The following is a 45,859-nucleotide window of genomic DNA, read 5'->3' on the forward strand; positions in this document are numbered from 1 at the left end:
CTTGTTTTCCGTTGTCAACTGCTTTAAAAGCCGCACGAATAGCGACTTCTGTTTTTCCAAAACCCACATCACCGCAAACCAATCTATCCATTGGACGATCGTTTTCCATATCCATTTTTACGTCGTGTGTGGCTGTAATTTGGTCGGGCGTATCTTCGTAAATAAAAGAACTTTCTAATTCTTTTTGCATATATGAGTCGGGTCCGAAAGCATATCCTTTATCCAAACGACGTTTTGCATACAACTGAATTAGATTGAAAGCAATGTGCTTTACACGTGCTTTTGTTTTTTGTTTTAATGCTTTCCAAACACCACTTCCTAATTTATAAATTTTTGGTGCAGTACCTTCTTTTCCCGTGTATTTTGAAATTTTATGTAATGAATGAATACTCACATACACAATATCATTATCGGCATACACCAATTTAATAGCTTCTTGGGTTTTACCTTCAACTTGAATTTTTTGTAAGCCTCCAAATTTTCCAATTCCGTGATCGATATGTGTTACATAATCGCCAATGGACAAAGCGGTTAGTTCTTTTAGAGTTACCGTTTGTTTTTTAGACGCATTATTCTTGATAGAAAATTTATGATACCTTTCGAAAATTTGATGGTCTGTGTAACAGGCAATTTGCAACTCCGAATCGATAAAACCAGAAAATAATGGAAAAACAATGTTTTCATATTTATCTTTTACATCAATGGCAGCATCTTCATCTATATCTTTAAAAATTTCTTTGAATCTTTTGGCTTGATTTTCGTTTGATGAAAATAAATAATTTTTAATTCCGTTATGAAAATTATCGTTTAAATTATTCATCAACAAATCGAATTGTTTGTTAAATGATGGCTGTGGCTGCGTATAAAATTCGACGATTTTTTCGGATTTAAAAACTGGGTTTTTATCTAATTCGATTATCGAAAAATCTAAGGCGCGTTTTAAAAATGCTTCCTGATTTACGAATAATTCTTCCGGTTTGGCGTGATGAATCGTTAGTGTTAGTTTCGAATAGGCTTCTTTTGCTTTTTCAAATAATCGGTCTAATTTTCCACCTAATAAATCGGTATTTTGAAGGACAATAATGGTTTTTTCTGAAATATAATCTAAGAAATTTTCACGATTTTCTTGTAATATTTTATTCTCAACATTGGGAATAATGGCAATTTTTGTAACTTTTTCTTTTGACAATTGCGTTTCAATATCAAAGGTTCGAATGCTATCAATTTCATCTCCAAAAAACTCGATTCGGTACGGCACATCATTAGAGAAAGAAAATACATCTATAATTCCACCTCTGACAGAAAATTCACCAGGTTCCGAAACAAAATCGACACGTTTAAAATGATATTCAAAAAGCGTTTCGTTAATAAAATCGATAGATAATTTATCGTTAACACTTAGTTTTAAGGTGTTTTTATCTAATTCTTTTCGCGTAACTACTTTTTCAAAAATGGCATCTGTATACGAAACAATAATGGCAGGTTTTTTTCGAGAATTAATTCTATTTAAAACCTCAGCACGTAATAAAACGTTAGCGTTATCAGTTTCTTCAATTTGGTAAGGACGACGATAAGAACCCGGATAAAACAGCACGTCTTGGTTGTTAATTAACGCTTCTAAATCATTCAAATAATACGCCGCTTCTTCCTTATCATTAAACAATAATAAAAAAGGAAGTTCCGATTTTTTAAACAGAGCATCAATCACAAATGAAAGTGAAGAACCGACCAAACCGGTAGCATTTATTTTTTTTCTGGACGCAAAAAATTCAGCAATTTGTCCGATTTTTGGATGTTGCTGATATTTTTGAATGATTGCTGATTTGCTCAATTTATAGTATTTGTTTTTTAAATAATATTATGTGAAAAGGAATCCTTTTTTTATTTCTGTTTAAGAAAATTAGGAGTTTTTATGTTCTACTCTTTTAAATTAAAAGTACAAAACAAACTTTAAATTAAGCTCTAAAGCAGAATTTCGTATAAAAACTACTTTGAACTAAAGCCTATTTTATTTAAATCTTATTTGCAAATTTAGTTTTAAGTAGCTTTTCCCATTTTCGTTATAGACTTTTCCAAATTCGTGTCTTGAACTACTTGCTGTTTCTAATTTTGTGTTTTGAAATAAGTAATCTTCAAACTGATTTCGATTGTAAATATGATAACACAAAACATCTCCGTTTTCTTTTACAATTAAATACCCACCTGTTGCATCATAAATTCCATTCCAAACTTTTGATGGTGTCATTCCTAATGCAACGTCTGTTAAGAAGCGTTTAATTTTGTATTCATAAAATGTATGAGCAAATTGATTGTCATAATTTAATGGATTTGTTTTGTTAATATTTTCAGTTAAATCTTTTATTGAACTTAAATTTGATGTGTAAAAAGTTCTGACAATTTCAGCTAAAATATTTGGCAACAAACTATCAATTAAAACCAAGTTATTTTTGAAAACCTCTTGTTCAAGTGAAAGATATTCTATATTTCCACCAAGTTGTTTTAATTTTTCAATTCTATCTTTTAATTTGCTTTTTGTGTCGATTTCGTTTATACTTTTTATTTGATTTTCAGTCAGTTGAAAATCTGTAATTTGATAAATGAAATTAGTAGTTTTTCCGGCGTTTAAAAGCGTAGCTTGTCCTCCAAGTTGTGATTTAATACTAAATCCTAATTCAGCGGTTTGATTTATTCTTTGGTCGTGAATAACGATTTGAATATCAGATTTAGACGTTGATTTTGCTTTTAAAGAACCACAATTTATTGAGTTCATAAAAGTTTCAATTTCAGGAATACTAAACGCTCCATTTGAAGCTTTTATTGTTGCTAATAACTTTATCGATTGTTCAGTAAAAGTTTTTACAGGAATTCTTAATTGCTCTTTACCACCTGAAATAATTACTAAATCTTCATTAATTTCATATTCAAAATTACCGCCACTTTCGTAACGAATAATTTTGATTATTGGATAAAATAATTCTTCAACTTTGTTTAAATCTGCATCGCCCGCAAATAATTGTTTATCGCCAAGTAATTTGAACAAAGCGTAAATTTCACTCCATTCACCTTTATTCCCTGATAGCATATTTTTTTATTCCGATTAGTTCTAAAATTTTATTTGCAGTAGCCTGAATAGCAGGAACTGCAACGGAGTTTCCGAATTGTTTATATGCAGATGCATCAGCAACTGGAATAATAAAATCATCAGGGAATCCTTGTAATCTTGCCCATTCTCTTGGTGTCATTTTACGAATTCCTTCACGGTTTACCGTTCCTTTAATATGCGTTGTTGGTGTGAAATCTACAATTCTATGGTCTAAAACCAAATTTCTTTCTCTTCCCATTCCGCCAACAACAATTGCATTTGCAATTCCATTGTCGGGAATTATTGCATAACCAAAACCATTGCCTTTGTTTTCGTGTCGTGCTTTATGGTTAACTAAAGTTTGAACATATTGAGTTGAAAGATAGTATTTTGTCGGCGGAACATTTTTCTCTTTTACTTTTTCAAAAGTTGAATTGTTTTCTAAAGGTTTTGGATATTCAAAACTCGAAATATTCAAATCTTGGCGAAAGCCGACAATATAAATTCTTTCTCGATTTTGTGGTACTCCAAAATTTTTGGCATTAATAATTTGTGGTTCAGGAACAAAATAACCTAAATCATTTCTTAAAACATTTAGAATTGTTTCTAACGTTTTTCCTTTATCGTGACTTCGTAATCCTTTTACGTTTTCAAGAAAAATTGCTTTCGGCTTATGCTTTTTTATAATTTCTGCAACATCAAAAAACAATGTTCCTCTTGTATCATCGAAACCACCTCGTTTTCCTGCAATTGAAAATGCTTGACAAGGAAATCCTGCACATAGTAAATCAAAATCCTCGGGAATATAATTTTTAATTTGTTGTTTTGTAATATCACCAAACGGAACTTCTCCGAAGTTTGCTTTATAAGTTTTTTTGGCTTCTTTGTCCCATTCGCTTGTAAAAACACATTTTCCACCAAGATTTTGCATAGCAATTCTAAAACCTCCAATTCCTGCAAATAAATCTATAAATTTAAAAGTGTAATTTTTTGGTGTTGGAAAAGGAACGTTTTCAACTTCAAAAAGAAGTTGTTGCATTGCTTCTTCTGCAACGATTGAAAGTTTTTCCTCTTCTCGTTTATATGTCACAAAGTCATTTAAGACTTCTAACGCATCTTCTTTGTAATACTTTGAAACGCCATTGTGTATGTTATGTAAATAATGAGTTAAAACAGCTTTTCCATTGTCATTAGGTTCAACAAGCCTTACTTGATAGCGTTTGCCATCAAATTCATCAATACTTATTTTTTCTTTTAACTTCATTTATGATTAAATTCTATTTTTGCAAGTTCGTAATTTTTCAGTTCTGATTTATAATAAATCAGAAAAATATTTTACAGTTTTTTCAACAAGTATTACAGTATATTTTTATAAATAATAGTACTCCTTTTGCCCTTTGCCTTTTGCCTAAAATTACTTCTTTTTTGAAATTTCTTTTTGTTCTAATTCGTCAAAATTAACAACCTTAGCATTTCTTGTGGTATCACTAATACTTATGATTTTTGGCTCACCAATTTCAGTTGGAATTCTATTTTTAATAACAATTTCTTCGCACTGCATATAAAAAGCATTCAATTCTTTATTTATAGCAGCAATTAAATTTTTCACTTTTTCGTGAGGCACAACATCTAATGAAAAATAAGTATCAAGAGCTAATATTTTAGTTTGTAACGCTACAATTCTACTTCGCACTTGAGGTACATTAAAATTTGCAGGTACATTTGTGTGTAAAGTTGTAGATTTGGCTACTAAATTTAAAACCTTTTGCTTAAAAGCACTAATGGATGATTTTGGTTTTTGTTGAAGTTCTTCTTCAAAATTTTTCCAATCTTGCCATTGGTTTAAAACGCCACGTACTTCTGGACTGGTAACTGGAATATTCAACTGCCAAGCTTTATTGATTTGTTCAAAAGATTCTCGGTTTTTTTTCTCCATTTTTTCGACAAGTAATACTTGCTCGTCATTTTGTTTACACGAAAAAAACAAAAGACTGCTGAAAACGGATAGTATAAGTAGTTTAAAAAAATTCATTTATTACAATTATGAGTCGCAAATTTACAAATGTTTATACGATTTTTTTTAAAATTACGTGAAATAAATAATTAATAATCTGAATAGGTGGTTTTTACGAAATTCGAAAAAAACTGACAAAATAATGGGTTATTATTGCCAATATTTTATATTTGTAAGACAAAACTACTAACTATGCAAACTAAAATACTAATTATTGGCGCTTGTGGTCAAATAGGTACCGAACTTACTTCTAAATTACGTGCCACATATGGTGTGGAAAATGTAATTGCTTCCGATATTAGAAAATTAGAAAATGACGTAGTAAATAACGGCATTTTTGAAGTAGTAAATGCGTTAGATTACAATCAGATAGAGCAATTAATTGAAAAATATCACATTACTGATGTGTATTTAATGGCTGCTTTATTATCTGCAACTGCCGAAAAAAATCCGGCTTTTGCTTGGGATTTGAATATGAATTCGCTGTTTCACGTTTTAAATTTAGCCAAAGCAGGAAAAATAAAAAAAATATTTTGGCCGTCAAGTATTGCTGTTTTCGGACCTACAACCCCAAGAGAAAACACACCACAATATACCATTATGGAGCCAAGTACCGTATACGGAATTTCAAAACAAACTGGCGAACGTTGGGCAGAATATTATCATAAACAATATGGTGTAGATATTCGAAGCATTCGTTATCCTGGACTAATTAGTTGGAGTACAGAAGCTGGTGGCGGAACTACAGATTACGCTGTGGATATTTATCACAAAGCCATTTCGGATGGGAAATTTACGAGTTTTTTATCTGAAAATTCTGCTTTACCAATGATGTATATGGACGATGCAATAAAAGCGACAATTAGCATTATGCAAGCCGATGCCGATGATATTAAAATTCGTTCTTCGTATAATTTATCTGGAATGAGCTTTACTCCAAAAGAGTTAGCAGCAGAAATTACGAAACATTATCCGAATTTTACTATTAATTACGAGCCCGATTTCCGTCAGAAAATTGCCGACAGTTGGCCCGCAAGTATTGACGATAGTGAAGCAAGAAAAGATTGGGGTTGGAAAAACGATTTTACCATAGAAAATATGACCGTTGATATGTTTAAGAATTTGAAAGCAACGATTTATAAATAAAACACTTTTTTTGTCAATCTGAACTCGTTTCAGATTCTAACAAAATTAAGTAGAATCTGAAACAAGTTCAGATTGACAAGTCATTATTTAGTTTGGTTTTTTAGTTTTTCAATTTCCTTGTCTTCAATAAGCGATTTAATTTTTACGACTTCATCTGTATGGTCATTTGGAATGGTCATTGATAACACGTACTGTTTGATTTTCCAATTTCCATTTTCGTTAACTACCAAAACACCACTTCCACGACAAATTTTCATTTGAGTATTTAGCAATTCATCAAACCAAGCTGTTTTTTTATCCGAAGAAAAATAAACATTTCGTTCTAAAGCTGTAAAATTCCAAGCTTTTCCTTTGTCGAAAAAGGGTTTGGCGAATTTTATGAATTCTTGTTTATTCCAATTCTCAGTTGCGTCTGTTCCTATGAAAATTGCATCATCAGTCATCGCATTAAAATAGTTGTTGAAGTTCGCTTCAGCTGCTGCTTGGTGCCAAGAATTTAACATAAAATCAATTTCAAACCTTGATAATTTTAAATCTTCTTGTGCGGCTTGTTTCGATTTACATCCGATTAAAACCAATCCGATTATAACAACTATAATTTTTTTCATTCTAATAATTTTTTGGTTACGGTACTACTTGCAATTTTAGAAGCAATAAACCCTAAAACTGTAATGGTAACTAATACAAGTATAACATTTTTTATTTCGAAAAGTACAGGATATGCTAATGAAGGTGTAATCATAATTAATTCAAATTGCTGTTGAATTAAGATGACAACTATACCTAAAATCAACCCAATAATTCCTCCAAAAATAGAAATGATATTTCCTTGAAACAAGAAAATGTTTTTTAAGTATTTAATTTCTGTACCTAAATTATATAAGGTTTTTAAATTGTTTTTCTTTTCGATAATCATCATAATAATTGCCCCAATTAAATTGAATAACGCAATGATAATTACCAAAGTAAAAATTAAATACACCACAATGTTTTCGGTATTAAGCATTTTATACAACGCGTCATTCAATTGGGCTCTGTTTTTTACTTTTACCTGATTTGGAAATATTTTATTAATGGTTTCTATAGCATCTGATTCGGATACATTTGGTGCAAGTTTAAAATCGATATATGTCAGTTGGTTGGGTTTGAAATTCAATAAGGCTTGTGTTAATTCAATGGTAGAGTACACATATTTTTCATCAACATCTTCGCTAACTTGAAATATCCCAGAAGTAAGTAAAGGCGATTTATTAAACGCTTCCTCAGGATTTTCAATTAATCCCGAACCTGGTTTAGGAATATAGACTTCTAAAACATTATTAAAATCGAAAAGTCCTAAAGCTAATTTTCTGGAAATACCAGAACCCACCACTACTTGATTGGTGTTGGATTCCAACCAATCTCCAGCATATAAAAAAGTATTTAGTTCGTTTACCTTACAATAATTAGCATCTACACCTCTTAAATACGCAACGTGTTCTTTGTTTTTATAATAAAACAAGGCACGTTCTTCAACAATTTTGGTATAGGTTTTAAATTCTTTTGCCGTTTTTAATTGAGAAGCTTGAGATTCAGATAAAAAAAATGATTTCCCTTTAAGGGTTTCAATACGTAAATCGGGATCAGTGGCATTGGAGAAACTTAAACTAAAATCGCGCAACCCACTAAAAACAGAAAGCACTACAAAAAGCGCCATAGCACCTACAATAATTCCAAAAGAAGCAATAAACGTAATCACATTTATGGCGTTAGTTTTAGATAAACTAAACGCGTATCTTTTGGCTATGTAGAACGGAAAATTCAAATTATGATTTTTTTCGTTTTTCTAATAAATCTGGGTTTTCAATTGGGTTTTCTTTTCTTGAAAGTGCATTGTCAATTTTTTCTATGTAGTCCAAACTATCATCAATAAAGAAAATTAAATTCGGGACACGTCTTAATTGTAATTTTACACGTTGCGATAAATCGTGTTTAATTAAAGGTGCGTTACTTTTTATAGCAGCTAACAATTCTGGTCCTTTTTCGGAAGGAAAAACACTTAAATACACTTTTGCGATAGATAAATCTGAAGTTACATTTACTTTAGAAACAGAAATAATTAAGTTAGAAATTGAATTTTTTCTAATCTCTCCTTGTAAAATATCTACTAAGTCAGTTTGCAATAATGCACCAATTTTTTTTTGTCTATTTGTTTCCATTGGGCAAAAATACAATTTTTACTCACAAAATAAGCAGAAATACATTTATGAATGTTTATTTTTGCATATTAATTCGTGTAAAAATGAGAAAAATAGAACATATTGGCATAGCCGTTCATGATTTAGAAAATTCAAATGAATTGTTTTCAAAACTTTTCGGACAAGCCGCTTACAAAACAGAAGAAGTAGCAAGTGAAGGTGTAAAAACCTCCTTTTTTATGTGTGGTCCAAATAAAATTGAATTGTTAGAAGCCACGAATGAAAACAGCCCGATTGCTAAATTTTTAGAAAAAAAAGGGGAAGGCATTCATCATATCGCTTTTGATGTGGAAGATATTTATGCAGAAATAGAACGTCTAAAGCTGGAAGGTTTTACCGTTTTAAATGAAACACCAAAAAAAGGAGCCGACAATAAATTAGTGGCTTTTTTGCATCCGAAAACCACAAACGGCGTATTAATTGAACTTTGTCAAGAAATAAAATAGATTGATTTCAAGAACGTTACCCCACATTTTTAGAATCGATTAAAAAAAGATTTGCTTGCAATTAAAAATAGTAGTAATATTGCACCTCCAATAGAGGTCCTATAGCTCAGTTGGTTAGAGCACCTGACTCATAATCAGGTGGTCCCTGGTTCGAGCCCAGGTGGGACCACAACAAAACCCTTGTAAGTATCAGTATTTACAAGGGTATCTTATTAAAAAGTTGAGCAAAAAGTTGAGCAAAACCGAATGCTCAACTTTTTTTATGCCTTAATTTATTTTTTTTTAGATTAAACCTATCAATTTATTACCAACTTCAAATTCTCCATTTTCTCTCACATAAATAATTTCTATCCAACAATTAGAGTTTTTAAAGCTTGAAATCCAAGGTTTGATAACGTCTGTATCAATTGTATCGGTTATTAAAATAATTTGGTTCGTGTATCCTCTACATTCCCCAAAAATATGTTGAGATATTTTTTCAAGAACTGATTTTAAAGGAATCATTTCATTTCTTGATAAAGTTTTTTGCCTTGGCTGGTGTTTAATACTCAAAAAAATCGCATCTAAACAACACGCACCCTTGCTATTGCTAGGATAGAAATTAATTCCGTCTTTTAAATTTAAGTCAGTAACAATATCATTAATTGCATCAAAACCAGTTGGACTATTGATTTCTTCATATGGTGAACCATAAAGAGTCATAATAATTTTTTTAGCAACTTCTCTTAATTCGTTTTGTGTCATAATTTATTGTTTTAGTTCATATTTGACAAGTGGGATTTTTTTGTATATTATTGCATAAAAAAATATGCAAAACTATTATTTCGGAAAACTTGATAATTCATTTATCTTTTACATCGACCCCATTCATTTTGATATTATAAATTTCAGTAAAAAAATTTCTACTGTGTATTGTAATGAAATTAATTTTGTTAATTGTCAAGATGAGATACAGAACGCTCAATTAGATTTACATACATTTATAGAAAAACTAAAAAACAAAACCATCTCAGAATTTGACTTAATTTTTGATGATGAAATTCATATTCAAAACATTTGGTGGGATGATTTACTTGTTATATCAAACTTAGACAATTTAGAAATAGTTTTAACCGAAATAAAACAAACAATATCAGCTGATGCAGTATCTAAATTAGATATAAGTATTAATTCACCTAACTATTATTTTAGTTTCAATAAAATAATTTCTAAACAAGAGGTTTCACCTATTTCATTCCAAGATTTCATTAAAGATTCTGTTCATTACCAAGATAAAGAACAAAAGTTTATTTAGTAACCAGGGAATTCCGTTGAAGGTTCATCTTTAAAAATGTTTGTATTAGTTTCATCTTTTATTTTATCCCCATTAGCAACTCCTTTCCATCTTTTTACTTTACTAATGGTTTTGCCTTTTAAGGAGTAATATGTTAAACTTTCTAAACTCTCATAAAATGCTGTTATTTCATTTTCATTACCTTTATTATAACTACATTCTGCATAACAAAACCAAAAATTATTTTTTATAATTATTAGTTCATCTAGCGTATCATTGAGGGTTGAAAAATTTGTTATTGGATTGTTTGTGCGTTCATCTTTATTAATTTTTGTTTTATCAATGCTTGAATCAGCAATTTTATAATCTAGAAATTTAGAATTATTGTAATATTCTATTTGCTTTCCATTTTCTTTTTTATTTTCATCACTTTTGTCAATTTCGATAAATTTATTGGTTATATCGATATTACTTGTTTTAATAGGAAAATCAGGGTCATTAAAAAATATTTTAAGGTATTGCATTGATAATCTTGTATATTTGATTGCATTATCATTATTTCTAACATCTTTGTGTTGGTTTAATCTCTTAATAATCGTCATCACATTGTTTTTTTCCCCTTTCCCTGTTGCCATTCCAACATAATATGGAATAAATATTTTCTCTTTGTTCTCATCTAAATAATTAAAATCTACTGGTTCGCCAATGTTCCCATCAGAATTTTTGTAAAATTTGAATCCCCAAATGTAAATTCCGGGATTCTTTAATTTTTGTTCTAAATGATTGTCTAAATGATTAATATTAAAAGGGCCTTTAAATTCAATTGTATTTTCCATAACTAATAATTTAATAAATTTTTTACAATAATAATAAAAAAAATCTCACTTGTCAAATATGAAAAGTGAGAATCAATAAATTAGAAAAATACTATAAACTTTTTATCTGAGTACTAAATTACCCACGTAATTCATACATTCTTGCAATATACTTTCCTACCACATCAAATTCTAAATTTACTTTTGTGCCAATTTCAAAAGTATGAAAAATAGTATGTTCGTAGGTATATGGAATAATGGCTACGCTAAAACTGTTTTTAGCTGAATTTACAACTGTTAAGCTGGTTCCGTTTACTGTTATAGAGCCTTTTTCGATAGTAATATTATTTAAAGCCGTGTCGTATTCAAATGTAAACTCCCAACTACCGCTTTTTTCTTGAATACTTGTACAAACTGCGGTTTGGTCAACATGGCCTTGTACGATATGTCCATCAAGTCTGTCGCCCAATTTCATGGCTCTTTCGATATTTACTTTGTCGCCAATTTTCCACAAACCTAAAGTGGTTTTATTAATTGTTTCTTGAATTGCAGTAGCTACGTGTTTGTTGTCAAAAATTTCTACAACGGTTAAACAAACACCATTATGTGCCACACTTTGGTCAATTTTTAACTCATTCGTAATATTTGTTTGAATTGTTAAGTGTACATTTCCCTGATCTTTTTTAATATCTGAAATTATTCCGATAGATTCTATGATTCCTGTAAACATATGACGGTTTATTTTTATAAATTTGCATCAAAATTAAGAAATAAAAATGGTAAAACATTCGGAAAATATAATTGTTGGTGTTTCTATTGGAGACATGAACGGCATTGGACCAGAAGTAATTTTAAAAACATTTGAAGATACTCGAATGTTAGACATCTGCACGCCAGTGATTTTTGCCAATGCTAAAATTGTTTCTTTTTTAAAAAGAAACTACAATTTAACTGCATTCATACAAGGAATTGATAAACTGGATCAGATTGTTTTAGGAAAAATAAATGTTTTAAATGTTTGGCGCGAAGGAGTTAATTTAGAAAACGGCAAATTGGATGAAGAAATTGGTAAATACGCCATAAAATCTTTTCAAGCAGCAACTGCTGCTTTAAAAAACAACCAAATTGATGTTTTAGTAACAGCACCTATAAACAAATACAACATTCAAGCTGATGATTATAAATTTGCCGGCCATACTGATTATTTAAACGAACAACTTGAAGGGGAAGCCCTAATGTTTATGGTTCATGAAGACATAAAAGTAGGATTAATTACCGACCATATTCCGATTGCAGAATTATCAAAACATATTAATACTACATTAATTGAGAAAAAAATCAACACTATTAATCATAGTTTAATTGCCGATTTCAAAATAAACAAACCAAAAATTGCGGTGTTAGGACTAAATCCTCATAGCGGCGATAATGGTGTAATTGGCAAAGAAGATGATGAAATTGTGAAACCAAGTTTAGAGAAAATTTTTAAAAGTGGCATACAAGTTTTTGGTCCGTTTTCAGCAGATAGTTTTTTTGGTTCCAACCAATATAAAAATTACGATGCGGTAGTTGCGATGTATCACGACCAAGGATTAATTCCTTTTAAAACCCTGTCATTTGGTGAAGGTGTAAATTTTACTGCGGGTTTAAACAAAGTAAGAACTTCGCCAGATCACGGAACAGGTTTTGATATTGCAGGAAAAAATATAGCCAACGAAAGTTCTTTTAGAGAAGCCGTTTACAGTGCTATAGATATATATAAAAACCGTATGGAATATAATGAGCTTACTCACAATCCTTTGAAAAAAGGAACAGGAAAAGTTTAATTTAAAAAAAAGCAAAGAAAATTATTGTAATTCCAATATTTTTGTATCTTTGCACACCCTTATAAAAAGGGAAAAACTGATGTTATGGATATATTAAAAGAATTTTTAATCCCATTTTCAGGATTAAAACTGGGTAAACACCAGTTTGAATTTCAAGTAAACAATACGTTCTTTACTCATTTTGGCTATGATGAATTTAACGATTCTAACATCAAAATGAATGTAGTATTAGAGAAAAAAAGCAACATGCTTGAGCTCAATTTTTCGCACAAAGGAATTATAAATGTTCCTTGCGATTTAACAAATGAAGATTTTGATTTACCTATTAAAGGAAAAATGAAACTCATAGTTAGATTTGGCGAAGAATTTAATGATGACAATGATGAATTTATCATTTTGCCTCATGATGAATTTCAAGTAAACGTAGCACAATATTGTTATGAAATGATGGTTTTATCGGTTCCAACCAAAAGAATACACACCGGAATAAAAGATGGAACTTTACAATCAGAAGCATTACAAAATTTAGAAAAATTTTCTCCAAAAGAAACAAAAGCACAAGAGATTAAAGAAATAGACCCAAGATGGGAAGGTTTAAAAAAACTATTAACGGATAAAAAATAGAGTAAAATGGCACATCCTAAACGTAGACAGTCATCGACTAGAAGAGACAAAAGAAGAACACACTACAAAGCATCTGCACAACAAATTGCAACTTGCGTAGTAACCGGTGAAGCTCACTTATATCACAGAGCATACTGGCATGAAGGTAAAATGTATTACAGAGGTCAAGTTGTTATCGACAAGACTGAAGCAATGTTATAATTTCACTAAAATTATTGAGAAACTCTCACTTGCGTGAGAGTTTTTTTATTTTAATGAAAATTATCTAATTGTATTTTTAGAAAATTCCGAAATAATTCGTAATTTTCGCCTCTTTACGCACATAAAGTTGCAAAGAAAATTATTTATTTATGAAATCGCCATAAACTCTGCGTACTTCGATAGAAAAACGCATAGAAATAGCGATACATATGTTACCAAAAAAAATAACATTAAAACATATGAATAAAATTACTGCCGCAATTACTGCAATTGGCTCGTATGTACCAGAATATGTATTATCAAATCAGGTTCTAGAAACTTTGGTTGATACCAATGATGAATGGATTACATCTAGAACCGGAATAAAAGAGAGAAGGCTTTTAAAAGAAGATGGCGAAGGAACTTCTTTCCTTGCTATAAAAGCGGCTCAAAATCTTATAGAAAAATCAAAACTAGACCCGAAAGAAATTGACTTGGTTATCATGGCAACTACCACGCCAGATATGCCTGTAGCAGCAACTGGAGTATATGTAGCCTCACAAATTGGCGCAACTAATGCGTTTGCTTACGACTTGCAAGCCGCTTGTTCGAGTTTTCTTTTTGGTATGTCAACCGCTTCTGCTTACATTCAATCTGGAAAATATAAAAAAGTATTACTTATAGGTGCCGATAAAATGTCGTCTATAATTGATTATACCGACCGTGCCACCTGTATTATTTTTGGTGATGGCGCTGGCGCAGCCTTGTTTGAACCAAATTTTGAAGGATTAGGATTACAAGACGAAATTTTAAAATCGGATGGAATTGGAAGAGAGTTTTTGAAAATTGAAGCCGGTGGTTCTATTTTGCCTCCATCTGAAGATACCATTAAAAACAAACAACATTTTGTATTTCAAGATGGAAAAACCGTGTTTAAACACGCAGTATCTGGAATGGCTGATGTAAGTGAAAAAATTATGGAACGCAATAACTTATCGCACGATGATGTGAATTGGTTAATTGCGCATCAAGCAAACAAAAGAATTATTGACGCCACTGCAAACAGAATGAATGTAGAGGAATCTAAAGTGTTAGTCAATATTCACCGTTATGGAAATACTACTTCTGCTACATTGCCTTTACTTTTAGCAGATTTTGAAGATAAATTTAAAAAAGGAGATAATTTAATTTTTGCAGCATTTGGAGGTGGATTCACTTGGGGATCTATCTACTTAAAATGGGCATATTAATAAAAACAAACTATAACTAAAACAACTTAATTATGGATTTAAAAGAAATTCAAAACCTAATCAAATTTGTATCTAATTCTGGAGTAGCAGAAGTAAAATTAGAAACGGGCGATGTAAAAATTACTATTAGAACTACTCTTGAAGGTAATTCTCCAGATATTACTTATGTGCAACAAGCACCAATGCAACAAGCTATTCAAGCTGCTGCGCCTGTTGCTGCCGTAAGTGCACCTGCTGCTGCACCAGCGGTAGAAGCTGCTGAAGACAATTCTAAATACATTACAATTAAGTCGCCAATGATTGGTACATTGTACAGAAAACCAGCTCCAGATAAACCAATGTTTGTTGAAGTTGGAAGTACTATTAGTAAAGGCGATGTAGTTTGTGTGGTTGAAGCCATGAAATTATTCAACGAAATTGAATCTGAAATTTCAGGTAAAATCGTAAAAGTATTAGTTGACGATTCTTCACCAGTTGAATTTGACCAACCTTTATTTTTAGTTGATCCATCATAATTATTTTAAATTTTAAATTTTGAATTATGAATTTTTTTCATCGTTCAATTAATCATTTAAAATTTATAATTTATAATTTAAAATAAGCAAAAAGATGTTTAAAAAAATATTAATTGCCAATAGAGGTGAAATTGCTCTACGCGTTATTCGTACGTGTAGAGAAATGGGAATTAAAACAGTAGCCGTTTACTCTACTGCTGATGCCGAAAGTTTGCACGTTAAATTTGCTGACGAAGCCGTTTGTATTGGACCACCGCCAAGTAATTTATCTTACTTGAAAATGTCTAATATTATCGCTGCAGCTGAAATTACTAATGCTGATGCCATTCATCCTGGTTATGGTTTCCTTTCAGAAAATGCAAAATTTTCGAAAATTTGCCAAGAACACAATATTAAATTTATTGGTGCTTCGCCTGAAATGATTGACAGAATGGGCGATAAAGCTTCTGCTAAAGCCACTATGATTGAAGCTGGTGTACCATGTGTTCCGGGTTCAGTAGGAATTTTAGACTCTTACGAACAAGCTGAGAAATTAGCCGCTGAATTTGGCTACCCAGTTATGCTAAAAGCAACTGCTGGTGGTGGTGGAAAAGGAATGCGTGCTGTTTGGAAACAAGAAGATTTATTAAAAGCTTGGGAAGGTGCTCGTCAAGAATCTGCCGCAGCTTTTGGAAATGATGGCATGTACCTTGAAAAATTAATTGAAGAACCAAGACATATTGAAATTCAGGTTGTGGGTGACTCATACGGTAAAGCATGTCACTTATCAGAAAGAGATTGTTCTGTACAACGTCGTCATCAAAAATTAACGGAAGAAACTCCTTCTCCATTCATGACAGATGAACTTCGTGAAGCTATGGGAACTGCAGCTGTAAAAGCAGCTGAATATATAAAATACGAAGGTGCTGGAACAGTAGAATTCTTAGTGGATAAACATAGAAATTTCTACTTTATGGAAATGAATACTCGTATTCAAGTAGAACACCCAATTACAGAACAAGTAGTAGATTACGATTTAATTCGTGAACAAATTATGGTAGCTGCTGGAATTCCAATTTCTGGTAAAAACTATTTTCCACAATTACATGCAATTGAATGTAGAATTAATGCAGAAGATCCGTATAACGACTTCCGCCCTTCACCTGGAAAAATTACGGTATTACATTCGCCAGGCGGACACGGAGTTCGTTTAGACACGCATGTTTATGCTGGTTATACGATTCCACCAAATTATGACTCGATGATTGCAAAGTTAATTACAACGGCGCAAACCAGACAAGAAGCTATAAACAAAATGAAACGCGCTTTAGACGAATTTCATATTGAAGGAATAAAAACCACAATCCCGTTCCATAGACAATTAATGGATCATCCGGATTATGTGGCAGGAAATTACACCACGGCCTTTATGGACACTTGGGTAATGGACGCTAAAAAAGAAGAATAAAAAATAGGCTAGTCAATGACTAGCCTATTTTTTTTAAATCTTTTATTACACTAAACGCTAAATCAATTTGGTTTTCATTTACTACGATGGTAAATTCATTAGAAGTAGAAATTACTTCATCAATAACAATACCTTCCCAAGCTAACGATTGAAATATATAATAATATACACCCGGAACAGATACGTTTTCATGAGGTAATTTTACCGTTATAGAAGATAAATTTTCGTTTTTACTTATTAATTTTTCAGATTTTAAACAGGATTCTACCATGTCATTAATTTCTGAGCTTACCACAATATTTGTTTCATTGACACCACGAGATGAGGTGTAGAATAAATTTTTATTCGTTTTTATCTCAAACATTAACTTAGTTTGATTTTCTAATAAAGTATCCGAAATTTCATAGGTATAATCTGTTAGAGAAGAACGAACTGTAATTTCTCCAATATTTTGTAACACCCTAGTTACCTTATGATTAATTTTAAAATCAAGTTCTTCTGAAATTCTTTTTAAAGCCATTACTACAGCGCCCTGCTTAATATCTTTACCTAAATACAATTCAATTTCAGGCATGATAATTCGGGCTAAAGAGGTTAAATTGATAATTCCTTCAGATAAAGAACTCAATAAAAAGGGCTTGGTTTTTAGGTGTTTTTCAACAACTGAGGCTACTGTTTTCATAAAATTTGGGGTTTATTTACATACAAATATATAAATCAAAATGTTAATTTTATTACTAATTGTTGAAATAATAAAAAGCTGCCTCTAAATGTTCAATGTCAAATGATGTACCAGTTGCGTGAATAGCGATAATATCAAAACGGACTTCAACGTCTAAATCATTGGCAATCACGTATTCATTGATGGCTTTTACTAAAAGTTGAATTTTTTTGGGCTTTACAAAATCTTGCGGTAAACCATATTCTAATGAAGAGCGTGTTTTCACTTCAATTACAGCCAAAATAGCATCTTTCTTAGCAATAATATCTACTTCTGCCTTTTGAAACGTCCAGTTGGTTTCTAAAATTTCATAGCCGTTTTTTTCTAAAAAATCTACAGCCAGCTCTTCTCCAAGCTTTCCTAATTCGTTGTGTTCTGCCATTTTTTTATGCGTCAATATTCAATGTGTCGATATGCCAATTTTAAATAAATTGAAGTTTTACTTCTTTTTCATTTACTTCAAATGCTACTTGTTGACCAAGAATTAATGTTCGATTATCCGATTGATGTCCGGCTGGAAATTGAAAAGCTATTGGAATACGATTTTCTTTAGCTATTTCAGTAATAATTTGCACTTCATTTTGCCCAAACGGAATTTCGTTATCGTGCATATCCGTCATACTTCCTACTATAATTCCATTTACATTTTCGAAATAACCATTACGCTTTAAGTTGTACATCATTCGGTCAATATGATATAAATATTCGTCTAAATCTTCAATAAATAGAATTTTATCTTTTGTATCAATTGCTGATTTTGAACCTAATAAACTATACAAAATAGAAATATTTCCGCCTACCAATTCGCCCGAAGCAGTTCCTTTTACATCATAACTTTTCGAAGGAAATGTATAAGAAATCATTTCTCCAAAAAGTGCATTTCGTAAAGTATCTTTTACTTCTTCTGGTGCATTTGGAACAGTAAACGGCATAATGGAATGTAAGGTTGCCACACGTTCTATATTTAATTGGCTATGCAAAACGGTTACATCTGAAAAGCCCATAATCCATTTAGGATGTTTCTTAAATTTCGTAAAATCTAATGAATCAATAATTCTAACCGTACCATATCCACCTCGAGCACACCAAATGGCTTTTACGTTTTCATCATCCAATTGTACTTGAAAATCTGCTGCACGTTCGGTATCTGTACCACCTAATTGGCAATTATTTAAACCAATTGTGTTTCCTAATTTTACTTTCAATCCCCAAGATTCTAATAAATCAATAGCTGGTTTGGCGTCTTCGGGAAAAAATTTTCTTGCTGTACAAACAATAGCGACAGTATCTCCTGCCTTTAAAAATTGTGGTATAATCATAGAAATATAAATAAGAATTCAAAAATAAGGAATTTGAACAGAAAAATTCGTCTATTCCTATCAAATGAATTATTTTTGTATCAAATTTAATTACGATATGTTAGAAAATCCGAAAAGATATACCATTACAGCAGCACTTCCTTACACCAATGGACCCATTCATATTGGGCATTTAGCAGGAGTTTATGTGCCTTCTGATATATATTCAAGATATTTACGATTACAAGGAAAAGACGTGGCTTTCATTTGCGGAAGCGACGAGCACGGTGTAGCAATTTCAATGAAAGCTAAGAAAGAAGGCATCACACCTCAACAAGTAATTGATAAATATGACGGAATTATTCGTCAATCTTTTTTAGATTTTGGAATTTCTTTTGATAATTATTCCCGAACTTCCTCGGAAATTCATCATAAAACAGCTTCGGAATTTTTCAAAAAACTTTACGATAACGGTGATTTCATCGAAGAAACTACCGAACAATTATACGATGCAAAAGCAGACCAATTCTTAGCAGACCGCTTTGTAACTGGAACTTGTCCAAAGTGCGACAACCCAGAAGCGTATGGCGACCAATGTGAAAAATGTGGTTCGACTTTAAACGCAACTGATTTAATTAATCCGAAGTCGACAATAACAGGTGAAACGCCGATTTTAAAATCTACAAAACACTGGTTTTTACCTTTAAATCGTTACGAATCGTTCTTAAGAGAATGGATTTTAGAAGGTCATAAAAACGACTGGAAACCCAATGTTTACGGACAAGTAAAATCGTGGGTTGATGGTGGTTTAGAACCAAGAGCCGTAACACGTGATTTAGATTGGGGAATCGATGTGCCTGTTCCAGGTGCCGAAGGAAAAAAATTATACGTTTGGTTTGATGCGCCTATTGGTTACATTTCAGCGACTAAAGAATGGGCGGCTCGCGAAGGAAAAGATTGGGAACCTTATTGGAAAGATGCCGATACAAAATTGGTTCATTTCATTGGGAAAGACAATATCGTATTTCATTGTATCATTTTTCCGGCGATGTTAAAAGCGGAAGGAAGTTATATTCTACCTGATAATGTTCCTGCAAACGAATTCTTAAATTTAGAAGGAAATAAATTATCGACTTCTAAAAATTGGGCAGTTTGGTTACACGAATATTTACAAGATTTTCCTGATAAACAAGATTCGTTACGTTATGCGTTAACGGCAAATGCGCCAGAAACAAAAGACAACGACTTCACTTGGAAAGATTTTCAAGCCAGAAATAATAATGAATTAGCCGCGATTTTTGGAAATTTCATCAATCGTGTGGTGGTGTTAACCAATAAATATTACGACGGAATAGTTCCTACACCAAACGAATTTTCAGAAGTTGACGAGCAAACTTTAGCCGAACTAAAAGCCTATCCAGCAGTAATTTCAAGTTCAATCGAGCGTTATAGATTTAGAGAAGCGTTAGGCGAATTAATGAACGTAGCCCGTTTAGGAAATAAATATTTAGCCGACGAAGAACCTTGGAAAATGATTAAGGAAAATCCGGCAAGAGTACAAACGCAAATGTATATAGCATTGCAAATTGCTTCTGCATTAGCGATACTTTCAGAACCGTTTTTACCGTTTACATCTGCTAAATTGTGCAACATTTTACAGATTAAAGTCAATAATTGGAATTTAGAATTTGAAAATTGGAATTTAACAAAACCTGGGCATCAAATTGGTCAAGCGGAAATTTTGTTTGCCCAAATTGAAGATGCCGAAATCCAAAAACAATTAGATAAATTAGAAGCAACTAAAACCGCCAATGCTTCGATAAACTCAGCACAAGTTATGGAACCGCAAAAAGAAATCATCACTTTTGAAGATTTTGCCAAAGTAGATTTACGAATCGGGACAATTATTGAAGCCGAAAAAATGCCAAAAGCCAACAAATTATTGGTCTTAAAAGTAGATACCGGAATTGATGTGAGAACCATCGTTTCTGGAATTGCAGAGCATTTTACACCAGAAGAAGTCATTGGAAAACGCGTAACGGTTTTAGTAAACCTAGCACCAAGAGCATTACGTGGTGTGGAAAGCGAAGGTATGTTATTATTAACCAATACTGCCGAAGGTAAATTGGTTTTCGTAAATCCAGATACAGAAGGCGTGATTAATGGTGCGATGATATCTTAGTATGAATTTAAAAACAATCGCATTTGATGCAGACGACACCCTTTGGCACAACGAACCCTATTTCGATGAGGTACAACAACGCTTTTGTGTCTTGTTTCAAGATTATGCGTCGCATCAAGAAATTTTAGGGTTAATTTTAAATCATCAAGTCAATAATTTGCCGTTATATGGTTTTGGAATTAAAGCATTTACATTATCGATGATTGAAACGGCTTTGGAATTGACTAATCATCAAATTTCGGGTAAAGGAATAGAGCAAATTTTAGCCATTGGAAAAGATTTATTGCAAAAACCAGTGGAATTACTTCCTAACATCACCGAAGTTTTAGAACAATTGCAAGGAAAATACAAATTGGTCGTAGCCACAAAAGGCGATTTAAAAGACCAACATAGAAAATTACACGATTCAGGAATTGGTGCTTTTTTTCATCATATTGAAGTGATGAGCGACAAAACCGAATTGGATTACGAAAAAATGTTAGCCCGTTTAGATTGCCAAGCAGATGATTTTTTAATGATTGGCAATTCGTTAAAATCCGATGTTTTACCCGTATTAAATTTGGGCGGACACGCCATTCATATTCCGTATCACACAACATGGGAATATGAAAAAATAGATTTTGAAATTCAGCATAACAACTTTAAATCGGTTACCCAAATAACTGAAATTTTAACATTAGTGTAATGAAGCAAAAAATTGACATCACTACTTGGAACCGAAAAGAGCACTTTGAATTTTTTAGCAAATTTGAAGAACCTTTTTTTGGAACTACTATCCAATTTGATTGTACAAAAGCCTATCATAAAGCTAAAGAATTAGGCGTAAGTTTTTTTGTATATTATTTACACAAAACTATAGTTGCCGTAAATAAAATTGAAAATTTTAGGTACCGAATAGAAAATGATAATGTCTATCTTTTTGATAAAATTAACGCGTCTGCTACTATTTTACGTGACGATAAAACATTTGGTTTTTCAGAAATAGAATACGATGAAAAACTAAGTAATTTTGAATCTAATTTTATTAAAGAGTCAAGTAGAGTGCAAAACACAACTGGACTTTTCACAAGAGAATATAATGAAAACATTATTCATTTTTCGGCTTTACCTTGGGTGAATTTCACTTCAATTTCACATTCAAGAGATTTTTCAATACCTGATAGTTGTCCAAAATTTTCATTTGGAAAAATGACAGATGAAAACGGAGTGAAAAAAATTCCAATGGCAGTTTATGTGCATCACGGATTAATAGACGGATATCATTTAGGTTTGTTTTTTGAAGAATTCGAACAGTTAATGAATGAATAAGAAGAGCACCATTAAGCACTCTTCTTATCTTTCAAAATTTAAACGGCATTCAAAATCGCTAAAATATCTTCGCCAAATTTGTCTGCTTTTTGTTTTCCAAAACCTTTAATCTGTTGTAATTCGTCTAAATTACTCGGCTTATATAATGCTAAATCAATTAATTCAGAATTATGACAAATCATAAATTTTTTCTGATTTAGTTTTTCTGATTTTTCAGTTCTCCATTGATTTAAGTACCCGTAAACTTGTTTGTCCTTCGGAAGTAAATCTTCGTACGACTTTCGTTCTAATCGTATAGGTTTCTCCTGTTGCTCAGTTTCATGATGAACAATAACAGACCAATGCGCCGGGTCGCTTTCCAAAAATTGGGTGCTGGATTTTTTAAATATAACTGTTTCTAAAAAAGTATTTAATGTTTGTTGATCTTGCTCTAAAAATGCAGGATCTATTCGGATAGAAAATACACTAACTTGCATAACAAACTTATTTACCGATTAACAAAATTTCATTTGCAATTACTTCTGTGATGTAGCGTTTGTTTCCGTCTTTGTCGTCGTAACTTCTGTGGGTTAGTTTGCCTTCAATGGCAATTTCTTTTCCTTTGGTTACATATTTTTCAATAATTTCTGCTGTTTTTCCCCAAGCCGTCACACGGTGCCATTGCATTTGTTCTACTTTATCACCATTTTCTCGATAATATACTTCATTTGTAGCGATGTTGATGTTTGCTAATTTTCTTCCTCCTTCAAGGTTTTTGATTTCTGGTTCTTGACCCACATTTCCGATTAATTGTACTGAATTTTTCATAAGGCTTATATGTTTAATTGTTTATTTATTTCGCGTTTCGTTAAGTTTTAGCTTAGGAAAAACGCTTGTTTTATGGCGTGTAAAATTTAATTTTTTGTTATTTAATTTTTTGAAACGCAGATTTAATAAATATAAAAAATCTTAGCGTTGAAATGTAATTGTTATTTGCTTAATAAAACCAACTCGTTCGCGACAACTTCTGTAATAAATCGTTTGTTGCCGTCTTTGTCATCGTAGCTTCTATGTGTTAATTTGCCTTCTATAGCTACGTGACACCCTTTAGTGATTAATTTTTCAGCAATTTCAGCTGTTTTCCCCCAGGCAGAAATTCGATGCCATTCGGTTTGTTCCACTTTTTCACCTTTAGCGTTGGTGTAATTTTCATTCGTTGCGATGGTAAAATTGGCAACTTTTCCTGATTCTAAGTTTTTGATTTCTGGTTCTTGTCCTACGTGTCCGATTAATTGTACTCTGTTTTTCATGGCGTGTAAATATTTAATGTTAATATAAATTAAAATTTGTTTATCGACTGAACTCGTTGTTTCATTTCGACAGTGCAAAGTTGTGGTAAGAAAAAAAGTTTATTCGGTTATTATTCATTTAAAATCGATTGTAATTGTTTGTTGTCGTTTGTGAATGGAAAATAAAAAATCTAAAAGCATTCAATATTTCTATTTTTTTACTACTTTTATTGGACCTCAAATAAAAATATTATGAATAAAACGTGTTTAGAATGTCAAGATAAAATTGTAGGAAGAGAAGATAAAAAGTTTTGCAGCGATGGTTGCCGAAACGCCTACAACAATAAAATGAATAAAGATCAAACCAATTTAATGCGAAATATAAACAACAATTTGCGCAAAAATTATCGAATTTTAACCGAATTAAACCCAGAAGAAAAAACCAAAACAACCAAAAATAAATTAATTAGTAAAGGTTTTGATTTTGAATTAATTACTTCAATTTACACCACAAAAACTGGAAATGTTTATTATTTTGTGTACGACCAAGGTTATTTGGCAGTGGAAAATGAAAGTTATGTATTAGTAAAAAAATAAAATGAAAGTATCTATATTAGGTTGCGGCTGGTTAGGTTTCCCTTTAGCTAAAAAATTAATTGAAATTGGTTTTGAAGTAAAAGGCTCTACCACTACTGAAAATAAATTAGCTGTTTTGAAATCAAATAAAATAGCACCTTATTTATTGGAGCTTTCTGAAACTAAAATTAGCGAATGTATTTCTGATTTTTTGTACAATTCTGACATTTTAATTATTGATATTCCTCCAGGGCTGAGAAAAATTACAGAAGCTACTTCTGAAAAAACGTTTGTAGCTAAAATTGAACATTTGATTCCTTTTATTGAAAATTCAACTGTAAAAAAAGTCATTTTTATTAGTTCTACATCAGTATATGCTGACACTTCTCCTATTTCAACCGTTACAGAAGAAAGTATTTTGCACCCGGATTCAGAAAGCGGAAAACAATTGGTGGAAGTTGAAAATTTGTTACGAAATAATTCTAATTTTCAAACCACAATAATTCGTTTTGGTGGTTTAATTGGAGAAGAAAGAAACATAGTAAAAATGTTAACTGGAAAAACCAATGTTGCCAATCCAGATGCACCAATAAACTTAATTCATCAACAAGATTGTATTGAAATTATTTGCGAAATACTAAAACAAAACTGTTGGAATGAAACTTTCAATGCCGTCGCACCCAACCATCCGACAAGGAAAAACTATTACACCGAAAAAGCTAAACAGTTCCATTTGACTGCTCCATTATTTAATGAAAATGAAACTAATTTTGGGAAAATTGTTTCCAGTGAAAAATTAGAAACAATTTTAGGTTATAGATTTAGGAAATTTGAATTATAATCAAACTAATTTTTCATTAAAATAATCCATTTCCAATCAGCAGGATTTCCTACTCCAACACTTGGTGTATATAAATATAAATGTACTACTCCTGTAGGATTTGAGATTAAATACTGTCTCACTTTTACCAAGTTTTGCACAGCCATCCAAACCTGATTGTAGTTATTAGATAAATTAGATTGTGGTAAAATATGATTGAAGCTTGTTGATGGAAAAACAATGTCAGCTGTTAATACTGCCTCAAATTGATTGGCCGTAAGCATATTTTGTGGATGATGAATTTGTCCTAAACCCATCCAAATAATATCACCATCAAAAAGAATTTGATTAATTTCATCATATTTCAACTTAATATTTCCAAAATCAACGGCTGGAATAGATTGATGTGAAATAGTAAATGAATTTGAATTTTCGGTATACGTAGTTTCTTTACCGCCCTGAAACGTATTTGTTAAATAATCTACTTTTAATAGTAAAACTTTATTAGGTTCATTTGTAGTTTCAGTAACAGGTGCATTTTCTTCTGTACAAGATGAAAATAATGAAACGAAAATAAATAAAATAAAAAGTAACTTTTTCATAAAATTATTTTTTTGATATAAATGCTTATTAATGAATTACATATGTAAAAATAATGATTTTTTATTAAATAAATTAAACTAAAATCATTTCATCATACGTTAAAATAGTTTCGTATCCTTTAAATTGAAAATAATGAATTGGGTTTTCTTTTGAGAGTACCATAACGAAGTCGCCGCCCCAAGCGCCTAAACTTTTTATGGTGCCTTTAAAATCGGAAAATAAACGCTCTTTTACGGTTTCTAATTCTAAAATATCGCTTAATATAATTTCGTGATGCGATAGTAAATCTATGGTTGTTTCTAAATTTGGCGAAAGAAGCATTCTATTCGTAATCTCAGAAATAGTTGCTGTTTTTTTGGTTAAAAACTGTTGCTTATTCATATAATTTTGAATCGCGTGACGGCTATTTTGTTTTTTATTTAAATATACAAAATAAATATTTTCCTTATATTTCGGATAAAAATCAACAACCTCAACAATGGGTTTCTCGTTTTCATCTAATTGATACGTAATTGGAAAATTATTACTGGCGCAAGCTATATCATAACCGCTACCACCAAAACTTTTCCTCAGTAATTCAAACGCATCAATTTGTAACCATTGTGCAATATTATTTATTAAAGTAGAAGATGTACCTAAGCCCCAATTTCTTGGAAATGTGACTTCTGTTTCAATGACATATCCCGTTTCCGACGTTAAAAAATTTGGATTTTGAAGATGGGCTTGATGTAAAATTTCAACTAAAGTATGTTTTATGAGATGTTCTTCTTGAAAATTTTTAGCTGTAAGAATTTCCTCAAAAGTGAATTCAGTTTCAAACCAAACACTCTTGTCAGCATCCAAACTGGTCCAAAATATTTTTTTTTCTGCACACGAAGCAACGCGTAAATATTGACCAAATTTCGTTGGCAAGGCTAAAGCTTTGGCACCATTTAAGACCAAATATTCTCCAGTAATTAGAAGTTTTCCGTTAGAATAATAAGTTTCATTCATATTTTTAACCTTAGGTCTCGCGAGGGTTTTACTTAATTCTTAAACTCTCTAAAAAATCCACCACTAAATTATGTGAAACCGTTTGATTTTCAATATGTGCTATAACTAGTTGTTTCTCTTCTTTTGTAGCTTGGTGCTGATTTAAGATATTATTCAAATGCATTTTCATATGTCCTTGTTGAATTCCTGAAGTGGTTAATGAGCGTAATGCGGCAAAATTTTGAGCCAATCCAGCAACAGCTACAATCTGCATTAATTCCGTTGCAGAGGGATTACCTAACATTTCTAAAGAAAATTTGACTAATGGATGTAAATTAGTTAAACCGCCAACAGTTCCTAATGCTAAAGGCACTTCCAAACAAAAAGTAAATATTCCGTTTTCTATTTTAGCGTGAGACAAACTTGTGTAGCTTCCATTTTTACTTGCATATGCGTGAACACCAGCTTCTACAGCACGAAAATCGTTACCTGTTGCTAAAACCACCGCATCAATTCCGTTCATAATGCCTTTATTATGCGTTACAGCTCTGTATGGCTCTACTTCTGCGATTTTTACAGCGGTTAAAAACTTTTCTGCAAATTCACTTGACGTGATGTTGGCATCTTCATTAAGTTCCGAAATAGGGCAAGAAACTTCAGCACGAACAACACAATTTGGTACAAAATTGCTCAAAATACTCATTACAATTTGAATCGATTGGATTCCAAATTCTTCTGATTTGTTTTTTAATATTTTCGCAAATTGTTCTAAACAAGAATTAATAAAATTAGCACCCATACTATCTTTAGTCTGAAAAGTAGCATGCAATTGGTAATAATTTTCTAACGCTGCCGTTTTATCTATTAGTTGAATATCTGAAATTCCGCCACCACGCTTTTGCATATTTTTGGTAATTCCTTCCGATTCAGAAAGTAAAAAAGGCTTTACAAAATTGAAATATTCAATAAGCTTTTGTTTGTCACCTTCATACAAAAAATGAACTTGACCAATTTTTTCTGTGCCTAAAATTGTGGTTTTAAATCCACCTCGAGATCCCCAAAATTTTGCGGCTTTACTTGCGGCTGCTACAACAGAGCTTTCTTCAATAGCCATAGGAATGGTATAGTTTTTACCATTAATTTTAAAATTTGGAGCGACACCTAACGGCAAATAAAAATTTGTTAAGGTGTTTTCAATAAATTCGTCGTGTAGTTTTTGAAGTGACGCATCAGAATTTTGATAGCATTGTAATACGGCAATAGCTTCTTTTGGATTAGAGAAATGCTTTTCAGCGATCCAATTTATCTTTTCTTCTTTAGTTAGTTTTGAAAAACTAGTAGTATTTAGTGCCATTAATTTCGGATTGATTGACAAAGATAATAAAAGTAATTTTTAAAAAAATAAAACTTAGAAAGTAAAAAATTCAATATTTATTAGGAATATGTCGTAAATTTTCACTAAAATTGGAGGTTTTTACAATCAAAAAATATGAGAAATTTTATAAGTATTCTATTATTGTTACTAACCACTTCAATATCAGTTGTTGGGCAACAAAAATTAACTTTAGAAGAAATTTGGGGCGGCGCGTTTAGAACAAAAGGCATGGACGAATTGAATGCCATGAAAAACACCAATCAATATACTGTTTTGAATTTTGATAGAAATTCTAAAACTACTCAAATTGATTTGTTTGATTATGCTACTTTAAATAAAGTTGCAACCCTTATTGATACGAAAGATTTTGCGGCATTAACTTCTATTGATAGTTACACATTTGATCAGGCAGAGAAAAAAATATTAATAGCAACAAATACCGAATCGGTATTTAGACGTTCATTTACAGCAAATTATTTTGTTTATGATATTGCATCTAAAAAATTATCAAAATTTACCGATAAAGCAATTCAAGAACCAACTTTTTCATCAGATGGAACTAAAGTTGCTTATGTTTTCGAAAACAATTTGTATGTTTTTGATTTACTTTTAAATAAAGAATTTCAAATTACAACAGATGGTAAGAAAAACAGTATCATTAACGGAATTACTGATTGGGTTTACGAAGAAGAGTTTGCTTTTGTAAGGGCTTTCGATTGGAATGCTGACGGAACTAAAATAGCCTTTATTCGTTTTGATGAAACGGATGTTCCAGAATTTTCAATGGATATGTACAACCAAGGTTTGTATCCCACACAAGCTGTTTTTAAATACCCAAAAGCAGGAGAAAAAAACGCAACCGTTTCGTTACATATTTATGACGTAACTGCAGAAAAAACGCAAAAAATTGATTTAAGTACTTATTCTGATTTTTATATTGCAAGATTAAAATGGACAAATGATTCAAATGTTTTAAGTGCGCAAGTAATCAATCGCCACCAAGATAATTTAGATGTTATATTTGTTGATGGAAATTCGGGAACTAAAAAAGTAATTTTAAACGAAAAAGACAAAGCTTACGTCGATGTTACGGACAACTTAACCTTTTTGAAAGATAATAGTTTTATTTGGACTTCAGAAAAAGACGGTTTCAATCATATTTATTATTATGACAAAACCGGAAAGTTGAAAAACCAAGTTACAAAAGGAAATTGGGATGTAACCGCTTATTATGGATTTGATGAAAAAAACAAAACAATTTATTATCAATCTGTAGAAAACGGTTCCATAAATAGAGATGTATATTCCATTTCAATTGACGGAAAAGCTAAAAAAAGACTGTCCTTAAAAACAGGAACAAACAACGCCACTTTTAGTCCAAATTTTCAATATTTCATCAATACCTATTCAAGTGCTACTTCAGCGCCTTACTATTCTTTAAACGATTCAAAAACCACTCAAGTGATTAAGAAAATTCAATCTAACGAAGCGGTTGAAGAAAAATTAGCAAAATACAACGTGGTACCTAAAGTGTTTTCAACCATCACTACAGAAAAAGGACATGTTTTAAACACTTGGATGATTAAACCAAAAGATTTTGATCCGAATAAAAAATATCCTGTTTTTATGTTTCAATATTCGGGACCAGGTTCGCAACAGGTAGATAATGCTTGGAACGGAACAGACGATTATTGGTTTATGATGTTGGCACAAAAAGGCTACATTGTAGCTTGTGTTGACGGAAGAGGAACTGGTTTTAAAGGGGCAGAATTTAAAAAATGTACACAAAAAGAATTAGGAAAATATGAAGTAGAAGACCAAATTGATGCTGCCAAAGTTTTTGGAAAATACACTTTTGTTGACAAATCGAGAATTGGAATTTTCGGATGGTCGTTTGGTGGTTTTATGGCGGCTAATTGTGTTTTTCAAGGCGCAGATGTTTTCAAATCTGCTATTGCAGTTGCACCTGTAACGTCTTGGAGATATTACGACAGCATTTACACCGAAAGATACATGCAAACCCCACAAGAAAACGCAAGTGGTTATGATAACAATTCGCCAATTTCACATGTAAATAAATTGAAAGGAAACTTTTTATTAATTCATGGTACGGCTGATGACAATGTGCATGTTCAAAACACCATGAAAATGGTAGAAGCTTTAGTACAAGCCAACAAACAATTTGACTGGGCCATTTACCCAGATAAAAATCACGGGATTTATGGTGGAAAAACCCGTTTACAATTGTACACCAAAATGACCAACTTTATTTTAGAAAAACTATAAACTAACCAATATTACTAAATAAATTAATTATGAGCGAAACAGTTAAACAAGGACATCCAAAGGGGCTTTGGGTATTATTTGGAACCGAAATGTGGGAACGATTCAATTTCTATGGAATGCGAGCGTTGTTAGCACTATTTATGGTAAATTCTTTAAAATATTTAGAAGCAGATTCATCTATATTTTATGGTGGTTTTTTAGCATTATGTTACTTAACTCCAATGTTAGGAGGATTTGTAGCAGATAGATTTTTAGGTAATAGAAATTGTATTTTAATTGGAGGTTTACTTATGGGACTGGGCCAATTATTTTTATTTTTTAGTGCTTCAATATTTGATGGAAATTTAGAGTTTGCAAAAACCATGATGTGGTTGGGACTTTTTGTTATTATTTTTGGTAATGGATTTTTCAAACCAAATATTTCTTCAATGGTGGGAAGTTTGTATCCAAAACAAGAAAAAAGTAAGTTAGATACAGCCTTTACAATTTTCTATATGGGAATTAATTTAGGAGCTTTTTTAGGTCAATTTATTTGTCCTATTGTTGGTGATGTAAAAGTAGATGGCGTACAAGATCCATTTGCATTTAAATGGGGGTTTTTAGCAGCATCAATAGCCATGTTTATTGGTACATTTGTATTTTTTGTGTTAAAAAACAAATATGTTGTAACACCTGAAGGAAGACCAATTGGTGGTTTACCAAAGTACAATACAGCTGAGGATTTTGAAGAAGGTGAAACGCAAACTGCAAATTTTAAAGGAAATTCAATGGGTATTGCAGTGGCTTTATTTATTGGTTTATTTTTTATTTTCAGATATCTTTTAGTTGGCGAATTTGGTATTACAAATTTTGAGATGGGTAAATTAGTAAAAGGACTTATATATCCATTTATTTATTCTGCTGGGGTTGCATTGGCTTATTTAATTATGACTTCCGCAGAAAATAAAGTTGAAAGACAAAGAATTTGGGTAATTTATATTGTTTCGTTTTTTATCATTTTCTTTTGGGCAGCTTTTGAACAAGCAGGTTCTTCTCTAACTTTTATTGCTTCTAACCAGACAGATAGAAATTTCTTCGGATGGGATATGCCAGCATCAATGGTGCAAATTTTTAATGGTTTATTCGTTGTAATAATGGCTGTACCTTTTAGTATGTTATGGGATAAACTTAGAGCAAAAGGAAAAGAACCAGTATCGCCATTAAAACAAGCATTTGGATTATTTTTAATTGCTATTAGTTATTTTATCATTGCACATAATGTTAAAGATTTAGGAAATAGTGGTTTATTAGCTATTCATTGGTTAATTCTTTTATATTTAATTCAAACAGCGGGAGAGTTATGTTTATCTCCAATTGGTCTTTCATTAGTTGGAAAGTTAGCACCAAAACGTTTTGCTTCTTTGTTATATGGCGTATTTTTTATTGCTAATGCTGCGGGTTATGCGCTTGCAGGTACCTTAGGAGCAATAATGCCAGCAACTGGTGATAAATTTGAAAAAGCATCAAAATTAGGTGTTAATTTACAAGACGTTTTAGATAAGAAAATAACATTATCTGCTGAACAAGCAGCCTTGTTGACTAAGGAACAGATTGGAATTGAAAACCCTATTTTTGCTGGGTTTGAAATTCATAATTTATATGAGTTTTTTATGGTATTTGTTGTTCTTTGTGGAGTTGCTGGTTTAATATTAGCATTAATTTCTCCAAAATTGAAAAAAATGATGCACGGCATTAACTAATTATATTATAAAATATTTTTTATATCTTTCAAGCCTGTAACATTGTTGCAGGCTTTTTTTAATTATTAAAACAAAATAGTATGTGGAAATCACACCCAAAGGCATTGCCTTATTTATTCTTATCTGAAATGTGGGAACGTTTTGGCTATTATTTAATGATTGGAATTTTTACACTTTATCTTAAAGATGTAGAATCAGGATTTGCCTTAACTGAAAAAGAAGCCTCCGATTTGTATGGAACATTTATCGCATTGGTATTTTTAACTCCGTTTATTGGAGGACTTGTAGCTGATAGATATTGGGGATATAAAAAATCAATAGTCATTGGAGGTTTGATGATGGGTGTAGGTTATTTATTAATGGGAATACACAATATTACTATGCTTTATGTAGCCATGACGCTTGTAATTATTGGAAATGGATTTTTTAAACCAAATATTTCCACGCTTTTAGGAAATTTCTATTCTGAAGATCAGTACAAAGACAAAAAAGATGAAGGGTATAATATTTTCTATATGGGAATTAATGTTGGTGCTTTCATTTGTAACTTTTTTGGAGCTGCATTACAAATTCTATTAGGCTGGCAATATGCGTTTATGGCAGCTGGAGTTGGAATGTTCATTGGTGTTATTGTTTTCCTATTAGGAACAAAACATTATGGAAACAAAACCGATAAAAAAGGAACACAAGAAGGCGATATGCCATTTTATAAAATTGTTTTATTTATTTTATTACCCTCTGCTGTATTTGGAGTAATTGGTTGGTTATTAAAAGGCGTAGCTTCTGACACTAACTTAAATAGTTCCATTTTTGGTTCGGATAGTACAGACGCCTTTATATTTGCTTGTATTCCTGTTATCTTTTTCTATGGGAGCCTATATTTTAAAGCAAAAGCAGAAGACAAAAGGCCAATTGGAGCTTTATTAACCATATTTGCTGTAGTAATTTTATTTTGGGCGGTTTTTAAACTAAATGGTTCGGCGCTTACCACTTGGGCAGACAGATATACAGATAGAGAAATCACAGGAACAACCAAATCTGTTTTCAATACGCTTAAATTATCTAAAGAAATAGAGTATAAAAAAGATTCAACAGAATTATATGATGCCAGTTTTCGAATTCAAAAACTAAATGGGGAAGTTCAAAAAACAGTGGATTACCCAATATACTTTAGAAATGTAGCAAAAGAAAAACTACCTAAAGAAGAAGCTAAAGTTTCAATATGGGCAACTAATTTAAGCCAATCGATTAATCCAGGATGGGTCATTATTTTAACCCCATTAGTTGTCGCATTTTTTACATTTTTACGTGGTAGAAAAAAAGAACCATCAACACCTACAAAAATTGCTTTTGGATTATTAATTTCTGCTTTATCCGTTTTAGTAATGATTGCAGCAGTTAATATGGGCGGAAACGGTTCTGAAAAAGTTAGTGTTTGGTGGCTTGTGGCAAATTACGGAATTATCACAATTGGAGAACTATTTCTAAGTCCGATGGGATTATCGGTTGTATCCAAATTAAGTCCAACAAATATAACATCATTAATGATGGGTGGATGGTTTTTATCTACTTCAATCGGAAATAAATTAAGTGGTGTTTTGGCAAGTTTATGGGACACGTACGATAACAAACAAGATTTCTTTTGGATTAATTTTGGGCTATTGATGTTTGCAACTCTATTGATGTTTGTTTTATTGAAACAATTAAATGCAGTAATGAAAGAAAAAGGAATAAACTAATGCAAACCATAGAAGAAATACAAAACTTTAAAGGCAAATACCCAAAACAATTGTGGTATTTGTTTTTCTCAGAAATGTGGGAACGCTTCTGTTTTTATGGAATGCGCGGGATGCTTGTAGTATTTATGGTCAATCATTTGTCTATGGATGAAGAAGTCGCCAATTTGCAATATGGTGCCACACAAGCTTGGGTATATGCTTTTACTTTTATAGGTGGTTTGTTTGCCGATAAAATTCTTGGTTTACGAAAATCACTTTTCTGGGGTGGGATTTTAATGATTATTGGAAGTGTCATCTTAGCCATTGATCCGAAAAGTCTATTTTTTACAGGAATTGGTTTTACAATCGTAGGTACAGGATTCTTTAAACCAAACATTTCATCAATGGTTGGGCAATTATATAAAGAGAACGATCCAAGACGTGATGCCGGATTTTCTTTTTTTTATATGGGTGTGAATTTAGGAGCTTTAATTGGAGGTTACATTTGTATCGCAGTTGCTGAAGGTTCCTTATGGCAATCGATTGTTCCAGAGCATTTAAGATGGAATGTAGGTTTTGGTTTTGCAGCTTTAGTAATGATTATAAGTTTACTGACGTTCACAAAAACGCAAAAAAGTTTAGCAAGTATAGGACTTTCTCCTTTAGAGCATCTTGAGGTATCAAGAAAAAAATTATTGGAAAACATAACTTATTTAGGTTCGATTTTAGTAATTCCAATAGTTATTATAATGGTTGGAAATACTGTTTATACTGATTATTTTATGTGTGCGATTGGACCTATTTCTATTTTATATTTACTATACGAAATGAGAAATTTTTCTTTAGTGGAAAATAAAAAATTATTTGCCGCTTTAGTATTTATCCTTTTTTCAATTGTCTTCTGGGCTTTTTTCGAACAAAGTGGTGGCTCCTTAAGTTTATTTGCTGCAAACAATTTAAATAATACTGTAGCTGGTGTAGAATTAAGTCCAAATGGGGTGAATAATTCCGCAAATTCCTTCTTTGTAATTGCTTTTGCGGCTTTAGTAGGATTGGTATGGCTTTGGCTATCTAAAAGAAAAATAGAACCTAATACAATTATAAAATTTGGATTAGCCTTTTTATTTTTAGCAGGTGGTTTCTGGATTTTCTATTATACTAAGTTTTTTGCAGATGCATCAGGTAGAACGTCTTTAGACTTATTTACCTTCGGATGGTTTATAATTACTTTTGGTGAATTATGTTTATCACCTATCGGAATGAGTGCTATGACGAAGTTATCTCCACAAAAAACACAGGCTGTAATTATGGGAATGTGGTTTTTAGCGAGTGCTTATGGACAATATTTTGCAGGAATTTTAGGTGCTAATATTGCAAAGGCTTCAAAAAATGCTACTAATTTAGAAAAACTTAATACCTATGCAGATGGTTATTATCAACTAACCATTTATGCGTTAATTGCTGGTTTGGTTTTGATTTTAATTTCACCATTTGTGAAAAAATTAATGCAAGATGTAAAGTAACTTGCTATTTTAGGCATACAATTTGTATATATTTGTAAAATAATTTTATTGAAAACATGAAAAAAATAATTTTAGTATTCACTTTTATAATTAGTGGATTTATTGCTCAAAGTCAGGAATTAAAGTGGTACACAGATGTATCTATTGCTACCGATTTATCTATTAAAGAAAACAAACCAATGTTTTTGTTTTTTACAGGATCAGATTGGTGTGGCTGGTGTATACGTTTACAAAAAGAAGTTTTTAAAACCCCAGAATTTGTAAAATGGGCAACTGATAATGTCATTTTGGTAGAATTAGACTTCCCAAGAAAAAATGAACAATCGGAAGCTATTAAAGCACAAAATGCACAATTACAACAGCAATTACAAGTTAGAGGCTATCCGACGGTTTGGTTTGTAAGTGCTACTAAAACGGCAGAATCAAAAGTAAATTTAAACGCACTTGGAAGTACAGGATATGTTGCTGGTGGTCCACAAGTTTGGCTTGAAGGTGCAAATAAAATTATCAAAAAGTAAGAATTCATTTCAATCTATAAAATCCCTTTTCAGCTGTGGCGTGAAAAGGGATTTTTTCTTGCTCACAAGTGGTCTTCCAGAGTTGAATGTAACTTTTATAATTAGAACCATCAGCTATTATTTGTTCGGGTTTAATGGTTGAAATTAAACGATTCAAATTAATTTTTGGCGATTGTATTAGTATTACAATTTCTGGTTTTTGTTTGGTAGTATACACACCTAAACTATCAATACAAAGAATTTTTTTGTTAAAACTATATACATTTTTAATAGGTTCAATTCGATACTTTTTAACAAATTTCCCTCTTGTATACGCTTCTATTGAAGATTTAGAATTAGCCAAATCGTCGGTATAAAATACAGATTCGTTATTTTTTGTTTCAACAAACAGCGAATTTTTCATACTATTAAAAACGCCAAATTCATTATTATTTTTTTCAGAAGAATTAAGAAAAAAATAGCCCAACTGAAAAATCAAAACGGAAAATAAAATTGGTTTTAAATTTTTAATTTTTGAAAAATAAACGAAATAAAGAACTGTTGCAATAATTAAATATAACAACAAAACTAACACTTCATGAAAAGCAATATTTTTAATAATAAAAACATCGAATTTTACAATCCAAGCTGTAAAAGCGTTCATTAGTTCAATTAAAAAATTGATTAAAATAATCAAATAAACCGCCAACTTCGGAAACAAAAAATTGAAAGGAATTAATGCCAATCCTAAAATTAAAATAAGGCTTGAAAGCGGAATCGCAATTAAATTAGCCAATAAAAACAATAAAGGAAATTGTCCAAAATAATACAATATTAGAGGTAAAACACCAATTTGAGCAACTAACGAAATAAGCAGTAATTCTTTGGTTTTTAAAATAATTAAATTTTTAGAATAACTGTATTTTCTAACTAAAGGCTGAAAAATTACAATACTTGAAACGGCGGCAAAACTCAATTGAAATCCAACATCAAAAAGATAATTCGGATTAAATACTAACAACAGTAAAGCGGAAACGGCTAACGAATTATAAATATTAGATTGGCGGTTTATCATTTTGGCGAAAGCTACTACTGAAAACATAACCGCTGCGCGTACAATTGAAGCAGAAAATCCAGCTAAAATAGCATAAAACCACAAGATACATATCGAAATAAGAAAGATATACAATTTCCCTTTTTTGAAACGTAGCAATGGTTTAGTAAGCCAAAGTACAATTCCGTAAATTAATGCAATATGTAGTCCTGAAATGGCTAAAATATGAATAATTCCAGCTTGTGTATATTTGGTGCTAATTTCTTTAGACAACTCAGTTTTTTCACCAAAAAGTAATGCCATTAATAGATTGTAATTGTCTTTTTTAAAGCTTTTTACATCATAACTTTTTAATAATTTAGACTTAATTAAATTGATATAATAATAAAAATTTGTGTCTGTTGAAACTTTAATTGTATTTGTCTCTTTGATTTTAATTTCATAAAAAACATTCTGATTATTTAAATATTTAGAATAATTAAACTGATTTGGATTTAACGCGTTTTGAAGTAATTTTGGTGTTTCAAAAACCTTTATTTTGTTTCCAACCTCTATTTCTATTTTCTGTTTTTTTGGGACATAAAGCAGTATTTTACCGATACAATTTTGCCCGTTAATGTGTTTTGCCTTTAAAATAAATTTATCATAATACGTTGTTGATTTTAACTTTTCAGAAACTACACCTTGAACAATATTTTTTTCTGAAATAAAATTAGAAATATGGGTTTTCGAATGTATTTGAACATTGAAATAATTTGAAAGAACACCTAAATTTAAACACAAAAGCACTACAAAACTTTCAAAAAACAAAGAATTTAATTTCTTTTTAGTATTCAGAAAATATCCAATAGAAAAACAAATTACATTTAAAATCAGTCCAATTAAAATATAAAATAACGGAATGGAAAAGTAATATTGAATTACAATTCCAATACTAAAGCCACCAAGTATAGGGACAATTGGAAATTTAATAAATTTCATTAGTTAGTAGGTTTGTTTACTATAGAAAAACAATTTGGGATTATTTTTCAGTAAAAAATGTAGAAATAGTTTGCTGTAATTATTCCAAAATTCTATTTACTCCAACAAAAGTTCTTGCATAATAGCTTTCTGAAGTAGAAGAATACACTACTCCACTACTTGTTGAGGAATGAATAAATTTAATTACACCGTCTGTATTTTCTGTTACTATTCCAACGTGACTAATGTAGCTGCCATTGGTTTTAAAAAAAATTAAATCGCCAGGTTTAGCGTCTTTTTTTAATATACGTTTTCCAATTTGAGCCATTTCTGCCGAATTTCTTGGCAATGTAATATCAAATTGGTTAAGCGTGTAGGTAACAAAACCAGAACAATCAAAACCAGCTGGAGTTGAACCTCCTCCTCTATATGGCGAGCCCAAACTTTCTGCAGCAACATTAAGAATTTGTTGCTTTATATAATCTGAAACCTCAAATGTTGGTGTAAAATCTTGTGGCGTTTCTTCTTCCACAACTACTTTAATTTTGGATTGTTCTATACTATCTTGTGCCGCTTTTTGTTTCGCTTTTTCAATCGCTTTTATTTCTTTTTTTGTTGGTTTAGACGGTTTTTCTAATCCTGTTTTTTCTGTAAAAGTATAACTTCCTGTTTTTTGAGCCACTTGTTTGGAAGTAACAATTGTAGGCTTTTGCAAGGATTTACAACTATATAAAAAAATAGTTAGTAGGAAAATATAAATTGATTTTTTCATGATTTGGGGTTTTATGAAGTATAAATTTACAAATTAATTTTTAATAGAAGAAATTATACCATTCGCGGTTTTTTCACTTGCGCCTTTTCCTCCTAATTTTTGTTCTAAAATTTCGTATTCATTTTGAATAATTTCTCTGGATTTTCCTGATAAAATTTTGTGTAATTCGATTTCTAAATTAGTGGTATTTAACTCATTTTGAATTAATTCTTTTACCACTTCTTTGTCCATTATTAAATTAACTAATGAAATAAACTTTAGTGTAATAATTCGTTTTGCAATTTCATAAGAAATTTTATTGGCTTTGTAACACACAATTTGTGGCACTTTAAACAATGCTGTTTCTAAAGTGGCTGTTCCCGAGGTTACTAAAGCAGCGTGAGAAACGCTTAATAAATCGTACGTTTTATTACTTACAAATTTTACGTTTTCTGTAGTCAAAAATGTTTTGTAAAATTGATATTCTTGACTTGGTGCACCAGCAATTACAAATTGATATTCTGGAAATTTAGCTACAACCGAAATCATAATGGAAAGCATTTTTTCAATTTCTTGCTTTCTACTTCCTGGTAACAAAGCAATTATAGGTTGATTTGTTAAATTATTTTCTTTTGTAAATTGTTCAAAATTGATTTGCTTTCTATCGAAAATGGCATCAATTAAAGGATGACCTACAAATTCAACTGGAAAATTATGTTTTTTCTCGTAAAAGTCTTTTTCAAAAGGCAAAATCACGTACATTTTATCAACATCACGCTTGATGTCTTTGATGCGATTTTCTTTCCAAGCCCAAATTTGAGGGGAAATATAATACTGATTTTGAATGCCTAATTTCTTAGCCCATTTCGCAATTCGCATATTAAATCCCGGGTAATCAATATAAATTATTGTGTCGGGCTGAAAGGATAAAATATCTTTTTTACAAACAGAAATATTACCTAAAATGGTTCGTAAGTTCATAATCACTTCGGCAAAACCCATAAATGCTAGTTCGCGGTAGTGTTTTACTAAAGTGCCACCCACATTTTGCATTAAATCGCCACCCCAAAAACGAATTTCTGCAGTTGGATCTTTTGCTAAAATGGCTTTCATTAAGTTGGAACCGTGTAAATCGCCAGATGCTTCGCCCGCTATTATGTAATATTTCATTTTGATCAATTAATTGGCTAAGATAAAATATTTCTATTCTTTAGTGAAATTAAATTTTTTGCCACCTTGTTTTAAGATGAAACTTGTACTTGAAGTAAATTCCATTTCAATTCCGGCTGGAGCAAAAACAAAAACATCATCTTTTGAGAAAGTTAATGGAAAACTCGGTTGTCCTGTAGCTTGAGCTAATAAATTGCCTTCTTTTTCAAAAACTGTAATTTTTAAAGGAATATCTTTTGAGGCAAAAGTTCCAGAGTACTTTTTAATCAATTCTGTATCTAATTTTTTAAAATTTGGAAATGGATAAGGCAACTTATAATAAATACTTAAAATCCCAATCATAATGTCGTTTTGACTATAATTTTCACCGTTTACAATTAAAGAAATTGACAAATCGTCTTTTTCATAATAGCCCATTGACGATTCAAAACCTTCTATTTTACCGTTATGACCATAAAACTTTCTTTCTCCAAAAGGAAAACGAATTAATGCCATTCCGTATGTATCCTTTAATGTTTTCATTAGTTCTAATGAAGCTGGAGTAACTAAATTCCCCTTAAAAAGGGAATGAATAAATTTAGTTAAATCTTCAGGAGTTGAAATAATTCCACCTGAAGAAAAAGCAATATCGTTATTCCATTCGTCAATTTTATCCCAATATTCGCCATTAAATGTGTAGGAATAACTTTCTCTTTTAGTTACGTCTGTTTTTTCGTTAGTGTAATAGGTGTTTTTTAACTCTAATTTGTCTGAAATTCTTGTTTTTAAATTTTCTGCAAAGGACTTTTTAGTTACTTTTTCGATAATTAATCCTAAAATAAAGTAATTAGAATTACTGTATTCGTGTTGAGAATCGGGTTCAAACATAGAAGAATAATTTTCTATTTTCTTTAGAATTAACTCTTTCGTATTTGGTTTGCCCAAAACATCTGTTAATGTAGCATCAGCATTTGCATAGTCTTTTATACCAGTGCGTTGGTACAGTAAATGTTCTACGGTAATTTTATCAGATTGGTCAATTTTTGGAAAAAATCGATTTAATTTAGTCGTTAACACAATCTTTTTTTCTTCCACTAATTGCATTATCATAGTAGCAGTAAACGTTTTAGATATAGATCCAATTTTATATTTCGTTGCTCCATTGGCACGCAGTCCTTTAGTCGCTTCAGAAAAACCATAGGCTTGTTTAAAAACAACTTCATCGCCTTGTCGAATACAAAGCGAACCCATAAATTTATCATTTTCATACAAATAGTTTAATAAACTGTCAATTCTTGCAAAACGGATTTCTTGAGCAAATGTGCTTAATGAAAGAAATAAAAATAAAATAGAAAGAGATTTTTTCATTGTGATGTAAGTTGTTATTTATTGTCAAAATTAAGCAAATTGAATGGTATACAAAAATCGAAATTTTCACGTTTATACAAATATCAGTACTTTTACCGTATGTATAAACAAATTATTTGTCTTTTATTGTTTTGTTTTGTTTCTGTTGGCTTTGGTCAAGAGAAAAACAACGCTTTCAAAAGTAAAAAATTTGCGTATACAAATAAAGAAATTCTTATTGATACTTCTGCATTGAATCCAAATTCATTTAAAATTTTCAATGTAAATCAACAAGAAATTGACACCTCTTTTTATTCATTTAATTATCAAACTAAAAAATTAATTTTCAAAAAAATATTTCAAGATTCGGTACGAGTGCAATATTATCACTTACCAAATTTTTTAACCAAAACATATACTATTTACGACGAAAAAAAAATTGTCCCAAACGAAAATGGACGATTACTTACATTCTCAGAAAATACAAAAAAACAAATTCCAATTTTTAACGGCTTACAAACCAATGGAAGTATTTCTCGCGGATTTACAGTAGGAAACAACCAAAATACGGTTTTAAATTCCAATTTAGATTTACAAATTTCTGGGAAATTATCTGAAGATATTACATTAAAAGCATCCATTCAAGACAGTAATATTCCGTTGCAAGAAGGAGGTTATTCGCAAAAAATTGATGAATTTGATCAAATATTTATTGAACTATCATCTAAAAACTGGAACATAAGAGCGGGTGATTTGTTTTTAGAAAATAGAAAAACAAGCTTTTTAAATTTTAACAAAAAAGTACAGGGTCTTTCCTCGCATTTTAATTGGGGAAATACCAAAAAAAACGATTTGTTTTTTGCTGCTTCATTAGTTCGAGGACAATATGCAAAAAGTAATTTCACAGGACAAGAAGGGAATCAAGGACCTTACAAACTACGCGGAAATAATGGTGAATTATATGTGTTAATTATTTCTGGTTCAGAACGTGTTTATGTAAACGGAATTTTAAAAGAACGCGGCGAAAACAAAGATTATATTATAGATTATAACGCAGGAGAAATTATTTTTAACGCCACTTTTCCAATTACTTCCGAAATGCGTATTGTAATGGAATATCAATATTCGGATAGAAATTATACACGTTTTTTAAGTTATGGAGGTTTTCAGCACGAAAGTGACAAATTTAGCATTAGTGCCTATGTGTACAATGAAAATGATGTAAAAAACCAGCCATTACAACAAAGTTTATCTGAAAATCAAATACAAACTTTACAACTTGCTGGAGACGATGCAAACCTAATGAATGCCCCTTCTGCTTATGTAGATTCGTATTCGGAAAATAAGATACTCTATAAAAAAGCACAAGTAAACAACACCGAAATTTTTGTTTTTTCTACGGATGCCACACAAACGTTATACCAGGTAAAATTTACTTTTTTAGGAACTAATTCAGGAAATTACATTTTAGCCAGTAGCAATACAATTGGAAAAATCTACGAATATGTAGCACCAATTTCGGGTGTTCCGCAAGGAAGTTACGAACCAATTGTTAAGCTAATTGCACCAACTAAAATTCAAATTGCTACAATTGTCAGTTCTTTTTCACCAACAGAAAAAACAGAAATTGAAACCGAAATTGCCATTTCTAATCACGATAAAAATTTATTTTCAAACTTAGATGATGCGAATAACCAAGGAATTGCCACAAAATTAAATCTGAAACAGCAATTGTTTTCCAAAGGAATTCAGGTGCAATCTTTTGCTACTATTAATTACATTCAAGAGAATTTTAAACCCATTGAGCGATTGTATAATATTGAGTTTAATCGAGATTGGAACCTTACTAATCCATTAGGCAATCAGATGTTATTGGTGGGTGGAATACAATTTAATTCTGTTCAAAAAGATACAATGAAATGGAAAACATTTGGGAAATACCAATTTGAAAAATTAGAATATTCTACCAATTTTTCTGGAAATAAACACGCGTTTCAAACCTTTACAAAAAACAAAAATCTGGCACTTCAAACACAAATTAGTTTGATGGATAGTAAAAATAACTCAAGCACATCAAATTTTTTAAGAAGTCAAAATGTTGCTAAATATCATTTTAAGAAAAACTATGTGGGTGCTAATTTTAGATATGAAAACAATAAAGAAATAGCAAATGAAACCAAAATTCTGAGTAATTTTAGTCAACGATTTTCCGAATTTGGAAACTTTATTGGTCGTGGCGATTCAACAAAAGTATATGCGGAAATGGGGTATTTAATTCGGCAAAATGACAGTGTGAAAAATAATCTATTACAACGTGTTAACGCCTCTTTTTCAACTTATTTGAAATCGCAAATTATCAAAAACGATAGAAGAAATTTAGGTATATTCATTAATTATAGAACCTTAAAATTTGCTGATAATCGCGCTACAGAACCTTCTATAAATTCGCGAGTGAACTATTCTGATTCCTTTTTTAATCAGCTGATACAAACTACTACTTTTTATGAAAATAATTCGGGAAGTATTGCGCAACAAGAATTTACGTTTTTAGAAGTTGATGCCGGCCGAGGAATTTATATGTGGAACGATTATAACAATAACAACATTCAGGAACTACAAGAATTTGAAATTGCAACCTTTTCTGATTTGGCAAAATATGTGAAAATTTTTCTACCTAATCAAATATTTATAAGAACGTATCAAAACAAACTGAGTCAAACAATTACTTTTAACGGAAATGCTTGGCAAAATGAAATAGGATTTAAGAAATTCTTATCCAAATTTTACAATCAAACTTCTTTAATAATTGATAAAAAAATAACTCGAAATTCAAATACTTTTGAATGGAATCCTTTTTCAATTCCGAATAAAGATTTAATTGGTTTGAATACTAATTTTAGAAATAGTTTGTTTTTAAATAAAGGAAAACAGAAAAATTCAGTAACCTATACTTACAATTCAAGTGCGTTAAAAAACGTGTTGAATTTTGGAAGTCAAGAAAATTATATTAAAAGTCATCAGCTGCAATATGTGCATTTAGTTCAAAAATTCTGGTTATTTCAATTACAAACCAGTACTTCAAATTTAAAAAGCATTTCGGATAATTATGCAAGTAGAAATTTTAATATTAGTGGCTTAGAAATTGCTCCGAAAGTGTCCTATATTTTTAATAAAAACGCAAGTTGGGATGTTTTTTATGAAAATAATAGTAAAGAAAATACGATTGGTAATTTAGAACATTTAAAACAACAGCAATTTGGAACTTCTTTTAATTGGAATACAGAAAAAGGATTTTCATTAAACGGAATATTTACTTATATCAATAATAATTTTACCGGAAGCGCTTCTTCTCCAGTTGGTTTTCAATTATTAGAAGGGCTACAAAACGGAAAAAATACTACTTGGCAACTTTTGGTTCAGAAAAATATTACGCAATTTTTAGATGTTTCGGTAAATTATAACGGCCGTAAATCGGAAACCAGTAAAACGGTGCATACGGGTACGATTCAGTTGCGTGCGTTTTTCTAAAAATAGGTGTTCTGAAAAGTCCTGATTTTGTCATTCCGAATTTATTTCGGAATCTAAATAATTATTTATGGAAACTGAAACAAGTTCAGCTTGACAATACTTTTGAAATTACTTTTTAAAATTCTTTACTATTTTTTTAAAATGAGGTTGTAATTTGTAGCCCTAAACCAGTACTTGGTGGAACAAGTCGGCACACACCACCTGCACAAACCAAACCGCCACGTTGACGACCATAATTTAATGCCACACGCGTGCTTCCTACTTTATATGCAGTTCCAAAATTATAGAAATGGATATCAAATAAATCCGTTTCGCTTATGGTAAGCGTATTATGATCAAAACCATAATTGTACATATCCATAGCAAATATTGACCAGTTTTCATTGTGATTGTACTCTACACTTCCAGCCGCCCAATTTTTTCTATCATTATCTGCCCACATATGTTCTAAACCAAAAGTAATCGATTTTGTGTCAGATAATTGATACGTTGATTCTGAAAATACGATATGTGAATTAATAACATATTTATTAAAAATGCCTTTAATTTGTTGGTTGTTATAATACTGATTGATATACGTAAAAGCCGTTTTAAAATTTTTGGAAACCTTTTTCGTGATTTCAATATTATAATCTGAAAAATACTTCTCGTTAGCATTAAATAATTCTGCTTGATAATTTTGAATGTTTTCTCCGGCATTATTCGTATATCTGAATTTAGCTTTCAAATTAAACCAAGAAGAAACATTTAAATTGATTTTTGTTCCATATTTTCCTCCTAAAGCAGTGCCTTTTTTAAAGTCGTAGAAAAAATCAAATTGACCTCCAATTTCTCCAAATTTGTTTATCTGCGTAGATTCATCCATCACCACTTGAAATTGGGCTTGATACACATAAATATTGGCTAAGTTAGAATGATGTTGTTTGGTTAAACTTGGAACGAAGTTCAATATTTTGTCGTTATAATTTAAACTTGTACTTGAAAGTGTTGGATAATTATCTAAATTTCTTTGTGCTAACAATTGCATGTTTTCAACACGTCTTAAATTGGCATCAAAACCAATCCCTTTTTTAGAATATCCAAAATTAACTAACAATGCACTTCCTTCTTTTGCAAAATTGGTGTCCAAAACATTTTGTTTAATTATAGCGTCTCGCGATTTAAAAACATATTCCGTATTTACATAATAATTTTTGTATCCTAATTCAAATCGGTTTGAAAACAAATTAGTAAAAGCATTGAAATTTTGAACAGAAACTGGTAATTTTTCGTATCTACTAACAGCACTAAATCCGTATTTAAAATCGAACGATTCTATGTTTAAAAGTT

The 45,859-nt window shown here is 31.0% G+C and carries 44 protein-coding genes and 1 tRNA gene; 21 read left to right on the top strand and 24 right to left on the bottom strand.

Annotated elements, in window-relative coordinates; genetic code table 11:
* The 4 genes from KA468_RS03905 to KA468_RS03920 all read right to left on the bottom strand — a co-directional run.
* Nucleotides 1–1,831, bottom strand: a 1,831-nt coding sequence (locus KA468_RS03905; protein WP_291241627.1) for a CarD family transcriptional regulator, incomplete at its 3' end; no start/stop codon positions are given.
* A 177-nt stretch (nucleotides 1,832–2,008) separates the two neighbouring features.
* A complete protein-coding gene (locus KA468_RS03910) occupies nucleotides 2,009–3,082 on the bottom strand; it encodes an HpaII family restriction endonuclease (RefSeq protein WP_291241628.1) in 1,074 nt (357 codons plus the stop codon).
* Complete coding sequence (locus KA468_RS03915) at nucleotides 3,066–4,346, bottom strand: DNA cytosine methyltransferase (RefSeq protein ID WP_291241629.1); 1,281 nt, start codon at nucleotides 4,344–4,346, stop codon at nucleotides 3,066–3,068. The genes KA468_RS03910 and KA468_RS03915 overlap by 17 nt, the downstream gene beginning before the upstream one ends.
* Nucleotides 4,347–4,496: 150 nt before the next feature.
* Nucleotides 4,497–5,018, bottom strand: coding sequence for a hypothetical protein (locus KA468_RS03920; RefSeq protein WP_291241630.1), 522 nt, complete (start codon nucleotides 5,016–5,018; stop codon nucleotides 4,497–4,499).
* 270 nt (nucleotides 5,019–5,288) lie between these two features.
* Between KA468_RS03920 and KA468_RS03925 the strand changes: the two genes are divergently transcribed.
* A complete protein-coding gene (locus tag KA468_RS03925) occupies nucleotides 5,289–6,242 on the top strand; it encodes an NAD-dependent epimerase/dehydratase family protein (protein WP_291241631.1) in 954 nt (317 codons plus the stop codon).
* Nucleotides 6,243–6,325: 83 nt separating this feature from the next.
* On the opposite strand, the gene KA468_RS03930 is transcribed toward KA468_RS03925, so the two are convergent.
* From KA468_RS03930 to rbfA, 3 genes are read right to left on the bottom strand one after another with little or no spacing between them, the layout of a single operon-like run.
* The gene (locus tag KA468_RS03930; protein ID WP_291241632.1) at nucleotides 6,326–6,850 is read right to left on the bottom strand and encodes a nuclear transport factor 2 family protein; all 525 of its coding nucleotides are present in this window, start codon (nucleotides 6,848–6,850) and stop codon (nucleotides 6,326–6,328) included.
* A complete protein-coding gene (locus KA468_RS03935) occupies nucleotides 6,847–8,046 on the bottom strand; it encodes an ABC transporter permease (protein ID WP_291241633.1) in 1,200 nt (399 codons plus the stop codon). Before KA468_RS03935 ends, KA468_RS03930 begins: the two co-directional genes overlap by 4 nt.
* Nucleotide 8,047: 1 nt before the next feature.
* Nucleotides 8,048–8,440: a 30S ribosome-binding factor RbfA gene (gene rbfA, locus KA468_RS03940; protein ID WP_291241634.1), complete on the bottom strand. Its 393-nt coding sequence runs from the start codon at nucleotides 8,438–8,440 to the stop codon at nucleotides 8,048–8,050.
* A gap of 83 nt (nucleotides 8,441–8,523) precedes the next feature.
* Between rbfA and mce the strand changes: the two genes are divergently transcribed.
* Both mce and KA468_RS03950 read left to right on the top strand, forming a co-directional pair.
* Nucleotides 8,524–8,925, top strand: coding sequence for a methylmalonyl-CoA epimerase (mce, locus tag KA468_RS03945; RefSeq protein WP_291241635.1), 402 nt, complete (start codon nucleotides 8,524–8,526; stop codon nucleotides 8,923–8,925).
* Nucleotides 8,926–9,020: 95 nt separating this feature from the next.
* A tRNA-Ile gene (locus KA468_RS03950) sits at nucleotides 9,021–9,094 on the top strand.
* Between the two features lie 113 nt (nucleotides 9,095–9,207).
* Here KA468_RS03950 and KA468_RS03955 read toward each other — a convergent pair.
* Nucleotides 9,208–9,669 (bottom strand): hypothetical protein, encoded by a 462-nt coding sequence (locus KA468_RS03955; RefSeq protein WP_291241636.1) that lies wholly within the window; start codon nucleotides 9,667–9,669, stop codon nucleotides 9,208–9,210.
* Nucleotides 9,670–9,733: 64 nt separating this feature from the next.
* Between KA468_RS03955 and KA468_RS03960 the strand changes: the two genes are divergently transcribed.
* Entirely contained in the window at nucleotides 9,734–10,219 is a 486-nt protein-coding gene (locus tag KA468_RS03960) for a hypothetical protein (protein ID WP_291241637.1), read from the top strand.
* Here the strand turns inward: KA468_RS03960 and KA468_RS03965 are convergent.
* Both KA468_RS03965 and KA468_RS03970 read right to left on the bottom strand, forming a co-directional pair.
* Entirely contained in the window at nucleotides 10,216–11,034 is an 819-nt protein-coding gene (locus KA468_RS03965; RefSeq protein ID WP_291241638.1) for a hypothetical protein, read from the bottom strand. The genes KA468_RS03960 and KA468_RS03965 overlap by 4 nt on opposite strands.
* Before the next feature lie 118 nt (nucleotides 11,035–11,152).
* Complete coding sequence (locus KA468_RS03970; RefSeq protein WP_291241639.1) at nucleotides 11,153–11,743, bottom strand: riboflavin synthase; 591 nt, start codon at nucleotides 11,741–11,743, stop codon at nucleotides 11,153–11,155.
* A 46-nt stretch (nucleotides 11,744–11,789) separates the two neighbouring features.
* On the opposite strand from KA468_RS03970, the gene pdxA reads away from it, so the two are divergent.
* The 6 genes from pdxA to accC all read left to right on the top strand — a co-directional run bounded on the left by pdxA (nucleotide 11,790) and on the right by accC (nucleotide 16,855).
* The gene (gene pdxA / locus KA468_RS03975; protein ID WP_291241640.1) at nucleotides 11,790–12,839 is read left to right on the top strand and encodes a 4-hydroxythreonine-4-phosphate dehydrogenase PdxA; all 1,050 of its coding nucleotides are present in this window, start codon (nucleotides 11,790–11,792) and stop codon (nucleotides 12,837–12,839) included.
* A gap of 84 nt (nucleotides 12,840–12,923) precedes the next feature.
* Nucleotides 12,924–13,463 (top strand): DUF177 domain-containing protein, encoded by a 540-nt coding sequence (locus KA468_RS03980; protein WP_291241641.1) that lies wholly within the window; start codon nucleotides 12,924–12,926, stop codon nucleotides 13,461–13,463.
* A 6-nt stretch (nucleotides 13,464–13,469) separates the two neighbouring features.
* A complete protein-coding gene (gene rpmF, locus KA468_RS03985) occupies nucleotides 13,470–13,664 on the top strand; it encodes a 50S ribosomal protein L32 (RefSeq protein WP_166075583.1) in 195 nt (64 codons plus the stop codon).
* Nucleotides 13,665–13,903: 239 nt separating this feature from the next.
* A complete protein-coding gene (locus KA468_RS03990; RefSeq protein WP_291241642.1) occupies nucleotides 13,904–14,893 on the top strand; it encodes a beta-ketoacyl-ACP synthase III in 990 nt (329 codons plus the stop codon).
* A gap of 32 nt (nucleotides 14,894–14,925) precedes the next feature.
* Complete coding sequence (gene accB, locus KA468_RS03995; RefSeq protein WP_291241643.1) at nucleotides 14,926–15,408, top strand: acetyl-CoA carboxylase biotin carboxyl carrier protein; 483 nt, start codon at nucleotides 14,926–14,928, stop codon at nucleotides 15,406–15,408.
* Between the two features lie 94 nt (nucleotides 15,409–15,502).
* Nucleotides 15,503–16,855, top strand: coding sequence for an acetyl-CoA carboxylase biotin carboxylase subunit (gene accC, locus KA468_RS04000; RefSeq protein WP_291241644.1), 1,353 nt, complete (start codon nucleotides 15,503–15,505; stop codon nucleotides 16,853–16,855).
* A gap of 19 nt (nucleotides 16,856–16,874) precedes the next feature.
* Here accC and KA468_RS04005 read toward each other — a convergent pair whose 3' ends face one another.
* The 3 genes from KA468_RS04005 to KA468_RS04015 are packed head-to-tail and all read right to left on the bottom strand — an operon-like array spanning nucleotide 16,875 to nucleotide 18,895.
* Nucleotides 16,875–17,537, bottom strand: coding sequence for an aspartate kinase (locus tag KA468_RS04005; protein ID WP_291241645.1), 663 nt, complete (start codon nucleotides 17,535–17,537; stop codon nucleotides 16,875–16,877).
* Between the two features lie 55 nt (nucleotides 17,538–17,592).
* Nucleotides 17,593–17,958, bottom strand: a complete 366-nt coding sequence (locus tag KA468_RS04010; protein ID WP_291241646.1) for a YraN family protein — start codon at nucleotides 17,956–17,958, stop codon at nucleotides 17,593–17,595.
* 40 nt (nucleotides 17,959–17,998) lie between these two features.
* A complete protein-coding gene (locus tag KA468_RS04015; RefSeq protein ID WP_291241647.1) occupies nucleotides 17,999–18,895 on the bottom strand; it encodes an LD-carboxypeptidase in 897 nt (298 codons plus the stop codon).
* Between the two features lie 97 nt (nucleotides 18,896–18,992).
* On the opposite strand from KA468_RS04015, the gene metG reads away from it, so the two are divergent.
* From metG to KA468_RS04030, 3 genes are read left to right on the top strand one after another with little or no spacing between them, the layout of a single operon-like run.
* Complete coding sequence (gene metG, locus KA468_RS04020) at nucleotides 18,993–21,056, top strand: methionine--tRNA ligase (RefSeq protein WP_291241669.1); 2,064 nt, start codon at nucleotides 18,993–18,995, stop codon at nucleotides 21,054–21,056.
* Nucleotide 21,057: 1 nt separating this feature from the next.
* The gene (locus KA468_RS04025) at nucleotides 21,058–21,741 is read left to right on the top strand and encodes an HAD family hydrolase (protein WP_291241648.1); all 684 of its coding nucleotides are present in this window, start codon (nucleotides 21,058–21,060) and stop codon (nucleotides 21,739–21,741) included.
* Complete coding sequence (locus KA468_RS04030; RefSeq protein WP_291241649.1) at nucleotides 21,741–22,364, top strand: chloramphenicol acetyltransferase; 624 nt, start codon at nucleotides 21,741–21,743, stop codon at nucleotides 22,362–22,364. Before KA468_RS04025 ends, KA468_RS04030 begins: the two co-directional genes overlap by 1 nt.
* Nucleotides 22,365–22,402: 38 nt before the next feature.
* Here the strand turns inward: KA468_RS04030 and KA468_RS04035 are convergent, their stop codons facing one another.
* The 3 genes from KA468_RS04035 to ssb (KA468_RS04045) form a co-directional block, all read right to left on the bottom strand.
* Nucleotides 22,403–22,840, bottom strand: a complete 438-nt coding sequence (locus KA468_RS04035) for an HRDC domain-containing protein (RefSeq protein WP_291241650.1) — start codon at nucleotides 22,838–22,840, stop codon at nucleotides 22,403–22,405.
* Between the two features lie 7 nt (nucleotides 22,841–22,847).
* On the bottom strand, nucleotides 22,848–23,171 hold the full coding sequence (ssb, locus tag KA468_RS04040) for a single-stranded DNA-binding protein (RefSeq protein ID WP_291241651.1): 324 nt from the start codon (nucleotides 23,169–23,171) through the stop codon (nucleotides 22,848–22,850).
* A 161-nt stretch (nucleotides 23,172–23,332) separates the two neighbouring features.
* Nucleotides 23,333–23,653, bottom strand: coding sequence for a single-stranded DNA-binding protein (gene ssb, locus KA468_RS04045; protein ID WP_291241652.1), 321 nt, complete (start codon nucleotides 23,651–23,653; stop codon nucleotides 23,333–23,335).
* A 231-nt stretch (nucleotides 23,654–23,884) separates the two neighbouring features.
* On the opposite strand from ssb (KA468_RS04045), the gene KA468_RS04050 reads away from it, so the two are divergent.
* Entirely contained in the window at nucleotides 23,885–24,229 is a 345-nt protein-coding gene (locus KA468_RS04050) for a hypothetical protein (RefSeq protein ID WP_291241653.1), read from the top strand.
* Nucleotide 24,230: 1 nt separating this feature from the next.
* A complete protein-coding gene (locus KA468_RS04055) occupies nucleotides 24,231–25,049 on the top strand; it encodes an SDR family NAD(P)-dependent oxidoreductase (protein ID WP_291241654.1) in 819 nt (272 codons plus the stop codon).
* Nucleotides 25,050–25,054: 5 nt separating this feature from the next.
* On the opposite strand, the gene KA468_RS04060 is transcribed toward KA468_RS04055, so the two are convergent.
* The 3 genes from KA468_RS04060 to KA468_RS04070 all read right to left on the bottom strand — a co-directional run bounded on the left by KA468_RS04060 (nucleotide 25,055) and on the right by KA468_RS04070 (nucleotide 27,957).
* Nucleotides 25,055–25,630: a hypothetical protein gene (locus KA468_RS04060; RefSeq protein ID WP_291241655.1), complete on the bottom strand. Its 576-nt coding sequence runs from the start codon at nucleotides 25,628–25,630 to the stop codon at nucleotides 25,055–25,057.
* A 73-nt stretch (nucleotides 25,631–25,703) separates the two neighbouring features.
* Nucleotides 25,704–26,624 carry a GYDIA family GHMP kinase gene (locus tag KA468_RS04065; protein WP_291241656.1) on the bottom strand — a complete coding sequence of 307 codons (921 nt, stop codon included), beginning with the start codon at nucleotides 26,622–26,624 and terminating at the stop codon, nucleotides 25,704–25,706.
* 28 nt (nucleotides 26,625–26,652) lie between these two features.
* Nucleotides 26,653–27,957 carry a hydroxymethylglutaryl-CoA reductase, degradative gene (locus tag KA468_RS04070; protein ID WP_291241657.1) on the bottom strand — a complete coding sequence of 435 codons (1,305 nt, stop codon included), beginning with the start codon at nucleotides 27,955–27,957 and terminating at the stop codon, nucleotides 26,653–26,655.
* A gap of 135 nt (nucleotides 27,958–28,092) precedes the next feature.
* Between KA468_RS04070 and KA468_RS04075 the strand changes: the two genes are divergently transcribed.
* From KA468_RS04075 to KA468_RS04095, 5 genes are all read left to right on the top strand, one after another.
* On the top strand, nucleotides 28,093–30,264 hold the full coding sequence (locus KA468_RS04075) for a S9 family peptidase (protein ID WP_291241658.1): 2,172 nt from the start codon (nucleotides 28,093–28,095) through the stop codon (nucleotides 30,262–30,264).
* A gap of 29 nt (nucleotides 30,265–30,293) precedes the next feature.
* Nucleotides 30,294–32,003, top strand: a complete 1,710-nt coding sequence (locus KA468_RS04080; protein WP_291241659.1) for a peptide MFS transporter — start codon at nucleotides 30,294–30,296, stop codon at nucleotides 32,001–32,003.
* 80 nt (nucleotides 32,004–32,083) lie between these two features.
* Nucleotides 32,084–33,742, top strand: a complete 1,659-nt coding sequence (locus KA468_RS04085) for a peptide MFS transporter (RefSeq protein ID WP_291241660.1) — start codon at nucleotides 32,084–32,086, stop codon at nucleotides 33,740–33,742.
* Complete coding sequence (locus tag KA468_RS04090; protein WP_291241661.1) at nucleotides 33,742–35,244, top strand: peptide MFS transporter; 1,503 nt, start codon at nucleotides 33,742–33,744, stop codon at nucleotides 35,242–35,244. Before KA468_RS04085 ends, KA468_RS04090 begins: the two co-directional genes overlap by 1 nt.
* Before the next feature lie 56 nt (nucleotides 35,245–35,300).
* Nucleotides 35,301–35,762: a thioredoxin fold domain-containing protein gene (locus KA468_RS04095; RefSeq protein WP_291241662.1), complete on the top strand. Its 462-nt coding sequence runs from the start codon at nucleotides 35,301–35,303 to the stop codon at nucleotides 35,760–35,762.
* A 4-nt stretch (nucleotides 35,763–35,766) separates the two neighbouring features.
* Here the strand turns inward: KA468_RS04095 and KA468_RS04100 are convergent, their stop codons facing one another.
* The 4 genes from KA468_RS04100 to KA468_RS04115 form a co-directional block, all read right to left on the bottom strand.
* Nucleotides 35,767–37,776 carry a ComEC/Rec2 family competence protein gene (locus KA468_RS04100; protein ID WP_291241663.1) on the bottom strand — a complete coding sequence of 670 codons (2,010 nt, stop codon included), beginning with the start codon at nucleotides 37,774–37,776 and terminating at the stop codon, nucleotides 35,767–35,769.
* 79 nt (nucleotides 37,777–37,855) lie between these two features.
* Nucleotides 37,856–38,527, bottom strand: coding sequence for a C40 family peptidase (locus KA468_RS04105; protein ID WP_291241664.1), 672 nt, complete (start codon nucleotides 38,525–38,527; stop codon nucleotides 37,856–37,858).
* A gap of 33 nt (nucleotides 38,528–38,560) precedes the next feature.
* Entirely contained in the window at nucleotides 38,561–39,676 is a 1,116-nt protein-coding gene (lpxB, locus tag KA468_RS04110; protein WP_291241665.1) for a lipid-A-disaccharide synthase, read from the bottom strand.
* A 33-nt stretch (nucleotides 39,677–39,709) separates the two neighbouring features.
* Nucleotides 39,710–41,023, bottom strand: coding sequence for a serine hydrolase (locus KA468_RS04115; RefSeq protein WP_291241666.1), 1,314 nt, complete (start codon nucleotides 41,021–41,023; stop codon nucleotides 39,710–39,712).
* 99 nt (nucleotides 41,024–41,122) lie between these two features.
* Between KA468_RS04115 and KA468_RS04120 the strand changes: the two genes are divergently transcribed.
* A complete protein-coding gene (locus tag KA468_RS04120) occupies nucleotides 41,123–44,530 on the top strand; it encodes a hypothetical protein (protein WP_291241667.1) in 3,408 nt (1,135 codons plus the stop codon).
* Nucleotides 44,531–44,666: 136 nt separating this feature from the next.
* Here KA468_RS04120 and KA468_RS04125 read toward each other — a convergent pair.
* The coding region (locus KA468_RS04125) for a DUF6029 family protein (protein WP_291241668.1) at nucleotides 44,667–45,859 on the bottom strand (1,193 nt) is incomplete at its 5' end.

The sequence above is a fragment of the Flavobacterium sp. genome, from assembly GCF_017985075.1.
GTDB lineage: Bacteria > Bacteroidota > Bacteroidia > Flavobacteriales > Flavobacteriaceae > Flavobacterium.

Coding starts and splice junctions, on each gene's coding strand:
- KA468_RS03910 (WP_291241628.1), bottom strand. CDS start 3,082: ATGCTATCAGGGAATAAAGGTGAATGGAGTGAAATTTACGCTTTGTTC.
- KA468_RS03915 (WP_291241629.1), bottom strand. CDS start 4,346: ATGAAGTTAAAAGAAAAAATAAGTATTGATGAATTTGATGGCAAACGC.
- KA468_RS03920 (WP_291241630.1), bottom strand. CDS start 5,018: ATGGAGAAAAAAAACCGAGAATCTTTTGAACAAATCAATAAAGCTTGG.
- KA468_RS03925 (WP_291241631.1), top strand. CDS start 5,289: ATGCAAACTAAAATACTAATTATTGGCGCTTGTGGTCAAATAGGTACC.
- KA468_RS03930 (WP_291241632.1), bottom strand. CDS start 6,850: ATGAAAAAAATTATAGTTGTTATAATCGGATTGGTTTTAATCGGATGT.
- rbfA (WP_291241634.1), bottom strand. CDS start 8,440: ATGGAAACAAATAGACAAAAAAAAATTGGTGCATTATTGCAAACTGAC.
- mce (WP_291241635.1), top strand. CDS start 8,524: ATGAGAAAAATAGAACATATTGGCATAGCCGTTCATGATTTAGAAAAT.
- KA468_RS03955 (WP_291241636.1), bottom strand. CDS start 9,669: ATGACACAAAACGAATTAAGAGAAGTTGCTAAAAAAATTATTATGACT.
- KA468_RS03960 (WP_291241637.1), top strand. CDS start 9,734: ATGCAAAACTATTATTTCGGAAAACTTGATAATTCATTTATCTTTTAC.
- KA468_RS03965 (WP_291241638.1), bottom strand. CDS start 11,034: ATGGAAAATACAATTGAATTTAAAGGCCCTTTTAATATTAATCATTTA.
- KA468_RS03970 (WP_291241639.1), bottom strand. CDS start 11,743: ATGTTTACAGGAATCATAGAATCTATCGGAATAATTTCAGATATTAAA.
- pdxA (WP_291241640.1), top strand. CDS start 11,790: ATGGTAAAACATTCGGAAAATATAATTGTTGGTGTTTCTATTGGAGAC.
- KA468_RS03980 (WP_291241641.1), top strand. CDS start 12,924: ATGGATATATTAAAAGAATTTTTAATCCCATTTTCAGGATTAAAACTG.
- rpmF (WP_166075583.1), top strand. CDS start 13,470: ATGGCACATCCTAAACGTAGACAGTCATCGACTAGAAGAGACAAAAGA.
- KA468_RS03990 (WP_291241642.1), top strand. CDS start 13,904: ATGAATAAAATTACTGCCGCAATTACTGCAATTGGCTCGTATGTACCA.
- accB (WP_291241643.1), top strand. CDS start 14,926: ATGGATTTAAAAGAAATTCAAAACCTAATCAAATTTGTATCTAATTCT.
- accC (WP_291241644.1), top strand. CDS start 15,503: ATGTTTAAAAAAATATTAATTGCCAATAGAGGTGAAATTGCTCTACGC.
- KA468_RS04005 (WP_291241645.1), bottom strand. CDS start 17,537: ATGAAAACAGTAGCCTCAGTTGTTGAAAAACACCTAAAAACCAAGCCC.
- KA468_RS04010 (WP_291241646.1), bottom strand. CDS start 17,958: ATGGCAGAACACAACGAATTAGGAAAGCTTGGAGAAGAGCTGGCTGTA.
- KA468_RS04015 (WP_291241647.1), bottom strand. CDS start 18,895: ATGATTATACCACAATTTTTAAAGGCAGGAGATACTGTCGCTATTGTT.
- metG (WP_291241669.1), top strand. CDS start 18,993: ATGTTAGAAAATCCGAAAAGATATACCATTACAGCAGCACTTCCTTAC.
- KA468_RS04025 (WP_291241648.1), top strand. CDS start 21,058: ATGAATTTAAAAACAATCGCATTTGATGCAGACGACACCCTTTGGCAC.
- KA468_RS04030 (WP_291241649.1), top strand. CDS start 21,741: ATGAAGCAAAAAATTGACATCACTACTTGGAACCGAAAAGAGCACTTT.
- KA468_RS04035 (WP_291241650.1), bottom strand. CDS start 22,840: ATGCAAGTTAGTGTATTTTCTATCCGAATAGATCCTGCATTTTTAGAG.
- ssb (WP_291241651.1), bottom strand. CDS start 23,171: ATGAAAAATTCAGTACAATTAATCGGAAATGTGGGTCAAGAACCAGAA.
- ssb (WP_291241652.1), bottom strand. CDS start 23,653: ATGAAAAACAGAGTACAATTAATCGGACACGTAGGACAAGAACCAGAA.
- KA468_RS04050 (WP_291241653.1), top strand. CDS start 23,885: ATGAATAAAACGTGTTTAGAATGTCAAGATAAAATTGTAGGAAGAGAA.
- KA468_RS04055 (WP_291241654.1), top strand. CDS start 24,231: ATGAAAGTATCTATATTAGGTTGCGGCTGGTTAGGTTTCCCTTTAGCT.
- KA468_RS04060 (WP_291241655.1), bottom strand. CDS start 25,630: ATGAAAAAGTTACTTTTTATTTTATTTATTTTCGTTTCATTATTTTCA.
- KA468_RS04065 (WP_291241656.1), bottom strand. CDS start 26,624: ATGAATGAAACTTATTATTCTAACGGAAAACTTCTAATTACTGGAGAA.
- KA468_RS04070 (WP_291241657.1), bottom strand. CDS start 27,957: ATGGCACTAAATACTACTAGTTTTTCAAAACTAACTAAAGAAGAAAAG.
- KA468_RS04075 (WP_291241658.1), top strand. CDS start 28,093: ATGAGAAATTTTATAAGTATTCTATTATTGTTACTAACCACTTCAATA.
- KA468_RS04080 (WP_291241659.1), top strand. CDS start 30,294: ATGAGCGAAACAGTTAAACAAGGACATCCAAAGGGGCTTTGGGTATTA.
- KA468_RS04085 (WP_291241660.1), top strand. CDS start 32,084: ATGTGGAAATCACACCCAAAGGCATTGCCTTATTTATTCTTATCTGAA.
- KA468_RS04090 (WP_291241661.1), top strand. CDS start 33,742: ATGCAAACCATAGAAGAAATACAAAACTTTAAAGGCAAATACCCAAAA.
- KA468_RS04095 (WP_291241662.1), top strand. CDS start 35,301: ATGAAAAAAATAATTTTAGTATTCACTTTTATAATTAGTGGATTTATT.
- KA468_RS04100 (WP_291241663.1), bottom strand. CDS start 37,776: ATGAAATTTATTAAATTTCCAATTGTCCCTATACTTGGTGGCTTTAGT.
- KA468_RS04105 (WP_291241664.1), bottom strand. CDS start 38,527: ATGAAAAAATCAATTTATATTTTCCTACTAACTATTTTTTTATATAGT.
- lpxB (WP_291241665.1), bottom strand. CDS start 39,676: ATGAAATATTACATAATAGCGGGCGAAGCATCTGGCGATTTACACGGT.
- KA468_RS04115 (WP_291241666.1), bottom strand. CDS start 41,023: ATGAAAAAATCTCTTTCTATTTTATTTTTATTTCTTTCATTAAGCACA.
- KA468_RS04120 (WP_291241667.1), top strand. CDS start 41,123: ATGTATAAACAAATTATTTGTCTTTTATTGTTTTGTTTTGTTTCTGTT.